This window comes from Streptomyces sp. NPDC002835 (assembly GCF_053591995.1).
The window spans coordinates 1-55,848 of the sequence record NZ_JBSFUW010000002.1; the positions used below are offsets into that span (position 1 = coordinate 1).

Below are 55,848 nucleotides of genomic sequence, written 5' to 3' on the forward strand. Positions count from 1 at the left end.
CAGCGCCTCGTCGACAACCTCGCGGGCGCCCTGTCCGGCGTCACCCGCGACGACATCGCCGAGCGCGCGATCAGCAACTTCCGTCAGGCCGACGGTGACTTCGGCAAGCGGCTCGAGGCCGCGGTCCAGGCCCTTCGCGGCTGACCGGGTACCGCCTGCCGTAGAAGAAGGGGCCGGATCCCAGGGGACCGGCCCCTTCCGCCTGCCGGAAAGCCGCTCGTGCGCCCGAGGGTTCGGGCGAGCGTGTGTCCCGGAGGTCAGGCGACGGTCGTCACCTGATGCCTGGCCGGCGTCCAGCAGCGGATGATGTCGCGGACGGAGACGACGCCGACCGGTCCGCCGTCGTCCATCACGATCAGATGGCGGAAGCCGCCGTGCGTCATGGCCCCCGCCGCCTCGTCCAGGGTCCAGGAGGGCGCGGCGAAGACGACGTCGGTGGTGGTGTGGGTGCCGGCGGTCTCCAGGTCGGGGTCCTGCCCCAGGCCCACCGAGTTCAGGATGTCCCGTTCGGTGAGGATGCCGAGGCTCGCGTCGGAGTCGAGGACGACGGCCGCGCCCACGCGGCGCGCGGCCATCAGCCGGGCCGCCTGGCGGAGTGTGTGTGCGGGTCCGATGGTGAGGACCACGGTGCTCATGGCGTCACGGACGAGCATGAATGGAGCCACCTCCTTGGTGATCGGGTCGTTCGAGAACCGATTCACAAGTTCACAAGTGGGGGGACTCTCAGAGTCGCAGTCCTGCGACAGGGCAGCAAGAGGGCGTGCGCGGACTCGTCGATCCGTCGCCTGCCGCAGAACGCTCCGGCGTGCGCCCTCCGCGGGGCGGACGAGCCGGAGCCGCCGGTGAAGGCCGGAGTCATGGAGACTGCGGCCCTGGTGACCGCAGCCCTGGGGGAACCGCAGCCGTGGTGACCGCAGCTGTGGAGGCCGCTCAGTACCGCTGGTTGAGATAGCCCAGCAGCTCGTGGTGGAGGAGCCCGTTCGAAGCCGCGGCATTGCCGCTGTGCGGTCCGTCCTGCCCGTCGAGGCCGGTGAACGAGCCGCCCGCCTCCTTGACCACGATCGCCGGAGCCGCCATGTCCCACAGGGACAGCTCCGGTTCGGCGCAGATGTCCACGGAGCCCTCCGCGACCATCATGTACGGCCAGAAGTCGCCGTATCCCCGGGTGCGCCAGACCGCCCGCGTCAGATCCATGAACCCGTCGAGCCGGCCCTGGGCCTCCCAGCCCGTCAGCGACGAGTAGGCGAACGAGGCGTCCCGGATGCGCTCCACCTTCGAGACGCGCAGCCGGGTCGCGGAGGTGAGGCTGCGGCCCGTGAACGCGCCCGCGCCCTTCGCCGCCCACCAGCGCCGGCCGAGCGCCGGGGCGGAGACCACGCCCACCACCGGCTGGTAGCCGCCCTCGCCCGCCTCCATCAGCGAGATCAGCGTCGCCCACACCGGCACGCCGCGCACATAGTTCTTGGTGCCGTCGATGGGGTCCACGACCCAGCGGCGCGGACCGGTGCCCTCGATGCCGTACTCCTCGCCGAGGATCGCGTCGCGCGGCCGTGCCCGTTGCAGATGCCCGCGGATCAGCTCCTCCGCCGCCTTGTCGGCCTCGCTCACCGGAGTCATGTCGGGCTTCGTCTCGACCTTGAGGTCCAGAGCCTTGAACCGCTCCATGGTGGTGGCGTCGGCGGCGTCCGCGAGGACGTGGGCGAGGCGCAGATCATCGTGGTAGTCGGGCATGTCGCCACTCTATCGGTGCAGGCCCGCTCCCTCCCGGGCGACCGCCGGGGGCCCGGTGAGGTACCTCCGGAGGGGCTGCCGGGTCTCTTGACAGGGGCACGAGGCGCGTCAACTCTGTGACCGGAGTTGCTCGGCCGGGGAGGCGACCTGCATGCCTGCTGCGCGGGAGTCACTGCTGAACGCCGCTCTCGCGGCCCTCGGCGACCTGCCCTGGTCGGGGGTGCGGATGGTCGACGTCGCAGCCGCCGCGGGCGTCTCGCGCCAGACGCTCTACAACGAGTTCGGCAGCAAGGAGGGCCTGGGCCGCGCCCTCGTGCGCCGCGAGGCCGACGCGTATCTGCGCGGCGTGGAACGGCTGATGGGGCAGAGCGCGGGAGCGGCCGACCGGCTCGTGTCCGTCGCCGAATGGACCGTCGGCGAGGCGCGGACACGACCGCTGCTGCGGGCCCTGCTCACCGGCTGCTGGGGAGACCGGCTGCCCGCACCCGGGCCGGTCCGCGGCGAGACCGTGTCCGCCAGAGTGCCCGCACAGCGCCGCGCCGAGGCGAGACTGCCGGTCCCGGCCGATCTCGTCGCCGCCGTGCGCGAGCGCTCGCTGACCGCGCTGCGCGGCCGGCGGCCGAAGACCGGACACGGATGGCCGGGAACCGGGCGCCCGCACTCGACGGCAGCCGCTGCGGCGCGCCCCGGTGGGACGGAGGAGTGGGCCGAGGAGACGGCCGACCTTCCGCAGCGCTGCGAACTCGCCGTCCGGCTCGCGCTCTCCTACGTCGTCGCGCCCGCCGACGGAAGCATCGCCCAACTCGTGCGGGCGGCGGTGGGCGAGGACGTCACTGCGAGGAGCCCGAGAGCTGGAGACCGATGACGCCGACGATCACCAGCGTGATCGAGACAATCTTCAGGACGGAGACCAGGTCATCGAGGAAGACCATTCCGTAGATGGCGGTGCCGGCGGCGCCGATCCCCGTCCACACGGCGTACGCCGGGCCCACGTCGAGCTTCTTCAACGCCAGGGTCAACAGCCCGAAACTGCCCAGCGCGAACACGGCGAAGGCGACCGTCGGCCACAGCCGAGTGAAGCCGTGCGACAGTTTGAGACAGACGGCGAAGCCCGTTTCGAGAAGTCCCGCAACCACCACCAGCAGCCACGCCATTGGTTCTGGGCCTCCCGCGTAGTGCCGACGAACTGCCTGGTCGGGAACCGGTCCGACTTGGTGCGATTATGCACTTACCAGGAGCCATGGGCGTCAAACGCGGATGCCTCAGTCACCTTCGCGTCGCTCGCGGGTGGCGAGCAGCCGCCGCAGCGAATAGAGCCGCGCGGGATCGGCGTGCCCCTCGGCGACCCACGCGTCCAGCGCGCAGTCCGGCTCGTCGTGACTGCAGGCCCGCGGGCAGCCCTCGGTGCCCGGCACCAAGTCCGGGAACGCGTTGATGACCCGGGACGGGTCGACATGGTGCAGCCCGAAGGAACGCAGACCGGGCGTGTCGATCACCCAGCCGCCCTTCTCGTCCGCGAGCGGCAGGGCGAGGGCCGAGGTGGTGGTGTGCCGGCCGCGCCCCGTCACCGCGTTGACGACGCCGGTGGTGCGCCGCCTCTCCTTCGGCACCAGGGCGTTGACCAGAGTCGTCTTTCCGACGCCGGAGTGTCCGACGAAGGCGGTCGTACGGCCGACCAGATACTCCCGGACCCGGTCCGCGGCCAGACCGTCGACGAACTCCTCGCGGGTGGTGACCACATGGGGGACGCCGAGCGCCCCGTACATGTCCAGCAGCTCGTCCGGCGAGGCGAGGTCCGACTTGGTCAGCACCAGAAGCGGTTCCAGCCCGCCGTCGTACGCGGCGACCAGACAGCGGTCGATCAGCCGCGGGCGCGGCTCCGGATCGGCGAGCGCGGTGACGATGGCGAGCTGGTCGGCGTTGGCGACGACGACCCGCTCGAAGGGATCGTCGTCGTCGGCCGTACGGCGCAGCACGGACTTCCTCGGCGCGATGCGGACGATCCTCGCGAGGGTGTCCTTGTCACCGGAGAGATCGCCGACGATGCCGACCCGGTCACCGACGACGGCCGCCTTGCGGCCCAGCTCGCGGGCCTTCATCGCCATCACGATCCGGTCCCCGACGAGGCACGTCAGCCTGCCGCGGTCCACGGTGAGGACCGTGCCCTCCAGGGCGTCCTCGTGCTTGGGACGGATGTTGGTGCGCGGCCGGTTGCCCTTGCGGTTCGGGCGCGAGCGGATGTCGTCCTCGTCGGTGTTCTTGCCGTAACGCCGCATGACCTCAGGCCCCGAGCATTTCGGCCCACATCTGCGGGAAGTCGGGCAGTGTCTTGGCCGTCGTCGCCACGTTCTCGATCTGCACGTCCTTCACCGCGAGACCGATGATCGAGCCCGCCGTCGCCATCCGGTGGTCGTCGTAGGTGCGGAAGACACCGCCGTGCAGCGTGCGCGGGCGGATGTGGAGGCCGTCCTCCGTCTCGGTGACGTCGCCGCCGAGCTCGTTGATCTCCTTGGTGAGGGCCGCCAGCCGGTCCGTCTCGTGCAGCCGCAGATGCGCCACGCCGCGCAGCGTCGACGGGGAGTCGGCGAGCGCCGCGACCGCCGCGATGCCCGGGGTGAGCTCACCGACCTCGCCGAGGTCGACGTCGATGCCGTGGATGCGTCCGCTGCCGGTGAAGACCAGCGCCGTGCCGTTCGGCGTCGTCGTCAGCTCGCAGGAACCGCCCATCTCGGTGAAGATCTCACGCAGCGTGTCACCGGGCTGGGTGGTCCGCTCGGGCCAGTCGGGGATCGTCACCCGGCCGCCGGTCACCAGCGCCGCCGCCAGGAACGGCTGGGCGTTCGACAGGTCGGGCTCGATGGTCAGGTCGCGGCCGAGCAGCGCGCTGTGCGACACCCGCCAGACGTCGGGCTCGCCGCCGGTCTCCGGCTCGTCGACCTGCGCGCCCACGGCGCGCAGCATGTCGACCGTCATCCGGATGTGGGGCATGGACGGCAGCCGGCCGCCGACGTGCCGCACCTCGACGCCCTGGTTGAAACGCGGGGCGGACAGCAGCAGCGCGGAGACGAACTGCGACGACGAGGAGGCGTCGATCCGCACCGGGCCGCCCTCCAGGGCGCCGCCGCCGTGCACGGTCAGCGGGAGCGCGCCGCGGCCGTCGTCGTCGATCCGGGCACCGAGGGTGCGCAGTGCGTCGATGACGCCGTTCAGCGGCCGCTCGTACGAACGTGGGTCGCCGTCGAAGCGGATCGGGCCGTCGGCGAGGGCGGCGACCGGCGGCAGGAAGCGCATCACGGTGCCCGCGTTGCCCACGTCGACGGTCGCCGGGCCGTGCAGGCCGGACGGGATGACACGCCAGGCCTCGCCCGCGCCGGCGGCCTCGTCGGCCGGGCCGCCCTCGGTGCTGGAGGAGACGGTCTCCTCGATGCCCACGCCCATCGCCTGGAGGGCCGCGGACATCAGCAGGGTGTCGCGCGAGCGCAGCGGGCGGCGCAGCCAGCCGGGCTCGGAGGCGAGTGCCGCCAGGACCAGTGCGCGGTTCGTGACGGATTTCGAACCGGGCACGGTGACCGTCGCTTCGACGGCTCCGGTCGCGAGGGGGGCGGGCCAGAGGGCGGGATGCACGGCGCTTTCGGTCATGGCCAACACTTTAGTGGCTCCGCGGGGGCCCAGATCTTGATCGAAACATGGTGAGACGGCGCCGTCCGCGACGCTGGTACGGGGGCGGGCGCCCCGCTCAGAGCCCCAGCAGCCAGCGACCGCCGCCGATCAGCGAGCAGAGCGACACCGCGTGGAAGAAGAACAGCCAGATCGCCGGCGGCACATGGGTGAGACGGGCGAGCTGGTCGGCGTCCGAGTCGGGCGCACCGCCGTGCCGCCGCTTGGACTGCAGCTCGAACACCGGCCGTACGCCGCCCAGCAGCATGAACCACACGGCCGTGTACGCGAAGACGGCCTGGACGTCGGGTCCCGTCAGCCACGAGACCAGCAGGAACGCCGCGCCGGTGACCGTCACCGTCAGCACCCCGTACGCGTTGCGGACCATGACCAGCAGCGCCAGCAGCAGTGCCGTCGCCAGCCACAGCAGCAGCGTGATGTGGTGCGCGGCCAGCAGCCAGGCGCCGCCCAGGCCGAGCAGCGGCGCGGCGGTGTAGCCCGCGGCGGCGGTGAGGATCATCCCGATGCCGGTCGGTCTGCCCCGGCTGACGGTCAGGCCGCTGGTGTCCGAGTGGAGCCGGATGCCCTGCAGCTGCCGGCCCGTGAGCAGGGCGATGATCCCGTGGCCGCCCTCGTGGGCGATCGTCACGGCGTTGCGCGTCAGCCGCCAGAGGACGTTCGGCATGACGGCGGCCAGTGACACGAGACCGGTGACCGCGACGAGCCACGGCTCGGGAGCGGTCTGGGTCCCGAAGACCCGGTCCCACAGATCGGTGAGCGGTGCGCTCGCCACGCCGGTATGTGTGATGACCATTTCGCTGGCGGCTCCCTCGGACGGCGTACGGAAGTGGCAGTGTGGCACTTATGTGCGGACGGTATGCAGCGAGTCGTGGACCCGAGGATCTCGTGGGGATCTTCGAGGTCGAGAAATGGGAGCCGGAGGAGACCCTGGCACCCGACTGGAACGTGGCGCCCACGAAGGAGGTGCACGCGGTTCTCGAGCGTCCTCTCAAGGACGCCGCCGACAGCTCCCCGGTTCGCCAGCTGCGCACGCTGAAGTGGGGGCTGGTGCCGTCGTGGGCGAAGAGCCCGGAGGGCGCGGCGCGGATGATCAACGCGCGGGCGGAGACGGTGCACGAGAAGCCGGCCTTCCGCCGGTCCTTCCTCACCCGGCGCTGCATCCTGCCCGCCGACGGCTATTACGAGTGGGTGACCGGCGCGGGCGAGCGAGAGCTCGAGGTCGAGGGCAGGAAGAAGCGGCCGCGGAAGCAGCCGTACTTCGTGTCGCCCGCGGACGGGTCCGTGTTCGCGATGGCGGGCCTGTACGAGTTCTGGCGCGACCGCACGCTGCCGGACGACCATCCGCAGGCGTGGTGGGTGACGTGCTCCGTGATCACGACGGAGGCGGAGAGCGGGCCGCTGGGAGTCGCCCCCGCGGAGGGGCCCCAATCGCTGGCGGACATCCACCCCCGGATGCCGCTGATGCTGACGCCGGACCGCTGGGACGCCTGGCTGGACCCGTCCCGGACGGACCCGGACGAGCTGCGCTCGCTGCTCGAGCCGCCGCCGGGTGGGCTGATGCGGGCGTACGCGGTGCCGACGGCGGTGAGCAACGTGCGGAACAACGGGCCGGAGCTGCTGGAGGAACTGGCGGGCCCGGAGGAGGCGACGCTGTTCTGACGGGCGGGGTCCGCTGCGGGGGTGGGTCCGCTGCGCGGGGCCAGTGCCCCTACCCGCCCCTTCCCGAACCGGGCTCTGCCCGGACCCGCGCCTCAAACGCCGGCGAGGCTGACACAGTCAGCCCGGCCTGGGGGCACCTCCCACGGCCGCCAGGCCGTAGGGGGAGATTGAGGCCACCGCGCGAAGCGCGGTACGGGGGTCCGGGGCCTGCCCCGGTTCGGGAAGGGGCGGGGTGGGGAAAACGCCCCCGCGCGGGACAATGCACCCATGGAGCGGAAAGAGATCGTCGCCCTCGACGCCGGCGACGCCCGCGTCACCTGGTTCCGTGCCGAGCGCGCCCGGCTCGTGCTGGCGCTCGGGCACGGGGCCGGCGGGGGCGTCGAGGCGCGGGATCTGCAGGCGGTCGCGCGGGTGCTGCCCGCGCACCGCGTCAGCGTCGCCCTCGTGGAGCAGCCCTGGCGCGTCGCGGGGAAGAAGGTCGCCCCCGCGCCCCGGACCCTGGACGCCGCCTGGCGCGGGCTCTGGCCGGCGCTGACGAAGGAGGGGCTGCCCGTCGTGGCCGGTGGCCGCAGCGCCGGTGCGCGGGTGGCCTGCCGGACCGCGGCCGAGCTCGGTGCGTCCGGGGTGCTCGCGCTGAGCTTCCCGCTGCATCCGCCCGGCCGGCCCGAGAAGTCCCGCGCCGACGAACTCCTCGGCACCGGCGTGCCGACACTCGTCGTGCAGGGCGGCAACGACCCGTTCGGCAAGCCGGCGGAGTTCCCCGCCGGGGAGTACGAGCTGGTGGAAGTGGCGTACGGGGACCACGGGTTCGCGGTGCCGAAGCGCGCCGGGATCAGTGAGAAGGAGACGCTCGTCACCATCACGGACGCGGTGACCCGGTGGATCGCCGCGCTCCGGGAATGAGACGCGGGGCCCTGCTGTTGTGGCGGATGTCAGTACAGAGCTTGGAGTAGGGAGTCCGCCGCATGGGTACGACCTTCTGCCCGACAGCCGACCGCACCGACGGGCTGGACTGGACGGTGCTGTCGCAGGGCAAGAACCGGCCGATTTCTGCGGTGGGCGACGGTAATCGGCAGGGCCCGGCGCAGCATGGTCGACTATTCTCCGATTCCAGCGGGTCCGAATTCGGTCCCGCCACAGCGTTGGAGGAGGTGGGTCCGGTCACTGGGACCGACGCAGGGACCGATGACGGTCAGGCGCAGAAGTCCGAGGAGACGGCTGTCGAGCGCAATGCCCGCTTCGAGCGGGACGCGCTGGGCTACCTGGACCAGATGTACTCGGCAGCGCTGCGCATGACGCGCAATCCCGCCGATGCCGAGGATCTTGTGCAGGAGACGTACGCGAAGGCATACGGATCGTTCCACCAGTTCCGTGAGGGCACCAACCTCAAGGCGTGGATGTACCGGATTCTCACGAACACCTTCATCAACTCCTACCGCAAGAAGCAGCGCGAGCCCCAGCGCAGTGCGGCGGAGGAGATCGAGGACTGGCAGCTCGCGCGCGCCGAGTCGCACATGTCGACCGGGCTGCGCTCCGCGGAGTCCCAGGCCCTCGACCATCTGCCTGACTCGGACGTCAAGCAGGCCCTGCAGGCGATCCCGGAGGAGTTCCGGATCGCGGTCTATCTCGCCGATGTAGAGGGCTTTGCGTACAAGGAGATCGCGGACATCATGGGAACACCCATCGGTACGGTGATGTCCCGCCTGCACCGCGGCCGCCGCCAGCTGCGCGGCATGCTGGAGGACTACGCCCGCGAGCGCGGGCTCGTCCCGGCCGGTGCAGGGGAGTCGAACGACGCGAAAGGCTCGGGCTCATGAGCTGCGGAGAGCCGCACGAGACGGACTGCTCAGAGGTCTTGGACCATCTCTACGAGTTCCTCGACCACGAGATGCCCGACAGTGACTGCACCAAGTTCGAGGTGCACTTCGAGGAGTGCTCCCCGTGCCTGGAGAAGTACGGCCTCGAGCAGGCGGTGAAGAAGCTGGTCAAGCGGTGCTGCGGGCAGGACGACGTGCCCACCGACCTGCGGGCCAAGGTCATGGGCCGTATCGATCTGATCCGTTCGGGCCAGACCGTGCCCGACAAGGACGTGGCGACGGCCCAGGAGTAGGGCCCAGCCACACCGGCACGCGCATCAGGGGTGCGCCGCGACAACGCGGCGCACCCTTCGCGTTGGGCCGGCGTTGGACCGGTGTTCGGCCCGCGGTTCACCCGTACGTGCGAATGAGCGCCGTACTCGCCCCTCCCACCCCCCCGACTCGCTAGCGTGGCGCTGCTTCGGGCGGGTTGCGAAGGGGGTGCGAGAAGTGACGGCCATACCTGCGGCGGCACGCGGCTACATCGCCGCCGCCGTTCTGTGCGCCGCCGCCGCAGCCGCCCCTGTCGCCGCCGTCCCGCCCTTCGTTCCGGTCGCCGCGGACGCCGCCGTGCCCTGGGCGAGCGTCCTGCTGCTCGCGGTCCTGTACGCCGGATGCGAGATTCCCGCACTCCCTCGGCGCGCGGCCCAGGACCGCGGCCCCGACGACCCGGCCCCGGTGGGGGCGGGCACGTTCTTCCCGGTGCTGCTGGCCGCCGCGTTCCTGCTGCCGCCCGCCGCCGCCGCGCTGGTGCCGGTGCCCGGCGCGCTGCTCGGGCGGGTGGACCGGCCGCCGGCCGGCGCCCGGCGGGTCTGGCGCGCGGCCCGGCTGGCCCTCGGGACGTGGGCGGCCGCCCACGCGTATCTGCTGCTCGGCGGTGAACGGACGCCCGGCGCACCGGACTTCCCGTACGCGCTGGTGCCGGCGCTGGGCGGGGCGCTCGCCTTCTGTCTGCTGCTGACCGTCCTCGACGGCGGCATCCGCGCCACCGCGGAGCCGGTGCCCCGCGCGCGGGGCACGCTGCGCACGGTCCGGCGCGGGTTCTCCGCCTCTCCGGCGCCGTACTGCGTGCACGGCCTGGCCGGGCTCATGATGGCGGTGCTGTGGGGGAGCCCGTGCGGGCCGCTGTCCGCGCTGCTGGTGCTGCTGCCGATGTACATCTCCTGCTGGATCTTCGCCCAGTACCACCGCGAGCGGGCCGCCCATCAGGCGACGATCCGCGCGCTGGTGCAGGCCGTCGACATCAAGGACCGGTACACGCGCGGGCACAGCGAGCGCGTCGGCCGGGCCTCCGCGCTGATCGCCCGCGAGCTGGGCATGGCGGAGGAGCGTCTCGAGGTCGTCAGGTTCGCCGGCATCCTGCACGACGTGGGCAAGCTCGGCGTGCCGACGAGGGTGCTGCGCAAGGACGGGCCGCTGACGCCCGAGGAGCGGCGGGTGATCGAGCTGCATCCCGAGTACGGGCACGAGATGGTGCGCGGCATCGGCTTCCTCGGGGATGCGCGGGCCGCGATCCTGCACCACCACGAACGCATGGACGGCAGCGGCTACCCGTACGGGCTGGTCGGCGCCCAGATCCCCGAGTTCGCCCGGGTCGTGGCGGTGGCGGACGCGTTCGACGCGATGACCTCCACCCGCTCCTACCGGCGTGCCCGGCCGGTGCCGGTCGCCCTCGCCGAGCTGGAGCGGTGCGCGGGCGCGCAGTTCGACCCCCTGATGGTGCGCGCCCTGGTGCGTGCGCTGGAACGGCACGGCTGGCAGACATCGGTGACCTCGGACGAGACGGCGGCGCCCCCGGGGCCGCCACGCATGCCCGAGGCGCCGGGGACAGGGACAGGGGCTGCGCATCAGTTACGGACAGGGTGAGCGGCCCGTGTCCGCGGCGTCGCACGGCCTTCTGGCACGCCGGCCCTCCGTGGTCGTCCGTGCCGTCCACGGGGCCGCCGCCGCCGTGACCGCGGCCGCACTCGTGTGGGTGGTGGCCCACGGTGTGGCGCAGCCCGGGAACGCCCTCGCCTTCGGCCTGTTCATCGCCGTCGGGGAGCTCGCCAGGTGGGGGGCCGTGCCGCGGCCGGGGGAGTCCCCCCTGCTCACCGGGGCCGGGGGGAGGGAGCCCGCGCCACTGGGCGCCGCGGGGGCGCTGGCGTACGCCCTGCTCGGCGACAGCGCGGGGGAGCCGACCGGGCACGGGGCCTTCCAGGTCGTGGCCGTCGTCGTCGCCGGGGCGCTGGTGGGAGCCGTGCCGCAGGTCGCCCGGGGCCGGGGACCGGCGCTCGACCATGTGGCGCGGCGGGTGCTGACCGTCGGCTTCGCGGCCGTGTGCTTCCAACCGCTCTACGGGTCGGGCGAGTTGGAGCTACGGCTCGGCCACGGGCCCGGTTACGCCCTCTTCCTGCTGGTGCTGCTGGTGCTGACCGCCCTGTGCGACGCCGTGCTGGCGGCCGTCCTGCTGCGCGCCCACACCGGCCATCCCTTCGGGCCGCTGCTCCGCGACGAACTGCGGGCGCTGCTGGGGATCGGCTCCGCGGTCTGCGCGACCGGCGCGGTCATGGCCCTCGCCGTGGCCGTCGCCGGGTTGTGGGCGCTGCCGGTGTTCTGCGTACCGCTGCTGCTGACCCAGCTGTCGCTCAGGCGGTACGCGGCCGTGCGGGCCACCTACGGGCAGACGATCGCCTCACTCGCGCGCGCCACCGAGGTCGCCGGCTACACCCGGCCCGGCCACGCCCACCGGGTCGCGGCGCTCAGCACGGCCGTCGGGCGAGAGATGGGGCTGTCCGGGCCCGAGCTGACCCTGCTGGAGCACGCGGCGCTGATGCACGACATCGGACAGCTGTCCCTCGTCGATCCCGTGCCCGAGGGCGCCACCTCCTCGCTGCCGGCCGCCGAGCAGCGCCGGATCGCGCTGCTGGGCGGTGCGGTGGTCCGGCAGACCGGGGTGCCGGCGGCCGTCGCGGCCGTCGTGGAGCAGCAGGCCGACCCGTACCGTGAGCAGCCGCTCGCCGCCAGGATCGTCCGTGCCGTGAACGCATACGACGACCTGGCGGGGGGAAGCGGAGCAGGAGCGGGGGGTGCTCTGACCGCGCTGGAACAGCTGCGGCTGGGCACGGGGCGCGACTACCAGCCCGAGGTGGTCGAATCCTTGGCCAGAGTGCTCGGCAGAGTGCTGGCCTGAGGCGGCCTGACCCATGTGACATAGGGGTAACCCATGGGTAATGAGCGAGCCTGCGACCGGGCATGGTTGGATGCGAAAGAAGGCAAGAAGCAGTCACACAGTCATGCGTCCGGGCAGTGACCCGAGCGACCGGCAGGCGGGAATCGTGAGGATCTTCGGGAAGGTACGGCATCGGCCCTCCGCCTCTTGGCGGCAGGCCACGGACCGCGCGTTCACGCTGATCGGCGACGGCCGGTACGAGGACGCGGGCGCGCTGCTGACGCGGGCGGCGGACCTGGAGCCCTGGCTCTCGGAGTCCTGGTTCAATCTGGCGCTGCTGCACAAGTTCCGGCACGACTGGGAGCAGGCCCGCGCGGCGGGGCTGCGGGCGGTCGCGCTGCTGGACAAGGAGACCGGCGCTCCCGACTGGTGGAACGTCGGCATCGCCGCCACCGCCCTCCAGGACTGGCCGCTGGCCCGCCGCGCCTGGCAGGCGTACGGCCTGAAGGTCCCCGGAGCGGCCGCGGCGAACGGCGAGCCGGTCGGCATGGACCTGGGCAGCGCCGCCGTGCGGCTCTCCCCGGAGGGCGAGGCCGAGGTGGTCTGGGGCCGCAGGCTCGACCCGGCCCGGATGGAGGTGCTGTCCATCCCGCTGCCGTCGTCCGGGCGCCGCTGGGGCGAGGTCGTGCTGCACGACGGCGTCCCGAACGGCGAGCGCACCACCAGCGCGGGCCCCTCGTTCCCGGTCTTCGACGAGATCGAGCTCTGGGCCCCGTCCCCCGTGCCGACGTGGGTGGTGCTGCTGGAGGCGGCGACCGAGGCCGACCGGGACGCCCTGGAGCGGCTCGCGGCGGACGCCGGCTTCGCCGCGGAGGACTGGTCGTCCTCGGTGCGGCTGCTGTGCCGGGCCTGTTCCGAGGGGAGCATGCCCAGCGCGGAGGGCGAGGGCGAGCACCTCGACCCGCACGACCACAGCGAGCCGGGTCACCCGGGACCGCTGGGGCACCGCACGGGAGGGGACCTCTGGTCGCCGGAGCGCGAGTGCGGCATAGCGGCCCCCGCCGGTCTGGTGCGGGGTCTGCTGGACGGCTGGGTGGCCGACAGCCCTGACTCCCGTGAGTGGCGGGATCTCGAGGAAGTCTGCTGACGCCTGCCCGTAGGCTGTACGGACGCGTAAGTGACCCGGGCATCGGCCGGGGATCGGGTACTGAGAAGGGCGTACGGCTGACATGGCGTCGCAGCAGGAGACGGACGAGCAGGTCAACGACGGTTTTGTCGTGGACACGGAGAACTGCGAGGAGCGTGAGCGGGCCTACCGCGAGCGTGGCACCGCGCGTCCGATCACGGTCGTGGGGAACCCGGTGCTCCACAAGGAGTGCAAGGACGTCACCGAGTTCGACGACAAGCTCGCCGCGCTGATCGACGACATGTTCGCCAGCCAGAAGGCGGCGGAGGGCGTGGGCCTGGCCGCCAACCAGATCGGTGTGGACCTGAAGGTCTTCGTCTACGACTGCCCGGACGACGAGGGCGTGCGGCACACCGGCGTCGTCTGCAACCCGGTCCTGGAGGAGCTGGCGCCCGAGCAGCGCGTCCTCGACGACTCCAACGAGGGCTGCCTGTCCGTGCCGACGGCGTACGCCTCGCTGGCCCGCCCCGACTACGCGGTGGTGCGCGGCCAGGACGCGCGGGGCAACCCGATCAAGGTGCGCGGCACGGGCTACTTCGCCCGCTGCCTGCAGCACGAGACCGACCATCTGTACGGGTACCTCTACATCGACCGGCTCTCGAAGCGGGAGCGCAAGGACGCGCTGCAGCAGATGGCCGAGGGCACTCCGCGCTACGAGACCGTCCCCAACGACTGACCTCGGTGCTCCGGTTGTCGGGCCCCGCTCGTTCCGGGCGGGGCCCCGTGCTGTCACCCGGCCGCCATTGGGCGGACAAATGACGTCTGCTCAGGGGGTGTTGACGCGCGTTGACCGCCACGACAGGCTCTCCTCTGCACCTGGTTCCCGCAAGTACCGCCCCCACGGCACGGAGGTCCGATGCTGAGACGTACGGTTCGACTCCTGGTATCCATTGTCATGCTCATGGCCGCAAGTACGGCCGGTGTCATGGCGACGGCCGGTCCCGCGCAGGCCGACTCCTGCTACACCTGGTCCCGCACCCTCTCCCAGGGCGCCTCGGGATCGGATGTCTCGCAACTCCAGATCCGCGTCGGCGGCTACCCCGGCTACGGCAACGTCCTCGCCGTCGACGGCCAGTACGGCCCGGCCACCGCCGCGGCGGTCAAGCGCTTCCAGTCCGCCTACGGCCTGGCCGCGGACGGCGTGGCCGGTCCGGCCACCTTCAGCAAGATCTACGCCCTGCAGGACGCCGACTGCACGCCGGCCCACTTCAGCTACGCCGAGCTGAACCAATGCAACTCCACCTGGTCCGGTGGTGCGGTCAGCGCCGCCACGGCCAAGTCCAACGCCCTGCGCGCCATGTGGAAGCTGGAGGCGATGCGGCACGCGCTGGGCGACGCGCCCATCAGGGTCACCAGCGGCTTCCGCTCCTACTCCTGCAACAGCGCGGTGGGCGGGTCCTCCAGCAGCCGCCATCTGTACGGTGACGGCGTCGACCTCGGCGCCGGATCGCACTCCCTGTGCAAGATGGCCCAGCAGGCCCGCCACCACGGCTTCCGGGGCATCCTCGGTCCCGGCTACCCGGGCCACAACGACCACACCCACGTCGACCACCGGTCGAGCCGCTTCTGGTCCGCTTCCAGCTGCGGTATCTGACCCACACCACCGCGGCCCGCGCCTCCCCCCGTGAGAGGCGCGGGCCGCGACGGCGTTCACCGGATCAGAAGTCCTCGTCGAGGTCCACCGATCCCTCCACGGCCACCTGGTAGGCGGACGGGCGGCGTTCGAAGAAGTTCGTCAGCTCCTGGACGCCCTGCAGCTCCATGAAGGAGAACGGGTTCTCGGAGCCGTACACCGGGGCGAAGCCGAGCCGGGTGAGGCGCTGGTCGGCGACGCACTGGAGGTACTCGCGCATCGACTCCGTGTTCATGCCCGGCAGGCCGTCGCCGCACAGGTCGCGGCCGAACTGCAGCTCCGCCTCCACGGCCTCGGCGAGCATGTCGGTGACCTGTTGGCGCAGCTCGTCGTCGAAGAGGTCCGGCTCCTCCTTGCGGACGGTGTCCACGACCTCGAAGGCGAAGTTCATGTGCATCGTCTCGTCACGGAACACCCAATTGGTGCCGGTGGCCAGACCGTGCAGCAGTCCGCGCGAGCGGAACCAGTACACGTAGGCGAACGCCCCGTAGAAGAACAGGCCCTCGATGCAGGCCGCGAAGCAGATCAGGTTCAGCAGGAAGCGACGCCGGTCGGACCTGGACTCCAGCCGGTCGATCTTCTCGACCGAGTCCATCCAGCGGAAGCAGAACTGCGCCTTCTCGCGGATCGACGGGATGTTCTCGACGGCGTCGAACGCGGCGGCCCGGTCGTCCGGGTCGGGCAGATAGGTGTCCAGCAGCGTCAGATAGAACTGGACGTGCACGGCCTCCTCGAACAGCTGGCGCGACAGATACAGCCGCGCCTCCGGGGAGTTGATGTGCTTGTAGAGCGTGAGCACCAGGTTGTTCGCGACGATCGAGTCGCCCGTCGCGAAGAACGCGACCAGCCGGCCGATCAGATGCTGCTCACCGGGCGTGAGCCTGGCCAGGTCGGTGACGTCGGAGTGGAGGTCGACCTCCTCCACGTGCCAGGTGTTCTTGATGGCGTCCCGGTAGCGCTCGTAGAAGTCCGGGTAGCGCATGGGGCGGAGGGTGAGTTCGAAGCCCGGGTCGAGAAGGTTCTTGACGGGTGCGCCGGTGTCGGTGGAGCTCATTACTGGCAGGCCTCGCAGGACTCGGGGTTCTCCAGGGAGCAGGCGACGGCCTCTTCGGGGGTCGCCTGCGCGGGGACGGGGACAGGGACGGCTGCGGACGCGGCGCGGGCGATACGGGTCGCCGGGCGCGAGCGCAGGTAGTAGGTCGTCTTCAGACCCTGCTTCCAGGCGTACGCGTACATCGAGCTGAGCTTGCCGATGGTCGGCGTCTCCAGGAACAGGTTCAGCGACTGGCTCTGGTCCAGGAACGGCGTACGGGCCGCCGCCATGTCGATCAGGCCGCGCTGCGGGATCTCCCAGGCGGTGCGGTACAGGGCCCGTACGTCGGCCGGGACCCAGTCGAAGCCCTGCACCGAGCCGTTCGCCTCGCGCAGGGCCTCCCGGGTCTGCGCGTCCCACCCGCCGAGCTTCTTCAGCTCGGCCACGAGGTAGGAGTTGACCTGGAGGAACTCGCCGCTGAGGGTCTCGCGCTTGAAGAGGTTGGACACCTGCGGCTCGATGCACTCGTACACGCCGGCGATCGAGGCGATGGTGGCGGTCGGCGCGATGGCGAGCAGCAGGGAGTTGCGCATGCCGACGTCGGCGATCCGGGCGCGCAGCGCGTCCCAGCGCTCCGGCCAGTTGAGCGTGGTGCCGTAGTGGTCGGGGTGCAGCACGCCGCGCGCCGTGCGGGTCTCGGACCAGGCCGGCAGGGAGCCGTCGCGTTCGGCGAGGTCGCAGGACGCCTCGTACGCCGCCAGCATGATCCGCTCGGCGATCCGGGTCGACAGGGCCTTCGCCTCGGGGGAGTCGAAGGGCAGCCGCAGTTTGAAGAAGACGTCCTGCAGCCCCATCGCGCCCAGGCCCACCGGACGCCACCGGGCGTTGGACCGGCCGGCCTGCTCGGTCGGGTAGAAGTTGATGTCGACGACCCGGTCGAGGAAGGTCACCGCCGTGCGGACGGTCTCGTCCAGCCGCTCCCAGTCGATGCCGTCGGCGCCGGCTCCCGCGTCGACGAACGCGCCCAGGTTGACCGAGCCCAGGTTGCAGACGGCCGTCTCGCCGTCGTTCGTCACCTCGAGGATCTCGGTGCACAGGTTGGAGGAGTGGACGACCCGGCCGGGCTCCGCCGTCTGGTTGGCGGTGCGGTTGGCGGCGTCCTTGAACGTCATCCAGCCGTTGCCGGTCTGCGCGAGGGTCCGCATCATCCGCCCGTACAGCTCACGGGCCGGGACCGACTTGCGGGCCAGCCCGGCGGCCTCCGCCCGGCGGTACGCGGCGTCGAACTCGTCGCCCCACAGGTCGACCAGCTCGGGCACGTCGACCGGGGAGAACAGCGACCACTCGGTGTCCGCCTCGACGCGCCGCATGAACTCGTCGGGGACCCAGTGCGCGAGGTTCAGGTTGTGCGTACGGCGGGCGTCCTCGCCGGTGTTGTCGCGCAGCTCAAGGAACTCCTCGACGTCCGCGTGCCAGGTCTCCAGGTAGATCGCGGCGGCGCCCTTGCGCCGGCCGCCCTGGTTCACCGCGGCGACGGAGGCGTCGAGGGTCTTCAGGAACGGGACGATCCCGTTGGAGTGCCCGTTGGTGCCCCGGATGAGTGAACCGCGGGCGCGGATGCGGGAGTACGAGAGGCCGATGCCGCCGGCGTGCTTGGAGAGGCGGGCGACCTGGTGGTAGCGGTCGTAGATCGAGTCCAACTCGTCGAGCGGCGAGTCCAGCAGATAGCAGGACGACATCTGCGGGTGACGGGTACCGGAGTTGAAGAGGGTGGGCGAGGACGGCAGATAGTCGAGCCGGCTCATCAGCCGGTACAGCGCGGCCACTTCGTCCACCGCGGGCTCGGTGTCGTCCGCGGCGAGGCCGGAGGCGACGCGCAGCATGAAGTGCTGGGGGGTCTCGATCACCCGGCGGGTGATCGGGTGCCGCAGCAGATAGCGGCTGTAGAGCGTCCGCAGCCCGAAGTAGCCGAACCGGTCGTCCCCCTCGGGGTCGATCAGCGCGTCGAGCCGGTCCGCGTGCAGTGCGGTGAACGAGGCCGTGCGGTCGGCGATCAGGCCCTCGCGGTGGCCGACGGCGACCGAGGCGGAGAAGCACACCGCGCCCTGCCCGGCGGCCTCCGTCGCGATCGTGCGGGTGAGCAGACGCGCGGCCAGCTTGGAGTACGCGGGGTCCTCGGAGATGAGGCCGGCGGCGGCGTCGGTGGCGAGGGAGCGCAGTTCGGCCTCGTCGGACCCGGCGTGCCGGCCGCGCAGCGCGGCGGCGGCGACCCTGCCCGGGTCGGTGTCGGCCAGGTCGGCCGTGAGGTCCGTCAGGAGCCGCAGCAGCACGGTCCCGGGGCCGTCCTGCTGGGTCGCTGAAGCCGGATCGGCTGGCGCGATGGTCATGTGGTGCTCTCCCTCGCTCGGCTCTGGACCGGCGGGAGGCGGGGGCCGTGGCGGCGCGTACCTGGGCAGCACGGCGCACGGCGTCCACCGGCCCAACCGCGAGGCCCGGACGTCTGGCATCCGGATCGGTCGAACCGGATGCGCCGTCGGCAGGTCGTCGGACTCGAAACGGGTACGGCAAAGCGCACCGGATCACACCGTTGCGGGACAGTTCCGGATTCGCACCGGATTCCCCTGCAGTGACAGCGAGATGAGCATACATGTGGGGGCGGGCCGGGAGTGCCACCCCCACATGTTGTGTCTGCGGGCGGAAGTTGAGGTGACGGTCCACCGCGATACGAGAAGGGGCCGCCGGGAGGTCCGGCGGCCCCTTCTCGGTCGTGTGCGGTGTCAGTGACCGCCGGGCGCGCCCGCCGTGGCCGGCGGGAGCTCGACCTTGACGCCCGGGTCGCCCGCGTCCGCGGTGTAGTCGGACGGGCTGGTCTCGTCGATGCCCTCGGGGGCCTTGGCCGCCCGCATGACGAAGGTGAGGACCACGGTCACGACCACGTTCAGCACGAACGCGGTGAGACCGATGTAGCCGATCTGGCCGATGAACGGGATCGCGTCGGACGAGCCGCCGAAGTGCTTCTGCGTCGGGCTCGCGACGTTGTAGGCGGAGATGGTGCCGTAGAGCATGCCGACCGCCCAGCCGCCGATCAGTGCCCAGCGGTGGAACCAGCGGGTGAACAGACCGCCGACCAGCGCCGGGAACGTCTGCAGGATCCAGATTCCGCCCAGCAGCTGGAAGTTGATCGCCACGGTCTTGTCCATGGTGAGGACGAAGACCAGGGCGCCCACCTTCACCAGCAGCGAGACCAGCTTGGAGACCTTGGTCTCCTGGGCCGGGGTCGCGTCGGGCCGGATGAAGTCCTTGTAGATGTTCCGGGTGAACAGGTTGGCCGCGGCGATCGACATGATGGCCGCGGGGACCAGCGCGCCGATGCCGATGGCGGCGAAGGCGACGCCCGCGAACCAGGCGGGGAACATGTTTTCGAACAGCTGCGGGATGGCCAGCTGGCCGTTCTTGACGTTCACCCCGGCCGCGATCGCCATGAAACCGAGCAGCGCCAGCAGCCCGAGCATCACCGAATACAGCGGCAGGATCGTGGTGTTGCGGCGGATCACCTCACGGCTGCGCGAGGACAGCGTCGCCGTGATGGAGTGCGGGTACATGAAGAGGGCCAGCGCGGAGCCGACCGCCAGCGTGGCATAGCCCCAGTGCGCCATCTCGCCGGGCACCAGCGCGCCGGTGGGCTTGCCCGTAGCCTCGTTGACCTGGGAGAACTTCTCCCCGGCCGCGGCGAAGATATTGTCGAAGCCGCCCAGCTTGATCGGGATGTAGATGATCGCCACCGCGATGACGATGTAGATCAGGGTGTCCTTGACGAACGCGATGAGCGCCGGCGCACGCAGTCCGGAGGAGTACGTGTAGGCCGCCAGCACGCCGAAGGCGATCAGCAGCGGCAGGTCCTTGACGAACCAGTTGGTCGTCTCGCCGCCGCCGACGCCCATCACGTCGAGCACGGCCTGGATGCCGACCAGTTGGAGCGCGATGTACGGCATCGTGGCGAGCAGGCCGGTGAGCGCGACCGCCAGCGACAGGCCCTTGGAGCCGAACCGGCCGCGGACGAAGTCGGAGGTCGTCACGTATCCGTGCTTGTGCGACACCGACCACAGACGCGGCAGGAAGGTGAAGATCAGCGGGTAGACGAGGATCGTGTACGGGACGGCGAAGAAGCCGGCCGCGCCCGCCGCGTAGATGGCCGCCGGCACGGCGACGAAGGTGTATGCGGTGTACAGGTCGCCGCCGAGCAGGAACCAGGTCACCCAGGTGCCGAACGAGCGGCCGCCGAGGCCCCATTCGTCGAGGGTGTTCTCGTTCGCGGCCCTGCGCCAGCGCGCGGCCAGGAAGCCCATGACCGTGACGGCCACGAAGAAGAAGATGAAGACGGCGAGTGCGACGCCGTTCACGCCGTCCTTCACTGCGACGCACCCCCCTTGCGGCCGCGCTGGTCACGCTGCCACAGCTTGTAGGCGATCATCGTCAGGACCGCCGAGATCAGCACCCAGAGCATCTGGTACCAGTAGAAGAACGGCATGCCGATGAAAGTCGGTTCGACCTTCGCGTAGGAGCCGACCCAGAGCATCGCCACGAAAGGCGCGAAGAGGCAGAGGGCGATGATCACGCGTACCGGTGTGACGACCGGTTGTTTCGCTTCGGGCGCTTGTGGCGCTTCGGGCGCATCGGGTGCTGCTGACATGCGACTCCGTCCCCTTACTGCTCACTTGTAATGCGCACGAAATCTAGGCGAGGCGTTCTCGCGGAGTCACCCCCGGTTCGTATATCGGTACGGCAAAGACTTGGCTACGGGGCGCCCAAAACATGACATGGCGCCGCAACAGGTTGCGGCGCCATGTATGTCGAGCCGGGCCCGGCTCAGCCGTTCGGCCGCTTCAGCCTCGCCACGCTGCGAATTCCCGGGGGGCAACCCCCGGACCCCCGGCAATGCTCCGAGCCGGGCCCGGGTCAGCCGTTCGGCCTCTTGAGCCTCGCCACGCTGCGAATTCCCGGGGGGCAACCCCCGGACCCCCGGCAATGTTCCGAGCCGGGCCCGGGTCAGCCGTTCGGCCTCTTGAGCCTCGCCACGAACTTGTAGCGGTCGCCCCGGTAGACCGAGCGGACCCACTCCACGGGCTCGCCGCGGGCGTCCAGCGAGTGGCGCGAGAGCATCAGCATCGGCAGGCCCACGTCCGTGCCGAGCAGTCCCGCCTCGCGAGGGGTGGCGAGCGATGTCTCGATCGTCTCCTCGGCCTCCGCGAGATGGACGTCGTACACCTCGGCCAGTGCCGTGTAGAGCGAGGTGTACTTGACCAGGCTGCGGCGCAGCGCCGGGAAGCGCTTGGCCGACAGGTGCGTGGTCTCGATGGCCATCGGCTCGCCGCTGGCCAGCCGCAGCCGCTCGATGCGCAGCACCCGGCCGCCCGCCGCGATGTCCAGCAGTCCGGCCAGGGTGTCGTCGGCTGTGACGTATCCGATGTCCAGCAGCTGAGACGTGGGCTCCAGGCCCTGTGCGCGCATGTCCTCGGTGTACGAGGTGAGCTGCAGCGCCTGCGAGACCTTGGGCTTGGCGACGAACGTGCCCTTGCCCTGGATGCGTTCGAGCCGGCCCTCCACGACCAGTTCCTGGAGCGCCTGGCGGACCGTGGTGCGGGAGGTGTCGAACTCCGCGGCCAGCGTCCGTTCCGGCGGCACGGGGGTGCCGGGCGGCAGGGTCTCCGTCATGTCCAGCAAGTGGCGCTTGAGCCGGTAGTACTTGGGCACGCGCGCGGTACGCGTCTGCGCTGTGCCCTCCGCCTCGGTGCCGCCGCCCCCGTCCGTGGTCATGGCCCGCCTTCCCGACTGCTGTGCTCCTGCCGTCACCGGCTCCTCCGATTGCTGCGGCTCACATGGTGGCACGGACCGGTCACGGGTCGTCGCCCTCCCTCAGGTGTCGGTCCGATAACGGACACGACAGCCCTTCTTATACACCCTTGACACCCCTAAAGGTCTAGGCCAAGCTCCCGGTACTGGTCTAAACCATTAACGATCAGGTCCCGGCCCCAGGGCAGAATCTCGGCGCGTGTCCGTCAAGTGCAGCGCGACTCCCGGGTGGTGGGGGGGCAACTCTTGCATCCCTTTGAGGAGGGTGGCGTGAAGCGCAAGCTCATAGCAGCAGTTGGTGCGGTGGCCATGATGGCTTCGGTCGCGGCGTGTGGATCGGACGGAGGTGACAACGCCTCCAAGGAGCCCAAGGACCGCAAGGAGACGCTCACCGTCTGGCTGATGGTCGACGCGCAGAGCACCTGGCCCGAGCTGGTCAAGGACGTCAACGCCCAGTTCAACAAGAAGTACCCGGGCGTGAAGGTCGACGTCCAGTACCAGCAGTGGGCGGACAAGGCGAAGAAGCTCGACACGGCGCTGGGCGGCGACAAGTTCCCGGACGTCGTCGAGCTCGGCAACACCGAGACGATGCAGTACATCCTCAACGGGGCGCTCGCGGAGATCGACCCGAAGAAGTACGACAACTCCGACACCTGGATCCAGGGTCTGAAGGACACCTGCACCTTCGAGGGCAAGCAGTTCTGCGTGCCCTACTACGCCGGCGCCCGGGTGGCCATCTACAACACCGACATGTTCAAGCAGGGCGCGGGCACCGAGAAGCTGCCCCAGACCGAGGACGAACTCCTCACCGCCCTGGACAAGGTCACGGCCGAGTACGGCAAGAAGGACAAGCGCTTCTCTTCCCTCTACCTGCCGGGCCGCTACTGGTACGCCGCCATGTCGTACGTCGCCGCCTACGACGGCAAGATCGCCGAGTACGACGAGGGCTCGAAGGAGTGGAAGGCCTCGCTGTCCTCACCCGAGGCCCAGAAGGGCATCGAGCACTTCATCAACCTGGTCAAGAAGTACAACAAGGCCGACCAGACCAAGGACGAGCAGGACCACGCCAATGTGATGGCCAACGAGAAGGCGGCCCTCATCTACGGCAACGGCTGGGAGTCCGGCTCCGTCGTCGACGGCGAGAACAACGGCAACCCGAAGCTCGAGGGCAAGATCGCCACGGCCGGCATGCCCGGCCCGAACGGCAAGGCGCTGCCCTCCTTCATCGGCGGCTCCGACCTCGCCGTGGTCAGCAAGTCCAAGGTGACGGACCTCGCCCAGGAGTGGATCTCCCTCTTCACCAGCGAGAAGTCCATGGAGGTCCTCACCTCCAAGAACATCCTTCCGAACAACACCAAGCAGCTGGAGCCGCTGAAGGCGAAGCCGGAGACCGCGGCGATCGCGGGCGCGGTGCCGGACGCGTGGTTCACCCCGATCGCCCCGGGCTGGACCTCGATCGAGAAGGAGGAGGTCCTGGAGAACATGCTCCTGTCCATCCTCAAGGGTGACTCCGTGGAGAAGGCCACCAAGGCGGCCGACGCCAAGATCAACGAGCTGATCAACCAGGAGTCCTGAGCCACGGGGCCCCGGGGCGGTGTCGCCTCAGGGCCCGCCCGGCTTTCTTGGCGGTGGCGGGGCCCCGGACCACGCGGCCTTGCCCCCGCCCTTTTCGGTGCAGAAGAAGAAACGGAAGGTCAGCCACGTGACTGCCGCCGACACCCAGGCCGCCGGCCCGCCGGTACCCGTACCACGTGCCCCGGAAGGCAAGGGCGCCGCGCCCGGCCTCCACAAGGGGGGGCCCGATTCCCGTCCGAAGAAGCGGAAGAAGGGCGCGCTCCTTCCGTATCTGCTGATCCTTCCGGCGCTGGTCGCGATCGCCGCGGTCTACGCCTTCCCGCTGGCCAAGACCGTGATCATGTCCTTCCAGGACATGGGCCGCAAGGAGCTGTGGACCGGCCAGTCGCCGCCCTGGGTCGGCTTCGAGCAGTTCACCGACATCCTCGGTGATTCCGAGTTCTGGTCGGTCACCGGCCGCACGGTCGTCTTCATGACCGTCTGCGTGACGGTCACCATGGCCGTCGGCCTGCTGCTCGCCCTGCTGATGAGCCGGCTGACCACCTGGGTCCGGCTGGTGCTGACGGCGGCGCTGGTCGCCGCCTGGTCCATGCCGCTGATGGTCGCCGCGTCGATCTTCCGCTGGCTCTCCGACTCCGACTACGGCCTCATCAACACCCTGATCGCCAAGGTCGTCGGCGAGGACTTCCTCGGCCACAACTGGTTCCTCGACCCGAAGCAGGGCTTCGCCATCATCTCCCTGCTGGTCATCTGGGGCGCCATCCCGTTCGTGGTGATCACGCTGTACGCGGCCCTCACCCAGGTCCCCAAGGAACTGGAGGAGGCCGCCTCTCTGGACGGGGCGAACGCACCCGCCGTGTTCCGGTTCGTCACCTGGCCGGTCATCCGCCCGGTCTTCACCATGGTCGCCACCCTCTCGGTGATCTGGGACTTCAACGTCTTCGGTCAGATCTGGCTGCTGCGCGGCAACAAGCCGGAACCCGAGTACGAGACCCTCGGCCTCTACTCCTTCTCCAAGGCCTTCGAGTCCACCTCGTTCAGCCAGGGCACCGCGATCGCCCTGATCACCGTGCTGATGCTGTCCGGTGTGGCCGTGTACTACCTGCGTCAGCTGATGAAGACAGGAGAGGTCGAATGAGCACCTCCACCGCGCCCTCCACGGCCGGCGGCCGGCAGCACCTCGACCGGACGCCGCACCGGGCCCCGCAGCAGGAACTGCGGCCCGACCGCAGGCGCACCCGCTGGCACTACGACATCATCGGGCTGTTCGCCGCGGTGCTGATGGCCTTCCCGGTCTACTGGCTCGTCATCAGCTCCCTGCGCCCCAACCACGAGATCCGGTCCTACGACCAGACGCTGTGGCCCTCGTCGCTCACCTTCGACAACTTCGCCCGCGCGGTGGAGCAGGAGAACTTCGCGACCGCGGTCCAGTCGAGCCTCGTCGTGTCGGTCACCGCCGTCGTCGGCGGCATGATCATCGCGACCCTCGCGGCCCTCGCCATCGGCCGGTTCCGCTTCTTCGGCCGCAAGGCGCTGCTGATGGTGCTGATCCTGGTCCAGATGCTGCCGCCGACCGCGATGCTCATCCCCATCTACGCCCAGCTCAACGCCATCGGCGGACTGGACGAGTACTGGGGCCTCATCGTCGTCTACCTGGTGTCCACCCTGCCCTTCGCGGTCGTCATGATCCGCGGCTTCGTGGTGAACATCCCGGTGGAGCTCGAGGAGTCGGCGATGGTCGACGGCTGCACGCGGATGGGGGCCTTCCGCCGGGTGATCTTCCCGCTGCTCGCCCCGGGACTGGCCGCCGCGTCGATCTTCGCGCTGGTCAACGCGTGGAACGAGTACCTCTTCGCCTACATCCTGATCAACGACAACTCCAAGTACACGCTCAATGTGTGGCTGATGACCTTCACCACCGAGCGGGGTACGGACTACGGCGCGCTGATGGCCGCCTCCACCCTCATCGCCCTGCCCGTCGTGGTCTTCTTCATGATCATCCAGAAGAAGATGGCCGCGGGCCTCACCTCCGGCGCCGTGAAGGGATAACGCCACCTCATGACGACTCTGGTACGCGGAGCGGCAGGCACCCTGACCCGTGACGCGCTCACTGTCCTCCAGCCCGGTTTCGTCGGCACCAGCGCCCCGGACTGGGTGCTGAGGCGGATCGGCGAAGGGCTTTCGTCCGTCGGCCTGTTCGGCCGCAACATCACCTCGCCCGGCCAGCTGGCCGCCCTGACCGAGCGGCTGCGCGCGGAACGGGACGACGTCCTCGTCGCCATCGACGAGGAGGGCGGCGACGTCACCCGGCTCGAGGTGACCCACGGCTCCTCGTTCCCCGGCAACTACGCGCTGGGCCGCGTGGACGACGTGGAGCTCACCCGCGCCGTGGCGAACGAACTGGGGCGCCGGCTCGCCGAGTGCGGGGTGGACCTCAACTGGGCGCCGTCCGCCGACGTCAACTCCAACCCGGACAATCCGGTCATCGGTGTCCGGTCGTTCGGCGCCGACACCGCGCTCGCCGCCCGGCACACCGTCGCCTACGTCGAGGGCCTCCAGGCCGCCGGCGTGGCCGCCTGCACCAAGCACTTTCCCGGACACGGCGACACCAATGTGGACTCTCACCACGCGTTGCCCCGCATCGATGTGGACCTGGACACACTGCACGCCCGTGAGCTGGCACCTTTCCGCGCCGCCATCGCCGCGGGTTCCAAAGCGGTCATGAGTGCGCATATTCTGCTGCCCGCGCTCGATCCCGACCGTCCCGCGACGCTGAGCCCGCAGATCCTCACCGGTCTGCTGCGCGAGGCGCTGGGCTATCAGGGTCTGATCGTCACGGACGGCATGGAGATGCAGGCCATCTCGTCCACGTACGGCATCGAGCGCGGCTCGGTCCTCGCGATCGCCGCCGGAGCCGACGCGATCTGCGTCGGTGGCGGCCTGGCCGACGAGGAGACCGTACTGCGGCTGCGCGACGCGCTGGTCGATGCGGTACGCGGTGGAGACCTGCCCGAGGAGCGGCTGGCCGACGCGGCGGCGCGGGTGCGCGCCCTGGCGGAGTGGACGCGCCGGGCCAGGGGGGCGGCAGCAGAGCCGGGCGCGGCTTCACAGGAGGGGACCGCGCCCGGCTCCGACACGGAGATCGGCCTGGTCGCGGCGCGCCGTGCGGTACGGGTCACCGTCGGTGACCGGCCGTACGAGCCGGTCACGAAGGCCCCGTACGTCGCCGCCTTCTCCGCGGCCGCCAACATCGCCGTCGGCGACGAGACGCCGTGGGGCGTGGCCGCGGAACTGGCCGCGCTGCTGCCCGGCACCGCGACCGGCACGTACACCGACGGCACCGGCACGCCCGGTCCGGTGTCCCAGGTGCTGGGGGCGGCGGGCGACCGCAGGATTGTCGCCGTAGTACGCGACGTCCACCGCCACCCGTGGATGGCCAATGCCCTCGACGCGCTGCTCGCGGCCCGTCCCGACACGGTCGTCGTCGAGATGGGCCTGAACCGGGCGGCGCCCACCGGAGCCCTGCACATCGCGACCCACGGCGCCGCCCGCGTCTGCGGGCGCGCCGCCGCGGAGGTCATCACCGGCGGGGCCGCGGAGGCCGTCGCCGGCGGATGAGCCGGGCGCGCCGCCGCGGAGCGCCGTGCTCCGCTTCGGGGCCCGGGTGCGGGCCGGACGGCGGGAACCGTGATCGCGACGGGCGGGTGTGATGAGGGGCCCGCCCGTCGTTCACGAACCGGTACCCGGGGCGGCTTCATACTTCGCCGATTCATAAGTATGGTGGCGGAACTAAACTCAGCCGAAGCATGGACAGCCCGAATGGTCTAGTCCACAATTGAGTTTGCACAAGCCTCCGCCCTCCCCGCACAGGAGGGTGGAACGAGGTCCCCGGCGCTCTCTGCCCTGACTGCGCCGAGACCTCCACGGCCGACCGGGACCGCACACCCTTCGGCCGCGTAACTCCGGGCTGCGGTGCCGGACGGGTCGAGGGTCCCGTCGCGGCGCCGCGGCCCGCGGGTACCCTCGCTGACGTGCCCTCCATGAACGAGCTCGTCCGCCAGCACACCGCTCTGAGTGAGTCCGACCTCGAGTGGCTCCATCTGCTGGTCTCGGAGTGGCAGCTGCTCTCCGACCTCTCCTTCGCCGACCTCGTGCTGTGGGTTCCCACCCGCGACGGCACGCGGTACGTCTCCGTCGCCCAGATGCGGCCCAACACCGGCCCCACCTCGTACCAGGACGACATGGTCGGCCACCTCGTCCCGCGCGGCCGGCGTCCGCTGCTGGACGCCGCGCTGGACGAGGGCCGGATCGTGCGCGAGGGCGACCCCGAGTGGCGCGAGGAGGTGCCGGTACGGGTCGAGTCCATCCCCGTACGCCGCGAGGGCCGGGTGCTCGGCGTCATCGCCCGCAACACCAATCTGCTCACCGTGCGCACCCCGTCACGGCTGGAGCTCACCTATCTCCAGTCCGCCTCCGACCTCGCGCAGATGATCGCTGCCGGAACGTTTCCCTTCCCGGACGAGCAGGTCGAGATGGACTCCTCCCCGCGCGCCGGGGACGGCCTCATCCGCCTCGACGCGGACGGCATCGTCCAGTACGCCAGCCCCAACGGCCTCTCCGCCTACCACCGGCTCGGCCTCGCCTCCGACCTGGTCGGCCAGCACCTGGGCCGGCTCACCGCCGAACTCGCGCCCTCCCGCGGCCCGGTCGACGAGGCCCTGGCCAAGATCGCCAGCGGCTACGCGCCGCGCGAGACTGAGGTCGAGGGCAACGGCGGGGTCATCCAGCTCCGGGCGATCCCGCTCAAGCCCAAGGGCGTACGGATCGGTTCGCTGGTACTGCTGCGGGACGTGACCGAACTGCGCCGCCGCGAGCGCGAGTTGATCACCAAGGACGCGACCATCCGGGAGATCCACCACCGGGTCAAGAACAACCTCCAGACGGTCGCGGCCCTGTTGCGCCTCCAGTCGCGCCGGATGGACTCCGTCCGCGGCCGTGAAGCCCTCAACGAGGCGGTCCGGCGCGTCGGTTCCATCGCGATCGTGCATGAGACGCTGTCCCAGAATCTGGACGAGCGGGTGGAGTTCGACGACATCGCGGACCGGGTGATCGCGATGGTGGCGGAGATCTCACCGGGCAAGGTCGACTGCCGGCGCACCGGCCGCTTCGGCATCCTCGACGCCGAGATCGCCACGCCCCTGTCCATGGTCCTCACCGAGATCCTGCAGAACGCCCTGGAGCACGGCTTCGCACAGGGGGAGTCGGGCTCGGTGGAGGTCGCGGCGGTCCGCGGCGAGACGCGCGCCCAGGGCTCCCGGCTGCTGATCACCGTCCAGGACGACGGGGCGGGTCTGCCGGAGGGCTTCGACCCGCAGCGGGCCGGCAATCTGGGGCTCCAGATCGTCAGGACCCTGGTCGAGGGGGAGTTGGGCGGCACGTTCGACATGCTCCGGGTCCCGGCGCCGGGGCGCGGCACCCGGGTCGTGCTGGACGTCCCCGTACCCGAGAAGCGCTGACCCGCACGGCGCTCCCGGGCGTTTCGGGCCCTCATGCACAGCGAAGAGCCCCGGACCGTGTGGAACGGTCCGGGGCTCGAAGCTCACGTGCTCGCATGTGCGATGCGCATTGGGGGGTACTGCGCGCTGCGGCTCGAAGGCGGTGAGTGCGTACTCGCTGTACGCGCCGCCGGCGGAGGCCGGTAGCGGGGTGGCGTCAGGCGCTGGCGTTACGCGCCCGGTTGCGAGCGGCACGGCGCTTCATCGCGCGGCGCTCGTCCTCGCTGAGGCCACCCCAGACGCCGGAGTCCTGGCCGGACTCGAGCGCCCACTGCAGGCACTGCTCCATGACGGGGCAGCGACGGCAGACGGCCTTGGCTTCCTCGATCTGCAGCAGCGCAGGACCGGTGTTGCCGATGGGGAAGAACAGCTCGGGGTCTTCCTCGCGGCAAACGGCGTTGTGACGCCAGTCCATGGCTGCTACCTCTCCTTGGTATTACGTTCAGGTTGCTTGTGAATGTGAACGCTTTCACGAATCCCCCCGTGAGGGAAGGGCCGATCGCCAGTTGCCCGGCGTTGGGTCCTGGATTCGTGGAAGGGGTTCCGGCGGTCTGTGGGGCCGATGTTGCGGGCCGTCCCGATCGCCATGTAGAGATTCGCAAACCTCGGCGGCGGATACAACCCCTTCCGGAAAGTTTTTTTTGATTCCTCGGTGTCGACTAGGTCACAGCCGTACTTCTATGGGGTGGACCGCAGTCCATACGTTCGAGATAAAGGACTTTCGGTCCTTCTGGTCACACAATCACACGCAGTGCACGGCGAACGCCTGTGAACGCGACGCTCGTACGCAGCCCCAGGTGGTCGCCGTCCATCTGGAAGGGCAACGGAACCTTTGAATGCAAGGTGAAGTCGGTCTGGTCGTGAAGTGTGAGTGCGTGCTTTCCGTGCGGGCCGCGTTCCGGGCTCGAAGTCAGCAGCTGGGTCCCGTAACGGGCCACCGCGGGAGTCGACATCTTGGTCAGACCGAGTACGTCGAGAGCCGTGTCGAAGGACGCCTTCGGGGACGCGTAGACCGGGCGATTGCCCAGGTAGGTCCAGGGAGAGGTGTTACAGACTATGGACAGCACCAGGCCCGCCACGGGGTCCGCGCCGGGCCGCTCCAGGGTGATCGTTCCGTGGCGGCGGTGCGGGTCGTCGAGGAACTGGCGCAGCACCTGCCGGACGTAGAGCGAGTGCGTCGAACGCTTTCCGCGTTCGCGGTGCTGTTCGACCCGGCCGACGACACCGGCGTCGAAGCCGAGCCCGGCGCAGAAGGTGAACCAGCGCGGCGGGACGCCCTCGTCCTCGGTCCCGGGGACGCCGGCCGCCAGCCCGAGGCCGACCGTCTGCTCGGTCCGGTCGCGCAGTGCGTCCAGGATCGCGCCGGTCGCCTCGACGGCGTCGTTCGGCAGTCCGAGCGCGCGGGCGAACACATTCGTGGAGCCGCCCGGGACGACGGCGAGCCGGGGAAGCCGGTCGGGGTCCGGGCCGTTGTGGAGCAGTCCGTTCACGACCTCGTTGACCGTGCCGTCGCCGCCGAGGGCGACGACGAGGTCGATGTCACTGGACTCCGCGGCGCGGCGGCCGAGGTCGCGGGCGTGGCCGCGGTACTCCGTCGTGACCGCCTCGATCTTCATCTCGCTCGCGAGCGCGTGGATCAGCACGTCGCGCGTGCGGGCACTGGTGGTGGTTGCTGCCGGATTGACCACGAGAAGTGCGCGCATGCGATGCAGCGTACCTACTGGGGGGTACCTGGCCCAGCCCGGGCCTGTGGGCTACGCGCGGCCGCGGATACCGAGGGCTTCCGCCGTCGTCGGGTTCACCAGCAGCACCAGGCCCGTCACCGCGACCGCCGCCAGCACCACGCCCAGGGGGATCAGGGCGCCCGACGCGCGCAGCAGCGTCCACGCCGGGATCAGCGCGATGAGCTGCGTGATGATCGCCGGCCCGCGGCTCCAGCTGCGCTGCCGCAGCAGCCCGCGCGCGGCGGCGAGCGGGATCACGCCCAGCGCCATGAGCGTCAGGCCGCCCATCTCCGCCTGCGAGGCGCTGTCGGACCGCCCGAGCAGCCCCATCACCAGCATGTACACGCCCCCCACCACCAACGCCAGCGCCTCGGCGCCGCACACGGCGGCGGCGGCGGTCAGCCGGGGCGGGCGGGATGTCCGGTCGTCACTGCGCATGCTTGCAGCGTATCTGCCAGGCGCGGCGGCCCCCGGCCCGGTCGGCGGGTGCGGCCCGGCCAGGTCGGCGGGTGCGGCGTCCCCGGGAGCGGACGTGGCTCCGTCCGGTGGGTGGTGCGGGGGTCGGGGCCTCCGGAGGGGGATCCCGGACTGCTTTCCCGTACTTGCCGGTCCCTATCCAACGACGCCTTACGTCCGGTCACCCCCTCCTCCGACCCCGCCCCCCTCACGGCGCGTGGGGCCCGTTCCGCCCTGTGGTCGCCCCACGGGCCGGTGTGGCTTCCTGCCGGGGACATCGACCCGATACCCCCGGTTCGGCACCGGCATGGTGGCCGCCTGCCCGGACGCATCCGCGCAGGGTCTGGGGCGAGCCCCGGTACTCGGCGGCAGTCACGCGCCCTGGCGCGCCTCGTCGGGGTCTGGGGCGGAGCCCCAGTTCCGGGAAGGGGCGGGGTGGGGGACTTCTCCCCTCCCGCACCCACCCACCGGCGGCAGCGAAACCGTCGGCCCCGGGGCAGGGGGACGCGCAGGGGGCGTGTTCGGGACGTAAGGCGTCGTAGGCCTTGGGCGAAGCAAGTACGGGAAAGCAATCCCGGACATGCCCCCGGAGCGGCACCCGGACGCCGAACGCACAGGACCGGGCCCGGCCCGGAGACGTACCGGGCCGGGCCCGGAAGCCGGCTACTCCTCGACCAGGAGGCGTTCGCGGAGTTGCGCCAGCGTCCGCGCCAGCAGCCGCGAGACATGCATCTGCGAGATGCCGACCTCCTGCGCGATCTGCGACTGGGTCATGTTTCCGAAGAACCGCAGCAGCAGGATCCGCTTCTCACGCGGCGGCAGATCCTCCAGCAGCGGCTTGAGGGACTCCCGGTACTCGACGCCCTCCAGCGCCTCGTCCTCCGCGCCCAGCGTGTCCGCCACCGCGGGGGACTCGTCGTCGGTGTCGGGGACGTCCAGGGACAGCGTGGAGTACGCGTTGGCGGACTCCAGGCCCTCCAGGACCTCTTCCTCCGAGATGCCGAGACGCTCGGCGAGCTCGTGCACGGTCGGCGAGCGGCCGTGCTGCTGGGAGAGCTCCGCGGTGGCCGTCGTCAGCGAGAGCCGCAGCTCCTGCAGACGGCGCGGCACCCGCACCGCCCACCCCTTGTCGCGGAAGTGACGTTTGATCTCGCCGACCACGGTCGGTGTCGCGTACGTCGAGAACTCGACGCCGCGGTCCGGGTCGAACCGGTCCACCGACTTGATCAGACCGATCGTCGCGACCTGGGTGAGGTCGTCCAGCGGTTCGCCGCGGTTGCGGAAACGCCGCGCCAGGTGCTCGACCAGCGGCAGATGCATCCGGACCAGCTGGTTACGCAGCTCCGCCCGCTCGGGCGACCCGTCGGGCAGTGTCCGCAGGGCGATGAACATCGCCCGCGCGCCGCTGCGGTCATGGGGGTCCGGGTGCTGCTGGTGCTCGCTCATACGGTCCGCCCGCTCTGCCGAGGCCGTACGGCCCTCAGGTTCGTCCACCACCGGGTGCGGCCGCGCCTGTTGCTCCGGGATGCCGGCAGACGTGCTCAGCGCCCTGGGGCTCCGCTCCTCGTCCTCCCGCATCGAACCGTCCCCGTTTCCGCTGCTCACGCCGGCCCGGGTCCCGCGCCGCGCTGCTTGTACAGGCTGATGGCCACCGTACGGTCCTCGGCGACCGTGGAGTCGACCTTGCCGGCCAGTGCGGAGAGCACCGTCCAGGCGAACGTGTCGCGCTCAGGCGCCCGGCCGTCGGTGGTGGGCGCGGAGACCGTCACCTCCAGTGAGTCGTCGACGAGCCGGAACACACAGCTCAGAACGGATCCGGGGACGGCTTGCTGCAGCAGGATCGCGCACGCCTCGTCCACCGCGATCCGCAGGTCCTCGATCTCGTCGAGGGTGAAGTCCAAGCGCGCTGCGAGGCCGGCGGTGGCCGTTCGCAGCACGGACAGGTAGGCACCCGCAGCGGGCAGCCGGACTTCCACGAAGTCCTGGGTCCCGGGCTCGCCTGCGATATGGGACACCCTCACCTCCAAGGTGGCACAAGCTCTCTCCGGGCCGGGGGCGATGGCCCGCGGCCGTGCGTTACGTGGTCGATCACGCAGCCAGGTCTGGCCTGGCGACGCTATCGCGATCCATGGTGCCGTGTCGCCCGGACCCCATGGTGATGGCTGTCACTCAATGTAAACCGATGAACACACACAGTGGCTAGTGGTCTGCGCCTGCCAATTGCGCGGATGCGGGGGATGGTTGACGTACCCAGGCGTTACACGATCGAACCGTCCACGAAGCACCACCGCCACGGCTGTCCCGGCTCGAAACTGCGCATCACCGGGTGCCCGGTCTCCCGGAAGTGCGCGCTCGCGTGCTGCCACGGCGAGGAGTCGCAGCAGCCGACGTGACCGCACACCAGGCAGAGCCGCAGCTGGACGGGGTGGCTGCCGGTCGCCAGGCACTCCGTACAGGTCTCGGTCAGCGGCGGCGGCTCGGGGCGCGGCAGTTCGGCTACGTGCGGGCACTCGCTCATGATTGCCAGATTACGACGTAGCCGGAGCGAGGTCGGTGGGATGGAAGCATTGCCGCTGGTGGGGCTGATCGCCGTGAGCGCCGCGGTGGCCGGGGCGGCCCGCAGGACGCCGGTGCCGGCGCCGCTGCTGCTGGTGGCGGCGGGGCTGGTCGCCTCGTACGTACCGGGCGTCCCCGACTACCACCTCGACCCGCACATCGTGCTGCCCCTGGTACTGCCGCCGCTGCTGCACATGGCCGCCCTGGACAGCTCGTACCTCGACCTGCGGGCCAACATCCGTCCCGTCGCGCTGCTCTCGGTCGGCTATGTCCTGTTCGCGACGGTCGCGGTCGGCTGCCTCGCGTACCTCCTGGTGCCCGATCTGCCGCTGCCGACCGCCCTGGTGCTCGGCGCGGTGATCGCGCCCCCGGACGCCGTCGCCGCCACGGCCATCGCGCGGCGGCTCGGGCTGCCCGGCCGGATCACCACGATCCTCCAGGGCGAATCCCTGGTGAACGACGCCACCGCGATCACCGCCTACAAGGTGGCGCTGGCGGCCGCCGTCGGCGCCGGCGCGAGCTGGGGCAGCGGTCTCGAGGAGTTCGCGCTCGCCGCGCTCGGCGGTGTGGGCGTCGGCCTGGCGCTGATGCTGCCCATCCACTGGCTGCGCAGACGCCTGAAGGAGCCGCTGCTGCAGAACACGCTGTCGCTGCTCATCCCGTTCATCGCCTACGCCGCCGCGGAGCAGGTCCACGCGTCCGGGGTGCTCGCGGTGGTGGTCGTCGCCCTGTACCTGGGCCATCACTCCTGGCAGGTCGACTTCGCGACCCGGCTCCAGGAGGAGGCGGTCTGGAGGATGGTCGCCTTCGTCCTGGAGTCCGCGGTCTTCGCGCTGATCGGCCTGCAACTGGCGTTCGTGGTGGAGGGACTGGGCGACTACGGGCTCGGCGATGCTCTGCTGTACGGAGCCGGGGTGTTCGCCGCCGTGGTCGTCGTGCGGTTCGTCTGGGTGTATCCGGCGACGTTCCTGCCGCGCATGGTGTCCCGGCGGATCAGGGAGCGCGAGCCGGACACCGGCTGGACCGCTCCGCTGATCGTCGGCTGGGCCGGGATGCGTGGCGTCGTGTCCCTCGCCATCGCCTTCTCCATCCCTTTGTCGACACCGGACGGCGACGCCTTCCCCGCCCGCAACCTGGTCCTGTTCCTCACCTTCACGACGGTCATCGGGACGCTGGTGGTGCAGGGGCTGACACTGCCGTCGCTGATCCGCGCACTCCGGATTCCGGGACGGGACGTCCACGCGGAGACGCTGGCCGAGGCGCAGGCCCAGAGCAAGGCGTCCGCGGCCGCCGAGCAGCGGCTGGACGAGCTGCTCGCCGACGAACGCAACAGGCTGCCGGAGCCGCTGGCGGACCGGCTGCGGGCGGTGCTGGCGCGCCGCAGGAACGCCGTCTGGGAACGCCTCGGCACAGTCAACGCGGAGACGGGGGAGACCGCGGACGACACGTACCGGCGGCTGGCCAGGGAGATGATCTCCACGGAGCGCGACGTCTTCGTCGAGCTGCGCGACCGGCGGGAGATCGACGACGAGATGATGCGGAATCTGCTGCGCCGGCTCGACCTGGAGGAGGCCGCCGCGTACCGGGAGGAGACGGCCTGAGCCGTCACCCGGTGCGGTCGGGGGCCGATCCGTCCTCCTGGCCGGTGACGACCGCCACCACGGCCGTCCCGGGCGCGAAGGCGCCCTCCGTGGCGAGCTCCGCCAGTCCGTAGAGCATCTTGGCGACGTAGACGCGCTCCACGGGCAGCCCGTGACGGGCCCTGAAGTCCGCCGAGAACCTGTCGAGCGCCGGGTTGCTGCGCGCGTATCCGCCGAAGTGGAACCGCTCGTCCAGCGACCAGTCGCCGGCCGGGCCGCCGAAGGCCGCGTCCTGGAGGGTGCGCACCGCCCCGGCCAGGAAGCCGCCCTTCAGGACCGGGAAGCCGACGGCCCGCTGTCCGTCGTCCAGGCCGGCGGCCAGCCCTGCGAGGGTGCCGCCCGTGCCGCAGGCGACGGCCACCACGTCGGCGAGGCCGCGCAGTTCGCGGCCCAGCTCGGCGCAGCCGGCGGCGGCGAGCGCGTTGCTGCCGCCCTCGGGGACCACGTACACGTCGTCCGTCGCCGCCCGCCCGAGGATCCGGGCCAGTGTTCCGGGGTCGTCCTTGCCGCGGTAGGTCGTGCGGTCCACGAACAGCAGTCGCATACCGTCGGCGGCGCACCGGGCCAGGGAGGGGTTCAGGGGGCGCGTGGCGAGCTCGTCGCCCCGTACGACGCCGATGGTGGGGAAGCCGAGGAGCCGGCCGGCGGCGGCCGTCGCGCGCAGATGGTTGGAGTAGGCGCCGCCGAACGTCAGCACCGGCCGGCCGGCGGCGGCCCGCACATTCGGGGCCAGCTTCCGCCACTTGTTGCCCGGCAGGTCCGGGTGGATCAGGTCGTCGCGCTTGAGGAGCAGCCGCACCCCGTGCCGGGAGAAACGATCGTCCTCGACCGGCTGCAGCGGGGACGGCAGCCGGGGCCGCAGCGCGGCGGCGGGCTCGGGCGGTCTGTGCGGCATGGACTCATTCTGTCCGGACACGTGAACGAGTCCCACTGCTGCCCAGGTCCACGGTGATTCAGTCACACTCATTTGTGTAATGGCGTACTTACAGACCGCGATGACAGGCTCTCTTCTGCAGGTCAGCACATGATCGAGAGGGAGTCTCATGACGGTTGGTCCGGTCGGTTCCGTAGGCGAGGACGTGCGTGATCCGTCACCCCAGCAGAGTCTCGGTACCGCCGCGGCACGGAATCTCGCAACCACCACCAAGTCCGTCCCGCAGATGCAGGAGATCAGCTCGCGGTGGCTGCTGCGGATGCTGCCGTGGGTGCAGGTCCAGGGCGGCACCTACCGGGTGAACCGCCGCCTCAGCTATGCGGTCGGCGACGGGCGGGTCACCTTCGTCCAGACCGGGGACCGGGTTCAGGTCATCCCCGCGGAGCTCGGGGAGCTGCCCGCGCTGCGGCACTTCGACGACGAGGCGGCGCTCGCCGAGCTCGCGCAGCGGTGCGAGCAGCGGGAGTTCGAGGCAGGGCAGGTCCTGGCGACCGGCGGGGAGGCGGCCGACAGGATCTTCCTACTCGCCCACGGCAGGGTGGAGAAGGTCAGCGAGGGCCCCTACGGGGACGAGGCGGTGGTCGAAGTCCTCGCCGACGGTGCCTACTTCGGGGACCAGGCGCTGCTGGACGGCGACGCGGTCTGGCCGTACACGGCACGTGCCGCGACCGCGTGTACGGCCCTGGTCCTGACCAGGGCCGACGTGCTCAACCTCGCGGAGCGCGCGGAGTCGCTGCGCACCCATCTGGCGCAGCCGGCCTCGATCCCGCACCAGCGGACGAACACGTACGGCGAGGCGGAGATCGACCTGTCGGCCGGCCATGTCGGCGAAGCCGTCGTGCCGCACACCTACGTGGACTACGACGCGGCACCGCGGGAGTACGAACTGAGCGTCGCCCAGACGGTGCTGAAGGTGCACAGCCGGGTCGCGGACCTCTACAACCAGCCGATGAACCAGACGGAGCAGCAGTTGCGGCTGACCGTCGAGGCGTTGCGCGAGCGGCAGGAGCACGAGCTGGTCAACAACCGCGAGTTCGGCCTGCTCAACAACTGCGACTACGGGCAGCGGCTGCAGCCGCACGACGGGGTGCCCAGCCCCGACGACATGGACGAACTGCTCTCGCGGCGCCGCGGTTCGAAGCTGTTCCTCGCCCACCCGCGCGCCATCGCCGCCTTCGGCCGCGAGTGCAACAGGCGTGGACTGGTCCCCGACAGCGTGGACGTCGGGGGCACCAAGGTGCCCGCCTGGCGCGGTGTGCCGATCTTCCCGTGCAACAAGATCCCGGTCTCCGACGCCCGGACGACCTCGATCATCTGCATGCGTACGGGCGAGGAGGAGCAGGGCGTCATCGGGCTCCAGCAGAGCGGCATCCCGGACGAGATCGAGCCGAGCCTGTCGGTGCGCTTCATGGGCATCGACGAGCAGGCGATCATCTCGTACCTGGTCACGGCCTACTACTCGGCGGCCGTGCTCGTCCCGGACGCGCTCGGTGTCCTGGAGAACGTGGAGGTGAGCCGCTGGCAGTGACGTGCCCCTCCACGACGTGACTTCCGGGGGCGCGGCCCCGCCGCCGCGTTCCCGCCCGCGAGGAGCGGAGCCGCCATCGCGAAAGGACCGCCCAGTTGACCATGCCGGACACCGTCGAGGGCCGCGACGCCGTCGACCTCCTCGAGCGCGGCCGCAGTGCCGTCGACCCCCGACTCCGCTCCGCCGTCGCGTCGCTGCCCGCGTCCCTGCGGCGGGTCGCGAGCTACCACTTCGGCTGGGAGTCGGCCGACGGCACCCCGGTCACCGGGTCCGCCGGCAAGGCCGTCAGACCGGCGCTGGTGCTCGCCGCCTGCCGGGCGCTCGGCGGTGACCCGCGACAGGCGGTGGGGGCGGCCGCCGCCGTGGAACTCGTGCACAACTTCAGCCTGCTGCACGACGACGTGATCGACGAGGACCCCAGCCGCAGGCACCGGCCCACCGCATGGAGCGTCTTCGGCGTCCCCGACGCCATCGTCGCCGGGGACGCGATGTCGGCGCTCGCGCTCGGACTGCTCGCCGGCGACGGACACCCGGCCGCCGCGGCGGCCTCGGTGCGGCTGAGCGCATGCGTCATCGAACTGTGCGCGGGGCAGCAGGCCGACTGCGCCTTCGAGGAGCGGCTGCCGCACGAGGTCATGCTGGAGGAGTGCCTCGCGATGGCGACGGCCAAGACCGGGGCCCTGCTGGGCTGCGCCTGCGCGCTCGGCGCGCTGTACGCGGGCGGGGGCGACGAGGAGGCCGCGGCGATGGACGCCTTCGGCCGGGAGGCCGGCCTGGCCTTCCAGCTCATCGACGATCTCATCGGGATCTGGGGGGACCAGGAGCGGACGGGCAAACCGGCCGGCGCGGATCTCGCCGCGCACAAGAAGTCCCTCCCGGTCGTCGCGGCCCTGACCTCGGGCACCGCGGCCGGCGCCGAGCTGGCCGAGCTGTACCGCGGCCCGATGAACGCGTCGGCGGTCCGCCGCGCCGCCGAAGCCGTGGAGCGGGCGGGCGGCCGGGACTGGGCCCAGATGCAGGCCGGGGACCGGATGTCCCGGGCGGTCGGTGAGCTGTCCCGGGCGGTTCCCGACCTGGCGGCGGCGGGGGACCTGCTGTCGCTGGCCGAGTTCGTCACCCGCCGGGACCGCTGAGGAGCCGCCGGTCCTCCGCAGTTCTCCGTAGCCCTCCGCAGGCCTAGGCGGGTCCTGCGCGGGTCCTGCGCGGTCCTCCGCGCGAAACCACTTGCGGAGACGACTGCAGTCGAAGCACTATGACTGAAGTGGTCAGCGCCCGGGCTCGCCGGATCGTCGGCCGCCTCATCGGTATCCCGACGGACAGAGGACAGAGTGCGAAAGCTCAGCTACTTCATGGCGGCCTCCATCGACGGCTTCATCGGGGCGCCGGACGGTGAGGCGGATTTCTTCACCCAGCTCGCGACCGGCGATTTCCTGGAGTACCTCAGGAGCGAGTGCCCCGACACCCTGCCCACCGCGGCCCGCCGCGCCCTGGGCGTCGACGACGTGCCCAACACCCGGTACGACACGGTCATCCAGGGCCGTGCCGGCTACGACCTGGCGCTGAAGACCGGCATAGCCAGCCCGTACGCGCACCTGCGTGAGTACGTGGCGTCGGCCTCCCTCCAGGAGTCCCCCGACCCGAACGTGCGCATCGTCTCCGGCGATGTGGTGGACGCGGTCCGGGAGCTCAAGAAGGAGGAGGGCCTGGACATCTACCTCTGCGGGGGCGCCAATCTCGCGGGTCAGCTCATCGGTGAGGTCGACGAGCTCGTCATCAAGACCTATCCGGTCGTGCTCGGGTCCGGCATGCCCATGTTCGCGGCGCCGTTCCAGATCACCGACTTCTCGCTGGACTCGGTGCGGGCCTTCGGCAACGGCGTGATCGTCAGGCAGTACGGCCGGAAGGACTGACGGGCGGGCCGCGCCGCCGGAGCGGAGCGTACAGGCATATTCTGGACTTATGGGCAGCAAGAAAGCACCTGAGCCGTCTGGTACCAGTCACGACCCCGAGCACTCGTACAAGTGCCCCGAATGCGGTCAGCCGGTGGACACGGTGGCGAAGCGGCACAAGACGCTGGGAGCGTATGTCCCGGTGTGGAAGCCGGGCCCCTGCCGCAACCCCGACTGCCCGCGCTATGTGCCGCCAGAGGCCGGCGACGCGTCCTCCGGTAACCCGGGAAACCCGGCCGGCCGGGAGTCCGGATCCTCCTGAAGGCGTGTCCGGCCGGTGGGCGGGGAGCCTCCGGGAGCGTGACGAGCGCCTGAGGGGGCACCTGGGGCGCGGCCCGCGCGGCCGTACCGCTACAGTCCGCGCATGTCATCGGAGTCTACGGAAGCCTGGGCGGGCTGGTACCGCGACCGGCAGGGCGCGGAATCGGTCACCATATCGGCGAGCGGCGGCCAACTGCGCACAACCATCAGAGGTGTTGATTACGAAGGGGCGACCTTCGCCGCACTCACGGCGGTGGGCGCGTCCCACGTGCTGGCCTCGTGTGTCCTGGAATGGGACATGCCGCTGCCCGTCCACACCGCGGACGGCACGGTCCAGCAGGCCACGCTCAGCTGTCTACTGACACTGGGTGAGCCCACCGCGGGCGACCCGCCCCTCGACCGGGCGGACCTCAACCTCACGCTGCACTACGGCGGTGCGGCGTACGAGGGGGGCGTCGGGGACGGCGACTTCAACGACGCGCTCAGCCGCATCGGCCGCCAACTGCCGCCCGGCGCCCGCATGGGGCAGCGCGAGCCGGCGGGGACCTGACCGGGGCCGGTACCCCGTAGGCCCAGCCGGGACCGGCCCGGCCCGAGCCCCTGGAACCGCGAGCCGGGGAGACACCTGGACGCGACGGAGCGCCCCGCCGTGCACTGCGGGGCGCCCCCCGGACCGCGGCCCGGACGGTGTCAGGAGACCTTGGCGATCGCGGCCGCGAGCCCGTTGGCCCACAGCTGGTTCACCCGGGACCGCTCCTGCGAGTTCGGATAGGCGTTCTGGCAGGACGTGCCGGGGCCGCCGCCCGACATCAGCTCGCTGCAAGGACCCGAGCAGTGGTCCGGCAGACCGAGCACGTGCCCGGTCTCATGGGCTGTGACGCGGGTGGAGTTGTACTGCTGGTTCTGCCGGTAGTCCAGGAAGATGTAGCCGCGGCCGTGCCCGTCGGTGCTGGCGTACGAGCCGCGTGAGTCGTTGCCCTCGTAGCAGGCGAAGTCGGCGCCCGAGCCCTCGACCAGCAACCGGCATAGCGAGAAGCCACCCCCTTCAGGGGGTGGAGGAGTCACGTGGACGTGTCCGCCAACGCGCTGCTGAGGATGGTCGCCGCCGGCCAGCTCGACGTCGCCTTCGTGCACGAGGTGGAAGGATGCCCACTGCTGGTGCCCGACGGGCTGGTGTTACGGGTACTGGTCGAGCGGGAGCCGCAGTTCGTCTGCATGGCGCGCGACACCCGGCCGCCGCGGCGGCCGTCGTGGATGTCACCGAGCTGGCGCACGACCGCTGGATGGTCGATCCGACCGTGGACGGCGAGTGGGACGGGCTGCGCCGGGTGCTGTGCGCCGCGGGCATCGATCCGCCCGTCCTGCGCGGCGACTACCACACCGCCGCCTCACTGATCGCCGTCGGCGAGGCGGTCGCCCTCTGCCGGCCGACGTCCCTGCCGCGCGACGACACGGCCGTCCGCCCGATGCGCGGCGACCCGCTCGCCGTACGGCTGCTGCTGTACTCCAGACCGGGGCCGTCCGCCGAGCTGTACGAGGCGGTGTACGCGGACCTGACCGCCGCGTACCGCGAGGCGGCGCTGCGGGCGGCCGCGTACCGGCAGTGGCTGCTGCGGCACAAGGGCCCGCTCCTCACGGCGACGGCACCCGCTCCGATCCCGGCGGCGTGACCCGGAAAGCGGCCTTCTGTCTGACCGGGCAGGTCCCCGACCGGACGTAGAGCGTGACCTGAGCACCCTTCAGCAGCGTTCGCGAGCACACCCGGAAGTGGCTGCGCAGCGCCTCTCGTTTGACCGCCTCCTGCTCGACGGCGTCCTCCGGCTGGTCCGGGGGATCGCTCAGCACCACGATCCGGTCCATGGCCGCCATGCGGCGGCGGATCTCCGCCGCCGGCAGCTCCTCGCCCTGGAGTGAAGCCGAGGCCCTGGGCCCGGACTTGAGCGCGAGATCCACCAGGCCGGCGTACTCGGCGGGGTAGGACAGCCGCCACTCGCGCCGGCGTGAGGGGGTGAAGACGACACCGTCACCCGGCGCGGAGACCCGCTCCACCTCCTCGGCGACGGCCGTCACGTCGTCCTTCCGGCTGTCCGGTGTGCGCATCTGCAGTGTCACCGGGGTCAGTGCGACCAGCACCGCGACCGCCACCGCGCCGACCGCAGCGGCGCGCGGAAGCCGGCGGCGCAGCGGCGCGAGAGCCGCCGCCCGCGTGCAGAGCCGGCTGAGCGCGGCGCCGGCGAGCAGGGAGACGCCGACCTGGGTGAAGAGGACGTACCGGTCGACGTACAGGGGCTCGTGGACGGCGGCCAGCAGGAGCAGGCCCGTCGGAAGGACCGCCAGGGGCAACGCCAGCCGGTGCACGGTCCCGGGACCGAGGCCGGAGCCCGGGGGCTCGGCGCGTGCGCCGGAGGCGGCGTACTTGGCGCACAGGACGGCGAGGAGGGCCACGCCCGTGATCTCCAGCCACTCCCGGGGCTTGGGCCCGCCGATCCAGGACACCTGGCCGGACTGGCCCGCGCTCCACACGACGAGCGGCGCCACACCGATCACCACGGCCCCGGCCGCCACCGCCCACCAGCGCCTGATCCGCGGGCCGGTACGGGCCGACGCCACGGTCACCCCGTGCGCCAGCAGCGCGAGCACGGCGAACTCGTGCAGCCAGGCCGCCCCGAGAAGGGCGAGCGGGTACACGATGCGGCCGGGCCGCCCGGACGATCCGGTCAGCGCGCGGGCGAGGAGATACGTGGCGAGCGCGACCAGGGCGCAGACCAGCGCGTAGGAGCGCCCCTCCTGCGCGTACATCTGCACCTCCGGGGTGAGCGCGAACACCAGCCCGCTGATCACCCCCGCCCGGCGTCCGGCGATCCGGGACGCCGTCAGCCCGACCAGCCCGGCGGCCGCCGCCACGGCCAGGACGGACGGCAGCCGGAGCGCGACGAGCCCGCCCTCCCAGACCGAGTAGAGAGCGTGCATGACGAAGTAGTAGAGCCCGTGCACCGCGTCGGCGTTGCCCAGCAGCGCCCAGATCTCGGCCGGGCCGCGGTGGGCGACCTGGTAGGTGACGGACTCGTCGCGCCACATCGTGCCCTGCCGGGTGATGCCCCACAGCCCGAGCGCCAGGGCGAGCGCGGCCGGGACGAGGAAGGCCGCCGCCCCGCTCCGCCTTTCCGGCCCGGACTGTGGCGCCGCCACCGCCGACCGGCCCTCGGCCAGGACCTGTTCCTGAAGCTCGATGGCTCCTCCTCCACCGCCCCGGCACCGGAGTGCGCACGTCCCGTTGTTGCCCATACGACCGCACCCGGCCCGCAGGGACTCCGGTGAGGAGTCCCGCGGGCCGGGTGCGGGAAGCCGACGTGGTGTCAGGCCTTCTTGGTCTCCCAGAAGATCTTGTCGATCTGGGCGATGTAGTCCAGAGCCTTCTGGCCGGTCGCCGGGTCGGTCGACCCCTTGGCGGCCGAGAGCGCCTTCAGCGTGTCGTTGATGAGCTGGTGCAGCTCGGGGTACTTCTCGAAGTGCGGGGGCTTGAAGTAGTCGCTCCACAGCACCGAGACGTGGTGCTTGGCGAGCTCCGCGCGCTGCTCCTTGATGACCGTGGCGCGAGCGCGGAAGTGCGGGTCCTCGTTGGCCTGGTACTTCTCCTGGACGGCCTTGACCGACTCCGCCTCGATGCGGGCCTGGGCCGGGTCGTACACACCGCAGGGCAGGTCGCAGTGGGCGCTGACCTTCACCTTGGGGGCAAACAGGCGGGAGAGCATTGAGCTGTCCTTCCTCGTGATCGTCTTCTCAGGTGGGACATTACTCCGTAGGGGACCGGTTTTGGCGGGTGCCCCCATGGGCTTAGGTCAAAAGTCCGGGGTCCGTGTCGGGCGGGTGGCCGAACATACAGTGGGGAGCCGGAGGTGGCTGATGACTGAGCAGTGGCAGGAGCCGAGGGCACGTTTCGGGTTCGCCGAGGTGACGGGGCCCTCGATGGTGCCGACGCTGGTGCACGGGGACCAGCTGCTGGTCGACTACCGCGCCGCGTTCCGCGCGGGCGACGTCGCGGTGCTCCGCCACCCGCTCCAGCAGGATCTCCTCATCGTCAAGCGGCTGGCCGAGCGGCGCGACGGGGGCTGGTGGGTGCTCGGCGACAACCCCGGCGCGGACGGCGACAGCCGGGTGTTCGGTGTGGTGCCGCCCGAGCTGCTGCTCGGGCGGGTGCGCAGCCGGTTCCGGCCGCTCGGCCCGGATCAGCGGTCGGTGCTCGGCGTCGTCGTCTGGCTGGCGTCGGCCGTGCGGCCCGTGCTCGCCGACCGCTCGGTCTCCAGGCGTTTGCGCGCACGGTAGGCGGCCACGTTGGCGCGGGTCGCGCAGCGGTCGGAGCAGTAGCGGCGCGAGCGGTTGGTGGACGTGTCGAGGTAGGCGTTGCGGCAGGGGGTCGCCTCGCACAGGCCGAGGCGGTCGACGCCGTACTCGGTGAGGTGGAAGGCGAGTCCCATCGCGGCGATCGCGGCGTACCCCGCCGTCGCGTTCGAGGGGTGGTCGGCGAGATGCATGTGCCACTTGGGCCGGCCGTCGTCGTCGCGGTAGTCGTGCCCGGAGATCTGCGGGCTGACGGGGAACTCCAGCAGGAGCGAGTTGAGCAGGTCGACGGCCCGGGTCTCCTCGCCGGCGTCCGCCGCGGCGAAGACCGCGCGCAGCCGGCCGCGTACCGACCGGAAGCGGGTGACGTCGGAGTCGCCTACGCGGCGTGCGGCCTGGGTCGACTCGCCGAAGAGCTCGCGGACGGACTCGACCGAGGTGAGGGAGTCCTTGTTGCGAGCCGGCTCCTCGGTGTTGACCAGGCGCACGGCGTAGTCCGAGTAATAGGCCAGTTCCACTTGTAGTCCTTACCGCAGACATTCTAGGCTGGTAACGGCTGCTTTTGCTTCGAGGGTATTACGGACGGGAGGGTTCCGGTGAGTACGACCGAGACGGGAACGGGTGCTGGGGCGGGTGCCGCGGCCGGCGCCGACTGGAGGGCCTGGCAGCAGAGCTGGGACCGCCAGCAGGAGTGGTACATGCCCGACCGCGAGGAGCGGTTCCGGGTGATGCTCGACATGCTCGAGGCCACGGTCGGCCCCCAGCCGAGGGTGCTGGACCTCGCGTGCGGTACGGGAAGTATCACGGACCGGCTGCTGCGGCGGTTCCCGAAGGCCACGAGCACCGGGGTGGACCTCGACCCCGCGCTGCTGACCATCGCCCGGGGCTACTTCGCGGGGGACGAGCGCGTCACCTTCGTCACCGCGGATCTCAAGGACCCGGCCTGGACGGCGGCCCTGCCGCACGCCGAGTACGACGCGGTGCTCACCGCCACCGCCCTGCACTGGCTGCACAGCGAACCGCTCGCCGTCCTCTACGGCCAGATTGCCGCGCTGGTGCGCGACGGCGGCGTCTTCATGAACGCCGACCACATGAAGGACGAGTCCACCCCGCGCATCAACGCCGCCGAGCGCGCGCGCCGGCACGACGGCATGGAGCGGGCGAAGACGGCCGGCGCCCTCGACTGGGCCGCGTGGTGGGCGCTCGCCGCCGAGGACCCGGCCCTCGCGGAGCCCACCGCGGAACGGTTCCGCATCTACGGCGAGCACGCCGACGGCGACACCCCCTCCGCCCGGTGGCACGCCGAGACGCTGCGCGCGGCGGGCTTCGACGAGGCGCGCCCGGTGTGGGCGTCGCCGAGCGACGCGCTGGTGCTGGCCCTGAAGTAGCCCGCCGCAGCAGACGGCAGCGGCGGGAACGGCAGAAGGGGCGGTACGGACATGAGATCCGTACCGCCCCTTCCCCGTCGTCACCTGCGGCGCCTCGTGCTTACAGCACCTTCGACAGGAACGACTTCGTCCGCTCGTGCTGCGGGTTGCCGAGCACGTCCCGCGGGTGGCCGGTCTCGACCACCACGCCGTCGTCCATGAAGACGAGCGCGTCACCGACCTCGCGGGCGAAGCCCATCTCGTGGGTCACGACGATCATCGTCATGCCGTCCTCCGCCAGGCCCCGCATCACATCGAGGACCTCGCCCACCAGCTCGGGGTCGAGGGCCGACGTCGGCTCGTCGAAGAGCATCAGCTTCGGCTCCATCGCCAGCGCACGGGCGATGGCGACACGCTGCTGCTGGCCCCCGGAGAGCTGGGTCGGGTAGTTCCCGGCCTTGTCGGCCAGGCCCACCCGGTCCAGCAGCTTGAGCGCACGCTCGCGCGCGACGGCCCTGGACTCGCCCTTGACCTGGACCGGAGCCTCCATGACGTTCGCGAGAGCCGTCATGTGCGGGAAGAGGTTGAAGCGCTGGAAGACCATGCCGATGTCCCTGCGCTGCGCCGCGACCTCCCGCTCCTTCAGCTCGTAGAGCTTGTCGCCCTTCTCGCGGTAGCCCACCAGCCGCCCGTCGACCGAGAGCCGGCCGCCGTTGATCTGCTCCAGGTGGTTGATGCACCGCAGGAAGGTGGACTTGCCGGAACCGGACGGGCCGACCAGGCAGAACACCTCACGGTGCGCCACCTCGAGATCGATGCCCTTGAGCACCTTCACATGGCCGAACGACTTGTGGACGTTCTCGGCCTTCACCATCGGCTGCGTCGACTGGGACTTCATACCTTCACGCCTCCGACGTTGCTCTGCACACGGAACGAGGACAGCTGCTTGCGCAGACGCTGCAGCGGCGTCGGCGGAAGCGAGCGGCTCGAACCGCGGGCGTAATACCGCTCCAGGTAGTACTGGCCAATGCTGAACACGGTCGTCAGCGCCAGGTACCAGAGCGAGATCACGATGTAGCCCTCCATGATGGCGAGCGTCCGGGAGCCGAATTCACGGCCCCGCAGGAACAGCTCGCCGTACCCGATGGCGAACGCCAGCGAGGAGGTCTTGAGCATGTTGATGAACTCGTTGCCGGTCGGCGGGATGATCACCCGCATGGCCTGCGGCAGCACGATGCGGCGCATCGTCTTGCCGCCCTTCATGCCGAGCGCCTGCGCGGCCTCGGTCTGACCCGAGTCGACCGACTGGATGCCGGCGCGGCAGATCTCGGCCATGTACGCGGCCTCGTTCAGGCCGAGAGCCAGCAGCGCCGCCACGAACGGCGTCATGACCTGGTTCATCTCGTCCTTGTAGATGAAACCGAGGTCGAGATAGGCGAAGACCAGCGAGAGGTTGAACCACAGCAGGATCTGCACCAGCACCGGAGTGCCGCGGAAGAACCAGATGTAGCCATAGGCCACGCCGGAGAGCACCGGGTTCGGCGAGAGCCTCATCACCGCGAGGATCGCGCCGAGGACCACACCGATCACCATCGAGTAGACGGTGATCTTCAGGGTCTCCCAGGCGCCCCAGGCGAACGTGCCGTTGGTGATCTGCTCACCGACCACGCTCCACTGGATCTCGGCGTCCGCGAACGCGCGCACCAGCAGGGCGAGGAGGCCCAGCACCACGACGGCGCTGATCCAGCGTCCGTAGTGGCGTACGGGAACGGCCTTGATGGGTCCCGGGTGGGCGGCGGGGTCCTTACGGGGGGAGCCGCCCTGGCCGCCGTCCGGTGGAACGTCGGCCGGCGCCTTGTCGAGGGGGTCAGTCACAGGGTTGCTGCCTTACATGGGGAGGTGGTGGCGAGGAGTGGCCGTCACTTGCCGGCGTTGATCGTGGCCTTCTCGATGGCGCCGCTCTCGGCCTTCCACTCCTTCAGCACCTCGGCGTACGAGCCGTCGTCGATGATCTTCTGGACGGCGGCCTGGAGGGCGTCGCGCAGCTCCGGGTTCTTCTTGCTGACCGCGATGCCGTACGGAGCGGCGTCGATCTGCTCGCCCACGACCTCGAAGAGCTTGCCGCCACCGGCGTTCAGCTCGTTGTAGAGGGCGACCGGGAAGTCGGTGATCACGGCGTCGGCACGCTTGGTCTGGAGCTGCGTGATCGAGTCGCTGTCCTGGTCGGAGATGAACGGCTTGATCTTGTCGGCGCCGCACTTCTTCTGCGTCTCGTTCAGCAGCGTCTCGTTCGCCGTGCCGCGCTGGGCGGCGACCGTCAGGCCGCACAGGTCGTCCAGCGTGGTGACCTTCTCGGGGTTGCCCTTCTGGACCAGGATCGCCGAGCCGGCGCGGAAGTAGTTCACGAAGTCGGCGCCGCCCTTGGCGTCGTCCGTCGCGCCCTGCTGACGCTCCTTGGTGTCCGTCATCGAGGACATGACGATGTCGGTGCGGCCGTTGTTCATACCCAGCACGAGCTGGTCGAACGTGGCGTTCTCGAACTTGAACTCGACGCCCAGGACCTTGCCCAGCGCCTTGGCGATGTCGATGTCGACACCGGCCGGCTTGTTGTTCTCGTCCATGAACTCCATCGGCGCGTACGCGATGTCGGAGCCGACGTTTATGACGCCCTTGTCACGGATGTTCTTGGGGAGCTTGTCGTGGAGCGGCGCGGTGGACGCGTTGCCCTTGGTCTCCGACTCCTTGGATCCGTTTTCCGTCTGGTCGCCACAGGCGGTCAGCAGCATGGCGCCGGCGACCGCGATGGCGCTGACCGCCGCGATCCGGGACTTCACGGCGGTCGTACGGCGCGTGGTGCTTGCGGTCATGATCGGAGTCCTCCGGCGGGTGAGGGTGGGTGTTACCAGGTCGTATGCGCTCATCTTCGAGTGTCGCCGACCTTGTGTGTTTTCGGCATCTTGCCATTCGGACGAGCCCATTCAGGGGGCCACGCATGTCAAAATCGGGTAACGGGTCACCCCCGAACCCCCGCGGGCCGGTACACCAGGGCCGGACCATTCGCGGGAAAGCCTTCTTTCCGCCGGAAGATCTTCGGCCGTCTTGGCTTCTGGACGGGTACCACCGCTACTGGTGGACTTGTCCGGGTTTCTGGCTATGAGCCGTGTCACCGCGCGCATATGGACTCGTCCGCGGTGCGGTCGGTCCGGTAAGAAGGACCCTTACACCCCTCATCCGGGGCTCAGGGCGCGTGTGCGGCGCGCCCGCGCGTACGTACCTCCCCCTGCCGGTGGCGGGCCAACCGCCTGGTGCAGGAACGGACGCGGTGCCCGCCCACCCCTCCTCAACCAGGAGTGGCCACCCTCAACCTTGAAGACTTAAGGGGTCAACGAAAAATGGCAGCGGAGATCGTCAATCCTCACAGCGACAGCGCCGACACGGAGAGTGCCGACGAGCCCTTCGATCCGGCGTTCGCGCTGCACCGCGGCGGCAAGATGGCCGTCCAGGCCACCGTGCCGGTGCGGAACAAGGACGACCTGTCCCTCGCTTACACACCCGGTGTCGCCAAGGTGTGCACCGCCATCGCCGAGAATCCCGAGCTCGTCCACGACTACACATGGAAGTCGCAGGTCGTCGCAGTCGTCACCGACGGCACGGCGGTGCTCGGCCTCGGTGACATCGGACCGGAGGCGTCGCTCCCGGTCATGGAGGGGAAGGCGATCCTCTTCAAGCAGTTCGGCGGCGTGGACGCGGTCCCGATCGCCCTCGCGACGACCGACGCCGACGAGATCGTCGAGACCGTCGTCCGGCTGGCGCCGTCCTTCGGCGGCGTGAACCTCGAGGACATCTCGGCGCCCCGGTGCTTCGAGATCGAGCGCAAGCTCCAGGAGCGCCTCGACATTCCCGTCTTCCACGACGACCAGCACGGCACCGCCGTCGTGACCCTCGCCGCCCTGCGCAACGCCGCGAAGCTGACCGGGCGCACGCTGGGTGACCTGCGCGCCGTCATCTCGGGCGCCGGCGCGGCCGGTGTGGCCATCGCGAAGTTCCTGCTGGAGGCCGGCCTCGGTGACGTGGCCGTCGCCGACCGCAAGGGCATCGTCAGCCGTGACCGCGAGGACCTGACCCCGGTCAAGCGCGAGCTCGCCGAGCTCACCAACCGGGCCGGGCTCTCCGGTTCCCTGGAGCGCGCGCTCGCCGGCGCGGACGTCTTCATCGGCGTCTCCGGCGGCACGGTGGCCGAGGCGGCCGTCGCGTCGATGGCGCCGGGCGCGTTCGTCTTCGCCATGGCGAACCCGAACCCCGAGGTCCACCCCGACGTCGCGCACAAGTACGCGGCGGTCGTGGCCACCGGCCGTTCGGACTACCCCAACCAGATCAACAACGTCCTCGCCTTCCCGGGCATCTTCGCGGGCGCCCTCCAGGTGCGGGCCTCCCGCATCACCGAGGGCATGAAGATCGCGGCGGCGGACGCGCTGGCGGACGTCGTCGGCGACGCGCTCTCGGCGGACTACGTGATCCCGTCGCCCTTCGACGAGCGGGTCGCCCCGGCGGTCACCGCGGCGGTTGCCGCGGCGGCGCGGGCGGAAGGTGTCGCCCGGCGCTGATCCGCCGCGGTCTCCCTGACGGGCCGCACTGTCCCCGTGCGGGGGGTGGCGCGGCCCGTTCGCGTGCGGGCGTGCCGCTGCACGAAGCAGCTCCCCTCCCCGCCCTCCCCTCAACCGGAGCAAGTCCCGCACCTCGGTCGGATCGTGCCCGGGCCTGTCGCCGAGCTGCGCCCGGCTCGCAGCGGGCGAGCCCGGGATCCCCCGGCCGGGCTGTGGCCGGGCTCCAGGGTCACTTTGACGGAATGCTCCAGGAGGCCGGCTCCTCGCCATGCCTGCCCCCCGCACCCGGACAGCGAGTGCGGGGGGCAGGCCGCGCGGCTAGCCGGCGGTGCTCCTGCGGCGTCGCATCCACCACGTCAGCGCGCCGCCCGCGACCGCGAGGGCTGCGGCCGCACCGGCGATCAGGCCGAGGGGGCTGCTGCTGCCGGTGTCGGCGAGATCGCCGTCCGGGTCCTTCGCCGGCGGCGTCGTCGGGTCACCGCCGGGCGTGGACGGATCCGGGGCCGGGGTCGACGGGCTGCCGGTCGGGGTCGGGTCGCCCGGGCCGGTCGGGGTCGGGGTCGGGGTCGGGCTCGGGCTCGGCTCCTCCGGGCTGGTGGGCTGCTCGGAGGTCGATCCGCCGAGGTAGGCGGTCTCGCTGCCCCGGTGGGCCACCTCGGCCTGGACGGAGGTCTTGGTGGTCTTGTCCAGGCCGCGGTGCTGGGTCTGGAACTCGGTGCTGCTGATGTTCCGCTTGGGCGCCTTGGAGAAGTCGACCCCGCCCATGGACAGGATCCACACCTTGCCGTCGTAGACGCGCTCGAACTTGTAGTCGCCGTTCTTGAACGAGTGGACGTACTTGTCGTAGACGGTCTTCTTGTCCCAGTTCTTGTTCTCGTCCCTGAGCGGCCACCGCTTGACGTCGTTGCTGTTGATGATCTTGCGGAAGTCGGTGGGGGCCACCGCGTCCTGCCGCCGGATGTACTCGGCGGCCACCCGCGAGGAGTAGACGCGGCGCAGGTCGGCGTAGGACGCCTCGTCGTTGACGCGGCGTTCCAGCTCCGGCTGGATCATCGAGAGGATGAGCGCCTCGGCCTGCTCGGTCTGCGCCTCCGTGAGCTTGCAGCTGTTGGGTGGCACGTCAGGTCCGGTGGGGACCTCCATGTTGACCTTCAGCGGCGCGTCCAGGATGTAGATGCCGCCGTCCTGCTCGCGGACCTTCGCGGGCTTGGGCGTGATCCACTGCCGGATGATCGGCAGACACGGCATGCCTTCCGGGGTGCGGGGGACCGCACGCCAGAAGCGTTCCCCACGCTCGTACTTGTCGGGGTTCATGGCGTCCGCGTAGTCGTGCTTGAGGGTGAGGTCGGCCTCCAGCAGGATGCGCCCGGCGTCGGTCTTGGCGAACTCCTTGTCCATGATCACGTCGGGGCGGACCGGGTTGAGATTGACCCAGAACTTGTCCGGGGTCAGGGCGAGCCAGGTGAAGAACGCGTCCGAGGCGAGCTGGAGCTTGGCGTCACCGCCGTGGCCGGGGTTCGCGTCCGGGTCCTGGACGTAGTCGGCCTTCATCGAGTAGTCGAGGCCCTTGCCCTCGACCGGGGTGCCGACGTAGTTGATCTCCAGGGTGGAGAAGTCGATGCCGGCCGGCCCGCGGCCGAAGTAGCCGCCACGGTTGTTCTGGTTGTATATCGCCTGGAGCCGCCGTGCTTCCGCGACCGTCTTCCCGGACCTCAGGGCCTGGTCGATGATCGGCCCCCGGCCGCCCTTGAGCGGGTCGGGATTGAAGCGCTTGTCGTACTTGGTGTAGACGGTCGGCTTCTGGGTGCGCTCGATGGCGTTGGACCGGCGCTCGTAGACCCCGGCCTGGCTGCGGTTGGTGTTACGGTCCTTCTTCAGTTCGTTGTCGAACTGCCTGATGGCGTCCTTGGTCGACTTCTCCGTCGCGGCACCGGTCAGGTAGCGGAACGTCGACTTGGGGTTCTGCTTGGCGATCTGCTTGTCCGCCTTGAGCTGGTCCTTCTCGATCCTGCCGTTGGACTTGATCTCGACCTTGCGCTCGGTGCGCGTGTTGTGCGCGTCCACGACGCGGTAGCGCTTCTCGCCGTTCTCGTCGATGTACTCGATGACGTCCTGGCACAACCAGTCGGGGCCGACCATGTTGTACTTCTTGACCATGCGCGCCTCGAAGGCGTCACCACGGCGCGGGTTGCCGTGGTTGCCGACGTACTTCACGTCGAGGAAGAGCTGGAAATCCTTGTAGCCCGTCTTGAACTGAGCGTTGTACCGGGCGTAGATCTCCATGACCTTGTCGGCCGGATTCTTCGACTTGTTGAACGCCTTCTGCCACGTGCGGTAGTCGGTGCCCGCCTTGGCGCGCTGCTCGTCGGTCGGCGGCAGTACCCCGTCGTAGGCCTTGGCGGGGTTGTCGTACGTGTAGTTCTCGTCGTTCGGCCACGCGTCGTACGGCAGGTTGGCCGGCGGTCCGGAGTTGGGCGGGGTGGTGCGCACCTTCGTCCCGAGGTACTTCTCGTCGCACCGCATCGTCTTGACGTTGGGGCGCTTCGCGGCCTGTGCCTCGTCGAGACCGGGCAGGCCGGTGAGGGTCATGGCCCCCGCAGCGGTGATGGCCAACGCGAGGCGCGCCCACACGCGTCGACGGCGTGCGGGTCGGTGTATGTGAATGCTCACTGACTTCTCCCCCTGGGAGCCCCGTGGTGTGCTCAAGAGGCATGCGGCGTCGCGGCTCCGAGGTCAACTGGTCTGGGTTCGCCGCCTGTTCGGCACTCTAGGGACCGGAGGAGGCCGGAGTCCCGGGGTTTGGTCGGCATGTCCTCGCCAACTCGTGAGGGTTTTGCGGCCGTAACGGTCAGAACTCGTCGAGGTCCCGGATCCAGGTGTCCTCCAGATCGCCGGTGACCTTCTCGGTGCGCCGGACACGGAACACGGACAAGCTGCGGTCCTTGCGGTACAGCGGGGTGACGCGCAGGAGAGCGAGGCGTGCCAGTCCCTCCCAGTAGAAGGACCCGGGGCCGGCGTCGAGGTCGACGTCCTCCCGCGCGAGGTCGTCGGCGCCGATACCGAAGGCGTCGACGACCTCCTGCGGCGTGCCGGCGCTCTCCCAGTTCCCCTCGCCGCTCCATCCGGAGCCGAACAGGCGTGCCCCGTCCGGGTGCTGTATCACGTGGGTGCCGTAGGTGATGTTGTGGTCGATCGTGGCCGAGCCGATGACGACCGCTCCCGGGAAGCGCTCGGCCAGCGCGTCCGCCTGCTCGGCGAGCGGGTGGGTCCCCCCGCTGAGTGCCAGCGCGGGATCGTTGATCTCGGTGACCGGACCCCAGCATCCGACACCGACCAGGTCGAGATCCGCGCGGGTGGCGAAGGGCGGCCGATCGACCGCCTCGATCCGCTCGACCTCCTCCAGCACCGCGTCGACGGTGCGGAGCGCGGCGGCGAACTCCCGTGCCCGGCCCGGGTCATGAGCGGGCAGCGCCTCCACGTCGCCGGGGACGGGCTGCTCGACGAGGGTCAGCCTGAACTCCCCGTACCGCGCGATGTCCTGCTCCGGCGGGTATTCCCAGAAGTCGTAGTCGGTCATCGCACAGCCTCCATGGATGTCAGGGCCTTGAAGAGGGGAGAGTCCCGGGCGCCACGGTAGCGAGGACCGCCGACCCGATCCGCCGGAATTCGCTTCGTGCCGGGCGGAGCCCGGATGGGGAGGTGTGGCCGGAACACGGCGGGCGTTCCGTCGGGGGACTTCTCAGGTTCACCTCGTGCTGGTGTGCTGCTCCGCGCCGGCCCATGTCCCCCAGGAGGCGTTTGTGAATCTGGTCGTCAACGGTGATGCCGAGAGCGGTCCCGGAGGGAGCGCCGAGCCGGTCGGCAGTGTGACCGGCTGGGTGGTCGCTCAGGGCGCTCCCGCTCTGGTCGGGTACGACGTGGGCGGCGGCTATCCGACCGCCGCCGACCCCGGCCCCGCCCGCCGCGGTTCGCGGTTCTTCAGCGGCGGCGACTCGCCCCGTACCGTCCTCGTCCAGGACATCGCGCTGCCCACGGCCGGGCCGGCCGGCCGGGGCGCCGTCGACGCGGGGCGGGTGCGGTACACGCTCACCGCCTGGCTCGGCGGGTACGCCCGGCAGGAGGACGGCGCCCGGCTCTCCGTCGAGTTCCGGGACGGGGCCGGGACGCCGACGGCGCTCAGCGTGCTCGGACCCGTCACGGCCGCCGAACGCGGCGCGCGCACCGGGCTGCTGGAGCGGACGGCGTCCGCGGCCGTGCCGCCGGGTTCCCGCAGCGCACGGCTGCTGCTGGTGTTCACCCGCAGCGGCGGCACCTCCAACGACGGGTACGCCGACGCGATGACGCTCGGCCTCACGACCACGACCACGGGGGGACGCAAGTGACGAGGCTCGACCGACGGACCCTGCTCAAGAGCGCCGCGGCCGCCGGTGCGCTGAACGTGGCATGGCCGCTGAGCGCCGGCCTGAGCCCCGCCCAGGCCCGCGAGGCGGCGGAGGCGCTCGGCGCCGACTACGACCCCGCGCCGTTCACGCTGGGCGTCGCCTCCGGCGACCCGCGGCCGACCGGCGTCCTGCTCTGGACGCGGCTCGCGCCGGAGCCGCTCGCCGCCGAGCAGCGCCTGCCCGAGGTCGTCGAGGTCGAGTGGACCGTCGCCCTGGACCCGTCGCTGCGCCGTGTCGTGGCGCGCGGCACGGCGCCGGCCTCCGCGACCCTCGGCCACAGCGTGCACGTGCCGGTCTCCGGGCTGCGGCCCGGCACCCGCTACTGGTACGCCTTCAAGGCCCTGGGGAGGACCAGCCGCGTCGGCCGTACGCGGACTGCGCCCGTCGGCCGGGTGGGCAGTGTGCGGTTCGCCGCCGCCAACTGCCAGGCGTTCCACGACGGTTTCTACGCCGCCCACCGCGGCATCGCCCGCGAGGACGTGGACTTCGTCGTCCATCTCGGCGACTACATCTACGAGCATGGCCAGGTCGGTGGCGTACCCGCGGACCATGTGCGCGACCACGAGGGCCCGTCGGTCTTCACCGTCGCCGACTACCGCCGCCGTCACGCGCTCTACAAGGGCGACGCGTCGCTGCGCGCGGCGCACGCCGCGCACCCGTGGTTCCTGACGTGGGACGACCACGAGGTGGCGAACGACTACTCGGGCACCGGCGGCGGCGCGCCGTTCATGCGGCGCCGGGCCGCCGCGTACCAGGCCTGGTACGAGCACATGCCCCACCGCGACGACAGCGCGTTCGCGCTGCCGGACCCGGAGATCCACCGGGTCCGCCGCTGGGGCGACCTGCTGGAGCTGACCGTTCTGGACCTGCGCTCGTACCGCTCCGCGCAGAACATCGAGGGCGGCACGATCCTCGGCGCCGAGCAGAAGTCCTGGCTCAAGCGGGGCATCGACCGTGCGCCGGACTCCTGGCACGTCTGGGCCAACTCGATCATGCTCAGCCAGCTCCGCGGCCGGCCCGGCGGCTCGTACATGTTCACCGATCAGTGGGACGGCTTCCTCGCGGAGCGCAGGGAGGTGCTGAGCCATGTGCACGCGAGCGGCCTGGAGGACCTCGTCGTCATCACCGGCGACTGGCACTCC

At 70.8% G+C, this 55,848-nt stretch carries 53 protein-coding genes, 2 pseudogenes and 1 riboswitch (1 of these 56 only partly in view); of the genes and pseudogenes, 28 read left to right on the top strand and 27 right to left on the bottom strand.

The features are described from left to right. Window positions 1-144, top strand: a 144-nt coding sequence (locus ACWD01_RS02725; RefSeq protein ID WP_451157859.1) for a catalase-related domain-containing protein, incomplete at its 5' end; no start/stop codon positions are given. Window positions 145-257: 113 nt separating this feature from the next. Here the strand turns inward: ACWD01_RS02725 and ACWD01_RS02730 are convergent. Together ACWD01_RS02730 and hisN are read right to left on the bottom strand one after the other, a co-directional pair. Further along, entirely contained in the window at window positions 258-653 is a 396-nt protein-coding gene (locus ACWD01_RS02730; protein ID WP_451157378.1) for a CBS domain-containing protein, read from the bottom strand. A 277-nt stretch (window positions 654-930) separates the two neighbouring features. Continuing rightward, window positions 931-1,731, bottom strand: coding sequence for a histidinol-phosphatase (gene hisN, locus ACWD01_RS02735; protein ID WP_451157380.1), 801 nt, complete (start codon window positions 1,729-1,731; stop codon window positions 931-933). Window positions 1,732-1,882: 151 nt separating this feature from the next. Here hisN and ACWD01_RS02740 point away from each other — a divergent pair, with 151 nt between their 5' ends. Beyond that, on the top strand, window positions 1,883-2,596 hold the full coding sequence (locus ACWD01_RS02740) for a TetR/AcrR family transcriptional regulator (RefSeq protein ID WP_451157382.1): 714 nt from the start codon (window positions 1,883-1,885) through the stop codon (window positions 2,594-2,596). On the opposite strand, the gene ACWD01_RS02745 is transcribed toward ACWD01_RS02740, so the two are convergent. The 4 genes from ACWD01_RS02745 to ACWD01_RS02760 form a co-directional block, all read right to left on the bottom strand. Further along, entirely contained in the window at window positions 2,562-2,885 is a 324-nt protein-coding gene (locus ACWD01_RS02745; RefSeq protein WP_451157384.1) for a DMT family transporter, read from the bottom strand. The genes ACWD01_RS02740 and ACWD01_RS02745 overlap by 35 nt on opposite strands. 108 nt (window positions 2,886-2,993) lie before the next feature. Beyond that, window positions 2,994-4,007 carry a ribosome small subunit-dependent GTPase A gene (gene rsgA / locus ACWD01_RS02750; RefSeq protein WP_451157386.1) on the bottom strand — a complete coding sequence of 338 codons (1,014 nt, stop codon included), beginning with the start codon at window positions 4,005-4,007 and terminating at the stop codon, window positions 2,994-2,996. Window positions 4,008-4,011: 4 nt separating this feature from the next. Further along, window positions 4,012-5,370 (bottom strand): 3-phosphoshikimate 1-carboxyvinyltransferase, encoded by a 1,359-nt coding sequence (gene aroA, locus ACWD01_RS02755; protein WP_451157388.1) that lies wholly within the window; start codon window positions 5,368-5,370, stop codon window positions 4,012-4,014. A gap of 97 nt (window positions 5,371-5,467) precedes the next feature. Further along, the gene (locus ACWD01_RS02760; protein ID WP_451157390.1) at window positions 5,468-6,202 is read right to left on the bottom strand and encodes a M50 family metallopeptidase; all 735 of its coding nucleotides are present in this window, start codon (window positions 6,200-6,202) and stop codon (window positions 5,468-5,470) included. Window positions 6,203-6,252: 50 nt separating this feature from the next. Between ACWD01_RS02760 and ACWD01_RS02765 the strand changes: the two genes are divergently transcribed. The 9 genes from ACWD01_RS02765 (at window position 6,253) to ACWD01_RS02805 (ending at window position 14,855) form a co-directional block, all read left to right on the top strand. After that, entirely contained in the window at window positions 6,253-7,068 is an 816-nt protein-coding gene (locus tag ACWD01_RS02765; RefSeq protein ID WP_451157392.1) for an SOS response-associated peptidase, read from the top strand. 267 nt (window positions 7,069-7,335) lie between these two features. Continuing rightward, entirely contained in the window at window positions 7,336-7,971 is a 636-nt protein-coding gene (locus ACWD01_RS02770) for an alpha/beta hydrolase family protein (protein ID WP_451157394.1), read from the top strand. A 248-nt stretch (window positions 7,972-8,219) separates the two neighbouring features. After that, window positions 8,220-8,885, top strand: coding sequence for a sigma-70 family RNA polymerase sigma factor (locus ACWD01_RS02775; protein ID WP_356892564.1), 666 nt, complete (start codon window positions 8,220-8,222; stop codon window positions 8,883-8,885). Beyond that, window positions 8,882-9,178, top strand: coding sequence for a mycothiol system anti-sigma-R factor (gene rsrA, locus ACWD01_RS02780; protein WP_451157396.1), 297 nt, complete (start codon window positions 8,882-8,884; stop codon window positions 9,176-9,178). Before ACWD01_RS02775 ends, rsrA begins: the two co-directional genes overlap by 4 nt. Before the next feature lie 196 nt (window positions 9,179-9,374). Next, complete coding sequence (locus ACWD01_RS02785) at window positions 9,375-10,790, top strand: HD-GYP domain-containing protein (RefSeq protein WP_451157398.1); 1,416 nt, start codon at window positions 9,375-9,377, stop codon at window positions 10,788-10,790. A gap of 7 nt (window positions 10,791-10,797) precedes the next feature. Next, window positions 10,798-12,096 carry a metal-dependent phosphohydrolase gene (locus ACWD01_RS02790; protein ID WP_451157400.1) on the top strand — a complete coding sequence of 433 codons (1,299 nt, stop codon included), beginning with the start codon at window positions 10,798-10,800 and terminating at the stop codon, window positions 12,094-12,096. 145 nt (window positions 12,097-12,241) lie between these two features. After that, window positions 12,242-13,222 (top strand): tetratricopeptide repeat protein, encoded by a 981-nt coding sequence (locus ACWD01_RS02795; RefSeq protein WP_356892259.1) that lies wholly within the window; start codon window positions 12,242-12,244, stop codon window positions 13,220-13,222. A gap of 82 nt (window positions 13,223-13,304) precedes the next feature. Next, window positions 13,305-13,937 (top strand): peptide deformylase, encoded by a 633-nt coding sequence (gene def / locus ACWD01_RS02800; RefSeq protein WP_451157402.1) that lies wholly within the window; start codon window positions 13,305-13,307, stop codon window positions 13,935-13,937. Between the two features lie 180 nt (window positions 13,938-14,117). Next, window positions 14,118-14,855, top strand: coding sequence for a D-Ala-D-Ala carboxypeptidase family metallohydrolase (locus ACWD01_RS02805; protein WP_451157404.1), 738 nt, complete (start codon window positions 14,118-14,120; stop codon window positions 14,853-14,855). Between the two features lie 64 nt (window positions 14,856-14,919). On the opposite strand, the gene ACWD01_RS02810 is transcribed toward ACWD01_RS02805, so the two are convergent. The 5 genes from ACWD01_RS02810 to ACWD01_RS02830 form a co-directional block, all read right to left on the bottom strand. Beyond that, the gene (locus tag ACWD01_RS02810) at window positions 14,920-15,948 is read right to left on the bottom strand and encodes a ribonucleotide-diphosphate reductase subunit beta (RefSeq protein ID WP_451157406.1); all 1,029 of its coding nucleotides are present in this window, start codon (window positions 15,946-15,948) and stop codon (window positions 14,920-14,922) included. Continuing rightward, window positions 15,948-18,314: a ribonucleoside-diphosphate reductase subunit alpha gene (locus tag ACWD01_RS02815; RefSeq protein WP_451157408.1), complete on the bottom strand. Its 2,367-nt coding sequence runs from the start codon at window positions 18,312-18,314 to the stop codon at window positions 15,948-15,950. Before ACWD01_RS02815 ends, ACWD01_RS02810 begins: the two co-directional genes overlap by 1 nt. 131 nt (window positions 18,315-18,445) lie before the next feature. Next, a riboswitch (cobalamin riboswitch) is annotated at window positions 18,446-18,607 on the bottom strand. Window positions 18,608-18,704: 97 nt separating this feature from the next. After that, window positions 18,705-20,339 carry a monocarboxylate uptake permease MctP gene (gene mctP / locus ACWD01_RS02820; RefSeq protein WP_451157410.1) on the bottom strand — a complete coding sequence of 545 codons (1,635 nt, stop codon included), beginning with the start codon at window positions 20,337-20,339 and terminating at the stop codon, window positions 18,705-18,707. Next, on the bottom strand, window positions 20,336-20,617 hold the full coding sequence (locus ACWD01_RS02825) for a DUF3311 domain-containing protein (RefSeq protein WP_451157412.1): 282 nt from the start codon (window positions 20,615-20,617) through the stop codon (window positions 20,336-20,338). The genes mctP and ACWD01_RS02825 overlap by 4 nt, the downstream gene beginning before the upstream one ends. Before the next feature lie 356 nt (window positions 20,618-20,973). Then, the gene (locus tag ACWD01_RS02830; protein WP_356892245.1) at window positions 20,974-21,741 is read right to left on the bottom strand and encodes a GntR family transcriptional regulator; all 768 of its coding nucleotides are present in this window, start codon (window positions 21,739-21,741) and stop codon (window positions 20,974-20,976) included. Between the two features lie 306 nt (window positions 21,742-22,047). Here ACWD01_RS02830 and ACWD01_RS02835 point away from each other — a divergent pair, with 306 nt between their 5' ends. The 5 genes from ACWD01_RS02835 (at window position 22,048) to ACWD01_RS02855 (ending at window position 28,868) form a co-directional block, all read left to right on the top strand. Beyond that, a complete protein-coding gene (locus tag ACWD01_RS02835; RefSeq protein ID WP_451157414.1) occupies window positions 22,048-23,352 on the top strand; it encodes a sugar ABC transporter substrate-binding protein in 1,305 nt (434 codons plus the stop codon). Between the two features lie 127 nt (window positions 23,353-23,479). Further along, window positions 23,480-24,490: an ABC transporter permease subunit gene (locus ACWD01_RS02840; protein ID WP_451157416.1), complete on the top strand. Its 1,011-nt coding sequence runs from the start codon at window positions 23,480-23,482 to the stop codon at window positions 24,488-24,490. Next, complete coding sequence (locus ACWD01_RS02845) at window positions 24,487-25,401, top strand: carbohydrate ABC transporter permease (protein ID WP_451157418.1); 915 nt, start codon at window positions 24,487-24,489, stop codon at window positions 25,399-25,401. Before ACWD01_RS02840 ends, ACWD01_RS02845 begins: the two co-directional genes overlap by 4 nt. Window positions 25,402-25,410: 9 nt before the next feature. Then, entirely contained in the window at window positions 25,411-26,970 is a 1,560-nt protein-coding gene (locus ACWD01_RS02850) for a glycoside hydrolase family 3 protein (RefSeq protein WP_451157420.1), read from the top strand. Between the two features lie 422 nt (window positions 26,971-27,392). Beyond that, window positions 27,393-28,868: a PAS domain-containing sensor histidine kinase gene (locus ACWD01_RS02855; protein ID WP_451157861.1), complete on the top strand. Its 1,476-nt coding sequence runs from the start codon at window positions 27,393-27,395 to the stop codon at window positions 28,866-28,868. A gap of 196 nt (window positions 28,869-29,064) precedes the next feature. Here ACWD01_RS02855 and ACWD01_RS02860 read toward each other — a convergent pair whose 3' ends face one another. The 6 genes from ACWD01_RS02860 to ACWD01_RS02885 form a co-directional block, all read right to left on the bottom strand. After that, window positions 29,065-29,322: a WhiB family transcriptional regulator gene (locus ACWD01_RS02860; RefSeq protein ID WP_003953983.1), complete on the bottom strand. Its 258-nt coding sequence runs from the start codon at window positions 29,320-29,322 to the stop codon at window positions 29,065-29,067. Between the two features lie 319 nt (window positions 29,323-29,641). Beyond that, on the bottom strand, window positions 29,642-30,610 hold the full coding sequence (locus ACWD01_RS02865; protein WP_451157422.1) for a diacylglycerol/lipid kinase family protein: 969 nt from the start codon (window positions 30,608-30,610) through the stop codon (window positions 29,642-29,644). Between the two features lie 51 nt (window positions 30,611-30,661). Further along, entirely contained in the window at window positions 30,662-31,069 is a 408-nt protein-coding gene (locus tag ACWD01_RS02870) for a hypothetical protein (protein WP_451157424.1), read from the bottom strand. A gap of 681 nt (window positions 31,070-31,750) precedes the next feature. After that, on the bottom strand, window positions 31,751-32,692 hold the full coding sequence (locus ACWD01_RS02875) for an RNA polymerase sigma factor SigF (RefSeq protein ID WP_388451598.1): 942 nt from the start codon (window positions 32,690-32,692) through the stop codon (window positions 31,751-31,753). Next, the gene (locus ACWD01_RS02880) at window positions 32,689-33,102 is read right to left on the bottom strand and encodes an ATP-binding protein (protein ID WP_356892230.1); all 414 of its coding nucleotides are present in this window, start codon (window positions 33,100-33,102) and stop codon (window positions 32,689-32,691) included. Before ACWD01_RS02880 ends, ACWD01_RS02875 begins: the two co-directional genes overlap by 4 nt. A gap of 242 nt (window positions 33,103-33,344) precedes the next feature. Continuing rightward, entirely contained in the window at window positions 33,345-33,605 is a 261-nt protein-coding gene (locus ACWD01_RS02885; protein WP_451157427.1) for a UBP-type zinc finger domain-containing protein, read from the bottom strand. Window positions 33,606-33,645: 40 nt separating this feature from the next. Here ACWD01_RS02885 and ACWD01_RS02890 point away from each other — a divergent pair, with 40 nt between their 5' ends. Further along, on the top strand, window positions 33,646-35,244 hold the full coding sequence (locus tag ACWD01_RS02890; RefSeq protein ID WP_451157429.1) for a Na+/H+ antiporter: 1,599 nt from the start codon (window positions 33,646-33,648) through the stop codon (window positions 35,242-35,244). A 4-nt stretch (window positions 35,245-35,248) separates the two neighbouring features. Here ACWD01_RS02890 and ACWD01_RS02895 read toward each other — a convergent pair whose 3' ends face one another. Further along, window positions 35,249-36,178, bottom strand: a complete 930-nt coding sequence (locus ACWD01_RS02895; protein WP_451157431.1) for a 1-aminocyclopropane-1-carboxylate deaminase/D-cysteine desulfhydrase — start codon at window positions 36,176-36,178, stop codon at window positions 35,249-35,251. 148 nt (window positions 36,179-36,326) lie between these two features. On the opposite strand from ACWD01_RS02895, the gene ACWD01_RS02900 reads away from it, so the two are divergent. The 5 genes from ACWD01_RS02900 (at window position 36,327) to ACWD01_RS02920 (ending at window position 40,505) form a co-directional block, all read left to right on the top strand. Further along, window positions 36,327-37,745, top strand: coding sequence for a family 2B encapsulin nanocompartment shell protein (locus ACWD01_RS02900; protein ID WP_451157433.1), 1,419 nt, complete (start codon window positions 36,327-36,329; stop codon window positions 37,743-37,745). Between the two features lie 101 nt (window positions 37,746-37,846). Continuing rightward, complete coding sequence (locus ACWD01_RS02905; protein ID WP_451157863.1) at window positions 37,847-38,878, top strand: family 2 encapsulin nanocompartment cargo protein polyprenyl transferase; 1,032 nt, start codon at window positions 37,847-37,849, stop codon at window positions 38,876-38,878. Between the two features lie 195 nt (window positions 38,879-39,073). Then, complete coding sequence (locus ACWD01_RS02910; RefSeq protein ID WP_451157435.1) at window positions 39,074-39,655, top strand: dihydrofolate reductase family protein; 582 nt, start codon at window positions 39,074-39,076, stop codon at window positions 39,653-39,655. A 49-nt stretch (window positions 39,656-39,704) separates the two neighbouring features. Next, the gene (locus ACWD01_RS02915; RefSeq protein ID WP_451157437.1) at window positions 39,705-39,956 is read left to right on the top strand and encodes a hypothetical protein; all 252 of its coding nucleotides are present in this window, start codon (window positions 39,705-39,707) and stop codon (window positions 39,954-39,956) included. A gap of 102 nt (window positions 39,957-40,058) precedes the next feature. Further along, window positions 40,059-40,505, top strand: a complete 447-nt coding sequence (locus tag ACWD01_RS02920) for a DUF6304 family protein (RefSeq protein ID WP_451157439.1) — start codon at window positions 40,059-40,061, stop codon at window positions 40,503-40,505. A gap of 140 nt (window positions 40,506-40,645) precedes the next feature. Here ACWD01_RS02920 and ACWD01_RS02925 read toward each other — a convergent pair. Beyond that, a pseudogene (locus ACWD01_RS02925) lies at window positions 40,646-40,978 on the bottom strand (snapalysin family zinc-dependent metalloprotease); the annotation flags it as partial. Window positions 40,979-41,017: 39 nt separating this feature from the next. Here ACWD01_RS02925 and ACWD01_RS02930 point away from each other — a divergent pair. Beyond that, window positions 41,018-41,625 (top strand): annotated as a pseudogene (locus ACWD01_RS02930) (LysR substrate-binding domain-containing protein); the annotation flags it as partial. Here ACWD01_RS02930 and ACWD01_RS02935 read toward each other — a convergent pair. Both ACWD01_RS02935 and sodN read right to left on the bottom strand, forming a co-directional pair. Next, entirely contained in the window at window positions 41,588-43,240 is a 1,653-nt protein-coding gene (locus tag ACWD01_RS02935) for a glycosyltransferase family 39 protein (RefSeq protein ID WP_451157441.1), read from the bottom strand. The pseudogene ACWD01_RS02930 and the gene ACWD01_RS02935 sit on opposite strands and share 38 nt — an antisense overlap. Before the next feature lie 71 nt (window positions 43,241-43,311). Beyond that, window positions 43,312-43,707: a superoxide dismutase, Ni gene (gene sodN, locus ACWD01_RS02940; protein WP_100109020.1), complete on the bottom strand. Its 396-nt coding sequence runs from the start codon at window positions 43,705-43,707 to the stop codon at window positions 43,312-43,314. A gap of 76 nt (window positions 43,708-43,783) precedes the next feature. Here sodN and sodX point away from each other — a divergent pair, with 76 nt between their 5' ends. Further along, a complete protein-coding gene (sodX, locus tag ACWD01_RS02945) occupies window positions 43,784-44,278 on the top strand; it encodes a nickel-type superoxide dismutase maturation protease (RefSeq protein WP_451157444.1) in 495 nt (164 codons plus the stop codon). Here sodX and ACWD01_RS02950 read toward each other — a convergent pair. Further along, entirely contained in the window at window positions 44,182-44,811 is a 630-nt protein-coding gene (locus ACWD01_RS02950; protein WP_451157446.1) for a CGNR zinc finger domain-containing protein, read from the bottom strand. The genes sodX and ACWD01_RS02950 overlap by 97 nt on opposite strands. Window positions 44,812-44,991: 180 nt before the next feature. On the opposite strand from ACWD01_RS02950, the gene ACWD01_RS02955 reads away from it, so the two are divergent. After that, entirely contained in the window at window positions 44,992-45,681 is a 690-nt protein-coding gene (locus ACWD01_RS02955) for a class I SAM-dependent methyltransferase (protein WP_451157865.1), read from the top strand. Window positions 45,682-45,781: 100 nt separating this feature from the next. Here ACWD01_RS02955 and ACWD01_RS02960 read toward each other — a convergent pair whose 3' ends face one another. From ACWD01_RS02960 to ACWD01_RS02970, 3 genes are read right to left on the bottom strand one after another with little or no spacing between them, the layout of a single operon-like run. Then, the gene (locus ACWD01_RS02960) at window positions 45,782-46,534 is read right to left on the bottom strand and encodes an amino acid ABC transporter ATP-binding protein (RefSeq protein WP_451157867.1); all 753 of its coding nucleotides are present in this window, start codon (window positions 46,532-46,534) and stop codon (window positions 45,782-45,784) included. A gap of 20 nt (window positions 46,535-46,554) precedes the next feature. Further along, entirely contained in the window at window positions 46,555-47,535 is a 981-nt protein-coding gene (locus tag ACWD01_RS02965) for an amino acid ABC transporter permease (RefSeq protein WP_451157448.1), read from the bottom strand. A gap of 44 nt (window positions 47,536-47,579) precedes the next feature. Continuing rightward, window positions 47,580-48,527: an ABC transporter substrate-binding protein gene (locus ACWD01_RS02970; protein ID WP_451157450.1), complete on the bottom strand. Its 948-nt coding sequence runs from the start codon at window positions 48,525-48,527 to the stop codon at window positions 47,580-47,582. Window positions 48,528-49,052: 525 nt separating this feature from the next. Here ACWD01_RS02970 and ACWD01_RS02975 point away from each other — a divergent pair. Beyond that, window positions 49,053-50,264, top strand: a complete 1,212-nt coding sequence (locus ACWD01_RS02975) for an NAD(P)-dependent malic enzyme (protein WP_451157452.1) — start codon at window positions 49,053-49,055, stop codon at window positions 50,262-50,264. 318 nt (window positions 50,265-50,582) lie between these two features. Here ACWD01_RS02975 and ACWD01_RS02980 read toward each other — a convergent pair whose 3' ends face one another. Together ACWD01_RS02980 and ACWD01_RS02985 are read right to left on the bottom strand one after the other, a co-directional pair. After that, the gene (locus tag ACWD01_RS02980) at window positions 50,583-52,934 is read right to left on the bottom strand and encodes a hypothetical protein (protein WP_451157454.1); all 2,352 of its coding nucleotides are present in this window, start codon (window positions 52,932-52,934) and stop codon (window positions 50,583-50,585) included. Window positions 52,935-53,112: 178 nt separating this feature from the next. Next, on the bottom strand, window positions 53,113-53,841 hold the full coding sequence (locus tag ACWD01_RS02985; protein WP_451157456.1) for a DUF6333 family protein: 729 nt from the start codon (window positions 53,839-53,841) through the stop codon (window positions 53,113-53,115). Between the two features lie 223 nt (window positions 53,842-54,064). Here ACWD01_RS02985 and ACWD01_RS02990 point away from each other — a divergent pair, with 223 nt between their 5' ends. After that, on the top strand, window positions 54,065-54,646 hold the full coding sequence (locus tag ACWD01_RS02990) for a phosphoesterase (RefSeq protein WP_451157458.1): 582 nt from the start codon (window positions 54,065-54,067) through the stop codon (window positions 54,644-54,646). Next, window positions 54,643-55,848, top strand: the 5' portion of a protein-coding gene (locus ACWD01_RS02995) for an alkaline phosphatase D family protein (RefSeq protein WP_451157460.1). The gene runs 360 nt beyond the window's last position; the window shows 1,206 of its 1,566 coding nt (coding positions 1-1,206); the start codon lies at window positions 54,643-54,645; its stop codon lies off the right edge, out of view. Before ACWD01_RS02990 ends, ACWD01_RS02995 begins: the two co-directional genes overlap by 4 nt.

Excerpts from the sequence above, each read along its gene's own strand:
- ACWD01_RS02825 (WP_451157412.1), bottom strand. The coding sequence starts at position 20,617 with ATGTCAGCAGCACCCGATGCGCCCGAAGCGCCACAAGCGCCCGAAGCG.
- ACWD01_RS02730 (WP_451157378.1), bottom strand. The coding sequence starts at position 653 with ATGCTCGTCCGTGACGCCATGAGCACCGTGGTCCTCACCATCGGACCC.
- def (WP_451157402.1), top strand. The coding sequence starts at position 13,305 with ATGGCGTCGCAGCAGGAGACGGACGAGCAGGTCAACGACGGTTTTGTC.
- ACWD01_RS02845 (WP_451157418.1), top strand. The coding sequence starts at position 24,487 with ATGAGCACCTCCACCGCGCCCTCCACGGCCGGCGGCCGGCAGCACCTC.
- ACWD01_RS02850 (WP_451157420.1), top strand. The coding sequence starts at position 25,411 with ATGACGACTCTGGTACGCGGAGCGGCAGGCACCCTGACCCGTGACGCG.
- ACWD01_RS02860 (WP_003953983.1), bottom strand. The coding sequence starts at position 29,322 with ATGGACTGGCGTCACAACGCCGTTTGCCGCGAGGAAGACCCCGAGCTG.
- ACWD01_RS02810 (WP_451157406.1), bottom strand. The coding sequence starts at position 15,948 with ATGAGCTCCACCGACACCGGCGCACCCGTCAAGAACCTTCTCGACCCG.
- ACWD01_RS02935 (WP_451157441.1), bottom strand. The coding sequence starts at position 43,240 with ATGGGCAACAACGGGACGTGCGCACTCCGGTGCCGGGGCGGTGGAGGA.
- ACWD01_RS02885 (WP_451157427.1), bottom strand. The coding sequence starts at position 33,605 with ATGAGCGAGTGCCCGCACGTAGCCGAACTGCCGCGCCCCGAGCCGCCG.
- ACWD01_RS02960 (WP_451157867.1), bottom strand. The coding sequence starts at position 46,534 with ATGGTGAAGGCCGAGAACGTCCACAAGTCGTTCGGCCATGTGAAGGTG.
- sodN (WP_100109020.1), bottom strand. The coding sequence starts at position 43,707 with ATGCTCTCCCGCCTGTTTGCCCCCAAGGTGAAGGTCAGCGCCCACTGC.
- ACWD01_RS02815 (WP_451157408.1), bottom strand. The coding sequence starts at position 18,314 with ATGACCATCGCGCCAGCCGATCCGGCTTCAGCGACCCAGCAGGACGGC.
- ACWD01_RS02895 (WP_451157431.1), bottom strand. The coding sequence starts at position 36,178 with ATGCCGCACAGACCGCCCGAGCCCGCCGCCGCGCTGCGGCCCCGGCTG.
- sodX (WP_451157444.1), top strand. The coding sequence starts at position 43,784 with ATGGGCTTAGGTCAAAAGTCCGGGGTCCGTGTCGGGCGGGTGGCCGAA.
- ACWD01_RS02905 (WP_451157863.1), top strand. The coding sequence starts at position 37,847 with ATGCCGGACACCGTCGAGGGCCGCGACGCCGTCGACCTCCTCGAGCGC.
- ACWD01_RS02745 (WP_451157384.1), bottom strand. The coding sequence starts at position 2,885 with ATGGCGTGGCTGCTGGTGGTGGTTGCGGGACTTCTCGAAACGGGCTTC.
- ACWD01_RS02955 (WP_451157865.1), top strand. The coding sequence starts at position 44,992 with ATGCCCGACCGCGAGGAGCGGTTCCGGGTGATGCTCGACATGCTCGAG.
- ACWD01_RS02970 (WP_451157450.1), bottom strand. The coding sequence starts at position 48,527 with ATGACCGCAAGCACCACGCGCCGTACGACCGCCGTGAAGTCCCGGATC.
- ACWD01_RS02870 (WP_451157424.1), bottom strand. The coding sequence starts at position 31,069 with ATGCGCAGTGACGACCGGACATCCCGCCCGCCCCGGCTGACCGCCGCC.
- ACWD01_RS02770 (WP_451157394.1), top strand. The coding sequence starts at position 7,336 with ATGGAGCGGAAAGAGATCGTCGCCCTCGACGCCGGCGACGCCCGCGTC.
- ACWD01_RS02900 (WP_451157433.1), top strand. The coding sequence starts at position 36,327 with ATGACGGTTGGTCCGGTCGGTTCCGTAGGCGAGGACGTGCGTGATCCG.
- ACWD01_RS02975 (WP_451157452.1), top strand. The coding sequence starts at position 49,053 with ATGGCAGCGGAGATCGTCAATCCTCACAGCGACAGCGCCGACACGGAG.
- ACWD01_RS02915 (WP_451157437.1), top strand. The coding sequence starts at position 39,705 with ATGGGCAGCAAGAAAGCACCTGAGCCGTCTGGTACCAGTCACGACCCC.
- rsgA (WP_451157386.1), bottom strand. The coding sequence starts at position 4,007 with ATGCGGCGTTACGGCAAGAACACCGACGAGGACGACATCCGCTCGCGC.
- ACWD01_RS02855 (WP_451157861.1), top strand. The coding sequence starts at position 27,393 with ATGAACGAGCTCGTCCGCCAGCACACCGCTCTGAGTGAGTCCGACCTC.
- hisN (WP_451157380.1), bottom strand. The coding sequence starts at position 1,731 with ATGCCCGACTACCACGATGATCTGCGCCTCGCCCACGTCCTCGCGGAC.
- ACWD01_RS02760 (WP_451157390.1), bottom strand. The coding sequence starts at position 6,202 with ATGGTCATCACACATACCGGCGTGGCGAGCGCACCGCTCACCGATCTG.
- rsrA (WP_451157396.1), top strand. The coding sequence starts at position 8,882 with ATGAGCTGCGGAGAGCCGCACGAGACGGACTGCTCAGAGGTCTTGGAC.
- ACWD01_RS02805 (WP_451157404.1), top strand. The coding sequence starts at position 14,118 with ATGCTGAGACGTACGGTTCGACTCCTGGTATCCATTGTCATGCTCATG.
- ACWD01_RS02740 (WP_451157382.1), top strand. The coding sequence starts at position 1,883 with ATGCCTGCTGCGCGGGAGTCACTGCTGAACGCCGCTCTCGCGGCCCTC.
- ACWD01_RS02985 (WP_451157456.1), bottom strand. The coding sequence starts at position 53,841 with ATGACCGACTACGACTTCTGGGAATACCCGCCGGAGCAGGACATCGCG.
- ACWD01_RS02920 (WP_451157439.1), top strand. The coding sequence starts at position 40,059 with ATGTCATCGGAGTCTACGGAAGCCTGGGCGGGCTGGTACCGCGACCGG.
- aroA (WP_451157388.1), bottom strand. The coding sequence starts at position 5,370 with ATGACCGAAAGCGCCGTGCATCCCGCCCTCTGGCCCGCCCCCCTCGCG.
- ACWD01_RS02890 (WP_451157429.1), top strand. The coding sequence starts at position 33,646 with ATGGAAGCATTGCCGCTGGTGGGGCTGATCGCCGTGAGCGCCGCGGTG.
- ACWD01_RS02830 (WP_356892245.1), bottom strand. The coding sequence starts at position 21,741 with ATGACCACGGACGGGGGCGGCGGCACCGAGGCGGAGGGCACAGCGCAG.
- ACWD01_RS02865 (WP_451157422.1), bottom strand. The coding sequence starts at position 30,610 with ATGCGCGCACTTCTCGTGGTCAATCCGGCAGCAACCACCACCAGTGCC.
- ACWD01_RS02765 (WP_451157392.1), top strand. The coding sequence starts at position 6,253 with ATGTGCGGACGGTATGCAGCGAGTCGTGGACCCGAGGATCTCGTGGGG.